Source organism: Solirubrobacter ginsenosidimutans (assembly GCF_027587205.1).
This window is the reverse complement of sequence record NZ_JAPDOD010000065.1, coordinates 1-44,780: the sequence shown is the minus strand read 5'-3', so window position 1 is coordinate 44,780 and position 44,780 is coordinate 1. Positions and strand designations below refer to the sequence as shown.

The window sequence follows — 44,780 nt, the reverse complement described above, 5'->3', positions numbered from 1 at the left end:
CGCAGCCCGGCGCAGGGACGGCGCGGCGCAGCGCAGGCCCGGCTCTGCGCGGCGCGGCCCGGCGCAGGCCGGGCCTGCCCGTCGCCGCGCGGGCCGGCCGGCGGCAAGCGCGCTAGGCGCTCTCGATCACTTCGCGCGCGAGCGACCGCAGGGCCGCGAGGCGTTCGTGGGGGTGCAGAGAGCGGGCGTACTCGTGGGCGTCGGCCTCGCCCGCGATCCGGAGCAGCTTGCGCGAGCGATCGGTCGCGGAGTGGAAGAGGAAGGCGCCGAGGACGTAGCCGTCGAGGTCGGCGTCGCCGATCCGCGGCGCTGAGGTCTGCGAGGGCGGCGCGGAGTACGAGGGCTCGCGCGCGGGCTCGGACGGGTCGTAGTCGTCGCGGTCTTCGCGCGGGGCGTGGGCGGCTTCGCGGCGCGCGGCGTCCAGCCGGTCGGAGACCTCCTCGTAGTTCTCCGGCGGCGGTGGGACGTAGCCGACGCCGTACTTGAGCTCGATGCCGCTCAGTGCGCCGTTGGCGTGCTCTTCGACGAGTTCCTCGGCCTTCTCGGCGGTGACGTCGCCGCGGGCGACGGCGCGGCGGACGAAGTCGGCGGCGGTGAACGAGAGGTCGCCGCTCTCCACCCGCTCGACGATCGCGTCCGGCAGCTCGAGCAGGCGGAGTGCCTTGCGCGTCCAGGCCGGCGGCGCACCCACGATGCGCGAGACCTCGGCGGCGGTCAGCGACGGGTCCTCGGCCATGATCAGCCGCGCGGCGCGCGCGAACTGGACCGGCTCGGGCTTGCTCTGGTGGAAGTTCTCGGCGAACTGCATCGACAGCGCCTCGCGGCGGGAGATGCCGTCCACGACCGTGAAGCGCCAGTCGGAGTCCTCGCCGTCGGCCTGGTCGATCAGCCGCAGCGCGGCGTAGCGCCGCTGTCCCGCGAGCAGCTCGTACGGCACCGCCTCGTCGCCGGTCTCGCGCACCAGCGGCGGTGAGAGCAGCCCCGTCTCGCGGATCGAGACGGCCAGCTCGTGCAGGTCCTCGAGCGCGCCCGTGCGCATGTTGCTCATCACCCGCACCTGGTCCAGGCGCGCGGTGATCAGGCGGTGTGCCTTGCTCGCGGTGTCGGCCACGGGCGGCCGGCGCAGGTCCTCGCCCAGCGCCTCACGCGCCTTGCGGGCCTCCTCCTCGCGCATCTGCGCGACTGCTTCTTCGGCTTCTTGGAGCTTGTCTACGGACATCGGCCGAGGCACTCAAGCAGACGCCTCGGATGTCCTTTCGACGGCGATCCAGAGGGCGCGGCGGTCGGCCGAGGACTCGCGCGTGAGGCGCGTGTAGTGCTCCGGCCGCGCCACCCGGTCGTGCCAGAAGCGGCCGGTGCTCTCCCCCGGTTCGCGCGCCGCGACGAGCCACACCGTGGTGTCGGCGCCCTGCGCGGGCGTGCGCAGGATCCGGCCCGTGAGCTTCTTGAAGCCCGGCAGCCCGTCGGCGATGCCGGGCGTGTCGACCCAGCCGGGGTGGACCGCGTGGACCACGCCGGAGGGCAGCCGCTTGGCCCACTCCTGCGCCAGCACGACCTGCATCCGCTTGGTCCGCGCGTACGCCGTCACCGGCTTGTAGTCGCCGACCAGATACTCGAGGTCGTCGACCTTGAGCTTCTGCGCGTACATGCCGCCCGAGGAGACCCAGATGCTGCGGTCCGTGGCCGGCAGACGCGAAGTCAGCTCGTGGGGCCCGAGCACGTGGGTGGCGAGCGTCAGCTCGTGGCCCTCGGCGGTCTCCACCCGCTCGGGCGGCATCACCCCCGCGTTGTGGACGACGGCGTAGAGCGGTCCCTTCCACGCCGCCGCGTACGCGCGCACGTTCGCCAGCAGGCTCACGTCGAGCTCGTCGACGATGATGTCGGCGCCCGGCTGCGCAAGGACGATCTCATCACGCACCGTCTCCCCCGCCTCGCGGCCGCGGACGACCATGTGGACCGTCGCACCGAGCGCGGCGAGCCCCTCGACCGTCGCCCGCCCGAGACCCACCCGCGCGCCAGTGACGATCACGACTTTGCCGTCCAGCCGGGGCAACGGCGCGAACCCGCGGCTCCGAGCGGCATAGCCGACCTTGCTGTAGCCGATCAGCGTCCGATCCAGGAGGGTGTCCACGAGCTTCGTCACCATGGGGCGATGGACGCCGATGTGATCGTCGTGGGCGGCGGGCTGGCGGGGCTCGTCGCGACCGCCGAGCTGACCGAGGCGGGCAAGCGGGTCATCCTCGTCGAGCAGGAGCCCGAGGCGTCACTCGGCGGCCAGGCGTTCTGGTCCCTGGGCGGGCTCTTCATGGTGGATAGTCCGGAGCAGCGCCGTCTGCGGATCAAAGACTCGCATGAGCTGGCCTGGCAGGACTGGCTCGGCACGGCGGGCTTCGACCGGCCGGACGACCTCTGGCCGCGCCGCTGGGCCGAGGCCTACGTGGACTTCGCGGCGGGCGAGAAGCGGGCGTGGCTGAGCGCGATGGGCGTGAAGTGGGTGCCGAACGTGGGCTGGGCGGAGCGCGGCGGGTACGGCGCGATCGGGCACGGCAACTCGGTGCCGCGCTTTCACCTGACGTGGGGCACCGGGCCGGGCGTGGTCGAGCCGTTCGAGCGGCGGGTGCGGGCGGCGGGCGGGGCGGCGCTCCGGTTCCGCCACCGGGTCGACGCCCTGACCGTGACGGCGGGTGCGGTCGACGGCGTCGCGGGGACCATCCTCGCCCCGGACGCCTGCGCGCGGGGCGCCGCCTCCAACCGCGACGAAGTGGGTTCCTTCGACCTGCGGGCGGGCGCGGTGATCGTGACCAGCGGCGGGATCGGCGGCAACCACGAGCTCGTCCGCCGCAACTGGCCGTCGCGGCTCGGGAAGCCGCCGCAGAACATGATCTCCGGCGTTCCCGCCCACGTCGACGGACGCATGCTCCAGATCACCGCCGACGCGGGCGGCGCGATCATCCACCCCGACCGGATGTGGCACTACACCGAGGGCATCCGCAACTGGGACCCGATCTGGCCGCTGCACGGCATCCGCATCCTCCCCGGCCCGTCGTCGCTCTGGCTCGACGCCGCCGGCACCCGCCTGCCCGTCCCGCTCTTCCCCGGCTTCGACACCCTCGGCACGCTCGCCCACATCACGCGCACCGGCCACGACCACACCTGGTTCGTGCTCACGCAGAAGATCATCGAGAAGGAGTTCGCGCTCTCGGGCTCCGAGCAGAACCCGGACGTGACCGGCAAGAGCATCCGACAGTTGCTGCGCACGCGCGTCGGCTCGGGCGCGCCGCCCCCGGTGGAGGCGTTCAAGCGCCACGGGGCGGACTTCGTCGTCTCCAACGACCTGCGCACGCTGGTCGAGGGGATGAACCGCCTGACCGACACGCCGCTGCTGGACCCTGAAACCGTCACCGCCGAGGTCGTCGCCCGCGACCGCGAGATGGACAACCCGTACACGAAGGACCTGCAGGTCACCGCGATCCACGGCGCGCGGCGCTACCTCAGCGATCGGCTGACGCGGGTGGCGACGCCGCACAAGCTGCTCGACCCCGCCGCCGGCCCGCTGATCGCGGTCAAGCTGCACATCCTCACCCGCAAGACCCTCGGCGGCCTGCACACCGACCTCTCCGGCCGCGTCCTGAACGCGGGCGGCGAGCCCGTTGAAGGCCTGTACGCCGCGGGTGAGGTCGCCGGTTTCGGCGGCGGCGGGATGCACGGCTACCGCGCGCTCGAGGGAACCTTCCTCGGCGGCTGTCTGTTCAGCGGGCGCGTTGCGGGGCGGTCGCTGCGCTGAACCAGGCGTTGCGGAAGGCGCCGCGCGGGTCGTAGCGATCGCGCAGGGCGAGGAAGTCGGCGCCACGCGGGTACGGCGGGGCGCTGCGGAAGACCTTGCCCCAGTGCGGGCGCGGATCGAACGGCGCCAGTGCATCCTCCAGCAGCCCCACCGCGCGCTCGACCGCCTCCTGATCGCGCACCCACGTGAAGTGCAGTGCGACGGTGTCTCTTTCGTACATCGGGCTCATCCAGAGGCCGTCGGCGGCGATCGTGCGGATCTCGCAGATCTGCAGGATCGGCGCGATCTGGTCCGCGAGCCCGCGCATGACCGCAAACGCCGCACGCGCGTGCTCGCGCGGCAGCAGGTACTCGCTCTGGATCTCCTCGCCGTTGGACGGCGTGAAGCCCAGGCGGAAGTGCGGGAGCCGATCCCACCACGGGCCGGGAACGCCGAGCTGGGGGGTCGCGTTGACCGGGTCCAGGCCGATGATCGGGTGGCGCTCGAGCGTCGCGGGCCGCGCGTCGAACAGCTCCGTGACGGCGTCGCGGCTCTTCACCCACACCGCATCGACCGCCGCCCCCCAGCGGGTGAAGGCGCTGACGCTGTACCCGGCGGCGGTGATCGCGTCGAAATGCTCGTCGAGCGCCTCCCACGAGAGCCCTTCGAAGACCTGCTGGCGGATCTCGAACGCGGGCCGCACGTCGAGCGTGACCCGCGTGACGGCGCACACCGCGCCCAGCCCCACGACCACGCCGTCGAAGTCGTCGTCGCCCCGCGCGAGCCGCACGACGTCGCCGGTCGAAGTCAGCAGCTCGACCGCGCGCACCGCGGTCGCGAGGTTGCCGTTGCCGTCACCGGAGCCGTGCGTCCCCGTGGCGATCGCCCCCGCGACCGAGATGTGCGGCAGCGACGCGAGGTTGTGCAGCGCGAGCCCGCGCCGGTCCAGCTCGACGGCGAGCTCGCCGTACGTCAGCCCCGCGTTGCACGACACCGCGCCGTCCTCGACCACGACGTCCGCGGGCAGGCCGGCGAGCGAGACCAGCTGCTCGCCGTCGGCGATCGCGTTGAACGAGTGCCGCGAGCCGAGCACCTGGATCTGCTCCGCGGCGGCGACGATCTCGCGCAGCTCGTCCAGCGACGCCGGCCGCTGGATGGCCTCGGCGCGGTAGCGGAGGTTCCCGCCCCAGTTGACCTCGGTCATCGCGTCATTGCATCACGGTCCGCCTGACGCCGTATGCTTAAACGAGTCAGCAAGGCGGGAGGTGTGGGTGAGCGACGTCCTCGGGAGCAACTTCAGGGAGTCCAATCGACTGCGGATTCTCGAGGTACTGCTGCGGCATCCGTCGCGCTCACGGGCGGAGCTCGGGCGCAGCCTCGGGCTGTCGCGGGCCACCGTCACCGCAGTGCTCTCCGAGCTCGAGCGGGCCGGGATGGTCGAGCAGCAGTCCGACGGGCTGACCGATGAGCGCCGCAAGGCGATCGGGCGGCCGCCGCTGCAGGTGTCGCTCGCGCCGCGCGCCGCGTGCGCGGTCGGGCTGGACTTCGGCCACCGCCACGTGCGGGCCGCGGTGTGCGACCTCGGTGGAGCGATCATCGCGCAGCGGTGGGCCGAGAGCCGGGTCGACGAGGACCCGCTGGGGAGTTTCGATCTCGCGCGCGACCTCGCCATGGCCTCGCTCGCCGAGGCGAACGTGGCGTTCGACGACGTGATCGGCGCGGGCGTCGGGATGGCGGCGCCCGTCGACGGGCGCCGCGGCGCCGTGCACACCGACGGCCTGCTTCCCGATTGGGCGGGGCTGGACCCGGCGCGCGAGCTCGAGTCGCGGCTCGAAATGCCGGTGCAGGTCGAGAACGACGCCAACGCCGGAGCGATGGGCGAGCACCTCTTCGGGGCCGGGCGCGGCGTCTCCGACATGTTGTACGTGCGCCTGTCGGCGGGCGTGGGACTGGGGTTGATCCTGCGCGACCAGCCCTACCGGGGCGTGGCGGGGGTCGCGGGCGAGATCGGCCACACCGAGGCGGTCTCGAACGGCGAGATCTGCCGCTGCGGCAACCGCGGGTGCCTGGAGACGATCGTCAGCCCGGTCGCGCTCGCGGACCTGCTCGAGCGCAGCCGGGGCGAGCCGACCTCGGTTGCGCGCATGCTCGACCTGGTCCGCGCGGGCGATCGCGGCGCCCAGCGCGTCGTGTCCGATGCGGGCCAGGCGATCGGCGCCGCGCTCGCCGCCGCCGTCAATCTTCTGAACCCCTCTTTGGTGATCATCGGCGGTGAGCTGGCCGAGGCGGGCGAGGTGCTGCTCACGCCGATCCGCGCGGCGATCACCCGCTCGGCGATCGCCCCCGCCGCCGCCTCGATGCGCGTGGTGGCCGGCGACCTCGGCTCACGCGCGGAGGTGCTGGGCGCCGCGACGATCCAGCTCGCACGCGCACCCGAGGCGCTCGCGAACCGCCTGGTCGCCGCCTGACCGCGATTCGGTCACAAAGGCGGCCGCGTTCGCGAATAATGAGGACATGGACCCGCAGGCGCTCGGGGAGTTCTACGCGCGGTACGAGACGACCGTGCTGCGGTTCTTCATGGAGCGCGTGCGCTCACCCGATCTCGCCGCCGACCTGACCGCGGAGACGTTCGCGACGGCGCTCACGCGGTTCCGCCGCTTCGATCCCGCCGACGACCGCGAACTCGACTGGGTGCTCGCGCTGGCCAACACGCAACTGCACCGCGCCTACCGGGAGGGAGCGGTCGACGACGCCGCGCGCGAGCGGCTGAAGCTCGCGCCGGTCGCGCTCGACGACCGCGCGCTCGACCGCGTCTGGCAGCTCCGCGGCCTGGATCGCAACGAGGAGCGCAAGCCGCGCCGCTCCGCACACACCGTGCTCGCCGAGTCCGCGCGCGGCGCCGCGGGATCGGGTCTGTGGCCGCTCAGCCACAGCGCGGCGCAGCACGGGCCGGCGAACGTCGCGCGGCACGGCGCGGTGAGCCCCCCGGGCGACGGCGCTGCAACTGGGCCGGCCGGTGGCGCGCAGGACACGGACCGGCGGCGCGCCGTCGCGAACCGGCCGGCCGACGGCGCGGCGGGCGGCGTGCTGCTGCCCAGTGTCGCGGACGGGCTCGTCGGCGCCGCGGCGTGCCATCACGGGCGGCGGCGCCGGCGGCGGCGGGTGGTGATCGCCGCGCGGGTGATGCTGGCGATCGTCACGGTGACCTGGGCCCTCGGCGAGGCCGTCAAACCCGACCGGTCGTCGACCGCGGCGTCGACCACCTGGCTGCCGTTCGAGGCGCAGCACGAGGTCTCGGGGTTCTTCCCGCGCCCGTGGTATCTCGCGTCGGCGAAGCAGGCACCGGCGGTGACCGGCGGGCGCGAGCTCGTGACGCTGACGACGTACGCGACCGGGGGCGCCGCCGGCTCGCGCTGCGGCGCGCTCCCCGAGCTGGGCGACGCCGACGCGCTGGTCTCGGTCGTCGATCGGCTCGACGGAGCGGGCGCGTTCCCGAAGCGGTTCTCGCCGAAGCGGGCGCCGGACCTGGAGCGTGCGCTGCGCGTCTGCCGCCCCAAGATCCGCGTCTACACCAGCGGGCTGCGGGTCGGGCCACGTCGCCTTCGCGGACTGGTGGTGCTCGGGCCGAAGGCGGACGATCAGACCCTGGCGCTGGCGCGCGAGACGCTTGACCGGCTGCGGTTCTAGGGACTCAAAGTCAACTGCGCCGGGTGGGGAGGGGGAGTGGCGAGCCACCCGTCCCGGGCTGCCGTGGGTCCGGCTCGCGGCGCGGCTCTGTTGGCCCGAAGTGCGGTGCTGGGATACCGACAGTTACGGGCGTGGGCTGGTCAGTGTGTCCCGCGCTCGCGGTTGTCCCGGTCGCCATGGTCGACCGTGCGCGTTTGAGGGACAGATCGCGGGTTTCGATCAGGTTCGCACTGGTCGAGTTGGCGCGTCGGTGGGGGTGATGAACATTTGCGTTGTCACAGGACGCATTTGTTCATCACCCCCTCGCGCACGACTTCTTTGCTCGCCGACACCGATCACCGGAAGGCCCGGCGCGGACGGGAGTGTCAGCACCACGCCCGTAACTGTCGGTATCCCAGCACGCCAATTCGACCCCGACAGAGCCGCGCACCAAGCGGGTCCACGGCAGCCAGCAACGGAGGGCGAACCACTCCCCCTCCCCCACCCGGCGCAGTTGACTTTGCGTCCCTAGGTCTCCTGCTTGAGCGCATGCAGACCAGACAAAGGCCCCCCGCCCGCCTGCATGAACTTGCCGCCCTCGTGGAGCGAGCCCGCGTCGACCGCCGCGAACCCGAAGTCGTCGACCAGCGCGGCGAAGCGCGCCTTGGCGTCGGCGTCGTCGCCCGCGTAGAACAACAGCTGGCGGCCTGCGTCGTGGCGCGGATCGGCGGCGATGAAGCGCGCGAAGAGGGTGTTGAACGCCTTGATCACGTGCGCGCCGGAGGCGAGTGACGCGACGTGCTCGCTGCTGGTGCCGTCGCCGAAGTCGGCGACCTGCGTCGGCGAGAAGCTGATGAACGCGTTGGTCGCGTCGATCAGGATGCGCCCGTCCCAGGCCGGCAGGGCGCCGAGGATGTCGTCGACCGCACTCCACGGCGGGGCGAGCAGAACGATGTCGGCCGCGGCGGCCTCTTCGACACTGCCGGCCGTCGCACCGAGCTCGGCGGCGAGCTCGGCGAGCGTCTCGGGCTCGCGGCTGTTCGAGATCACGACGTCATGTCCTGCGGCCACCGCATGACGCGCGACGGCCTGCGCGATGTTGCCCGCGCCGATGGTTCCGAATCGCATGTCGCCGACGATAGCGAACTGGGATAACCGACCCAGAATGGCGTCAGGCCGCGAGCGACCGGACGTGCGCGAGCGCGACGTTCAGTGCCGCCTCGAGCGGTGCCGCGTCGCGGCGCGCCTGGGTGAGCAGCGCCCCGCCCTGCACCGCGGCGAGCAGCGCCAGCGCGAGCTGATCGGGGTCGGCCTCGGGCCGCAGGTCGCCACGCTCGCGCATCGCGGTCAGGCCGTCGCGCAGCACCGCCTCCCAGCGCTCGAAGCCCCGCTCGGCGTTCGCGCGGGCCTGCGCATCGCACTCGACGACCTCGGCCGCCACCGACCCCAGCAGGCACCCGCCTTCGCACTGCCGAAGCCGCTGCTGCTGAATGTTCAAATTCGCCCACGCGTCAAGAGCGACGAAGCTGTCGAGCTTTCCCAACTCCTGGTGCACCGCGAGGATCGTGTCCGCCTGGTGGGTGACGACGGCGCGGATCAGCGCTCGCTTGTCCTCGAAGTAGTGCGTCATCTGCGAGCCACTGACGCCCGCCGCCTTGCGGACCTCCTCGATGCTCGTGCCGGCGACGCCCTGCTTGAAGACCAGGTCGGCCGCGGCCGCGACGATCCGCGCCTTCGTCGCGAGGCCCTTCGCGGTCAACTGGGACATGCCGCCCAGTTTACGAGAGCAGCTCGGCGGCGCGGGCGCGGAAGCGCTCCACGTTGGCGAGCTTGATGTCCTCGTAGCCGCGCACCATGTCGGGCAGCTCGGCGACGGCCAGCGCGGTGGCCGGGTCCCGCTGGACCGCGGTCTCGACCAGCGCCAGGTACTCGTCCGGAAGCGCGCGCTCGACGCGCCGCACCTCCGCGCGCCCGAAGGGATCGAGTGCCGTACCCCGGAGCCGCCGGCCCGCCTTGAGCGCCCGGAACGCGGGAACGAACCAGCGACCGAGCCGCAGCTTGCGGTCCATGCCCAGCGCCCGCAGGACCGGCGGGTGCAAGAGGAACTTGACCTTGGCGCCCTCGGGCAGATCGCGCAGGCCCTCGAGATGCAGGCGCGCGACCTCGTACTCGTCCTTGTAGGCGAGCAGCTTGTAGAGGCCGTGGGCGACCGCCTCGGTCAGCGCGTCGTCGCCGTGGGCCTGCACGCGCTCGAGCGCGTCGGCGTAGCGCGCGACCGCGGATGCGCCGCCCCAGCCCGCGAGATCGGGGACGCGGATCTCCAGCAACCGCCGCAGCTCGCCCGGTTCGGGCGCGAGCCGATCGATCACGGTGCGCTCAGCCTTGCTCAGCGCCCGCGAGACCTCAGCCGGCGCGAGCACCTCCGCCACGGCGTCCGCCGCACCCACGACGGCGCGGCCCCAGTCGAACGCGGCGAGGTTCTGCTCCACGGCGGTCCCGTTGAGCTCGAACGCCTGCCGGATCGCCCCCAGAGACACGGGGATGACGCCCTGCTGCCACGCCGCGCCGAGCACCATCACGTTGGCCGGCATGTGATCGCCGAAGAGCGCCAGCGCGAGCGCCTGCGCGTCGAAGAAGACGCCGCCGCGGGTGGCGGCGGAGATCCCCGCCTGCGCCGCGGCCAGATCGGGCGCGCCCGCACGCGGGTTCACGACCATCTCGGCCGTGGGCACGACGCTGGTCGACACCGCGGCGACGGTGCGCGCCGCGTCGCTCATCGCCAGGTGCTGGGAGGTCGCGGTGGCGACGATGTCCAGGCCGAGCAGCACGTCGATTCCGCCCGTGGACGGGCTCGCCACACCCGCCTCGCCCCCGATCCGCACGTCGGACGCGACCGGGCCGGCCTTCTGGCTCAGGCCCGTCATGTCGAGGCCGCCGACCGGGCGCCCGTCGAGCATCGCGGCCATCCCGAGCACCTGGCTGACCGTGACGACACCGGTGCCGCCGATCCCCACCAGCCGCACGCGCACCTCACTCGCCTCCGTCAGCGCGGGCTCGGCCAGCGCGGGAGCGGGCGGCGCGGCGCGCCGCTTGGCCGCCTTCGGCGCGATGACCTCCATGAACGACGGGCAGTCGCCCTCGAGGCACGAGAAGTCCTTGTTGCAGGAGCTCTGGTGGATGCGTGTCTTACGGCCGAACTCGGTCTCGACCGGCTCGACCGACAGGCAGCCGGACTTCTCGCCGCAGTCGCCGCAGCCCTCGCACACGCGCTCGTTGATGACGATCGACTGCGGCGGCGTGACCGCCTTCCCGCGCTTGCGGGCGCGGCGCAGCTCGGTCGCGCAGGCCTGATCGTGGATCAGCACGGTCACACCAGAGAGCGCCGCGAGCTCCTTCTGCGAGCGCCGCAGCGCCTTGCGCGGGCGGACCTCGGCCAGCGGCGCGAGCGTGACGCCCTCGTAGCGGGACGGATCGTCGGCGGTGATGATCACCCGCTTGACGCCCTCGGCCTCGAGGCTGCGGACCAGCTCGGGCACGGCCATCCCACCCGGGACGTCCTGCCCGCCGGTCATCGCGACGGTCGAGTTGTAGAGGATCTTGTAGGTGACGTGGAGGTCCGCCGCGATCGCGGCGCGGATCGCCAATGAGCCGGAGTGATGCAACGTGCCGTCGCCGAGGTTCTGGACGAAGTGGCGCGGCTCGAGGAAGGGCGCGGCGCCGATCCACTGCGCGCCCTCGCCACCCATCTGGGTCAGGCCGCGCACGTCGCCGTGGGTGTTGGCGGCGCCGAGCATGACCATCGTGTGGCAGCCGATCCCGGCGCCGACGAGCTGGTCGTCCTCGGCCTGCGTGCTCGAATTGTGGGGGCAGCCGGAGCAGAAGTGCGGGGCGCGCACCGCGCCCACCGCGGGCTCGTCGACGACCCGGTCCAGGCGCTCCAGCCGCTCGCGCACCGCGGCGGAATCGACGCGGCGCCCGATGGCGCGCGCGATCTTGTCGGGCGTCAACGCGCCGGTCGAGGGGACCAGCCGCACGCCGCGGTCGTCGCGCTCGCCGGTGATCAGCGGCGCGGCCGGCGTGCCGTAGAGCGCGTCCTTGACCAGGCGCTCGAGGAACGGGCCCTTGTCCTCCAGCACCAGCACCTCGTCCAACCCGGTCGCGAAAGAGCGCACCGCGGCCGCGTCGAGCGGGTACGGCATGCCGATCTGGAGCACGCGCACGTCATTGAGATCGAGGTCGCGCAGCGCCTGCAGCGCCTGGTGGGCGGCCGTGCCGGCGGCAACGATCCCCAGCCGGGCGCCGGGCGCCTCGACGACGACCCGGTTGAGCTCGTTCAGCTGCGCGTAGCGCACGGCGAGCGGGAGCCGGACCTCGCGCAGCGTCCGCTCGAGCTCCAGCGACGCGGCCGCGAGCAGGTTCGACGAGGGACGGTGCACGTACGGCGCGCCCTCCCACTCGAGCAGCGGCATCCGCGGCGTCACGCGGTGCGCGCCGACCTCGACGCCGGCGGTCGCGTCGGCGACGTCGGTCGTGATCTTCAGCGCCGACCAGAGGCCTGAGGCGCGCGAGCAGGCGATCGCGTGGCGGCCGAGATCCAGCGCCTCCTGCACGCTGCCGGGCGCGAACACGGGGACCTCAAGCGCCGCGAGCAGCGACTCCGAGGCGCTCGGCAGCGTCGAGGACTTCGAGGCGGGATCGTCGCCGCACAGCGCGAGCACGCCGCCGCGCGGATCGGTGCCGCCGAAGTTGGCGTGGCGGATCGCGTCAGAGGCGCGATCGACGCCCGGCGCCTTGCCGTACCACACCCCGAGCACGCCCTCATAGCGCGCGCCCGGCAGCGACGAGGCCATCTGCGAGCCCCAGACGGCGGTCGCGCCGAGCTCCTCGTTCACGCCCGGCCGGTGGACGATGTCGTGCTCGGCGCCGAGCGAGCCCAGACGGGCGAGCTCGCGATCGAATCCGCCCAGGGGCGACCCCTGGTAGCCCGAGACCATGATCCCGGAGCGCAGCCCGGCGGCCGCGTCGGCGCGGCGATGGTCGAGCAGGAGCCGGACGAGCGCCTGGACGCCCGACAGGAAGACCTGGCCGTCCTGCGCTGTGTAGCGATCCTCGATCCGAAGGGTCGAGGGTCGCCGATGAGTGATCGGGAGCACCGCCATTGGTAAAAAAGTAGACCAAGCGGCGGCGAAGTCAACCTAAGAGGCGCAACTTCCGCCCGGTTTCCTGCTCCCAGGCGCGTTCCATACCGCCCAGGTGCTCGTCCATCACGGCCGCGATCGCGGCATCGTCGCACGAGCGCAGCGCGGCGAGCGTGCGTTCGTGGATGTCGACTACCCATTCGGGGATCGGCGGCTGGCGCAGCGCGAGGTCGCGCCCGATCTCGAGCCGGCGCAGCAGCGAGCGCATTAGCCCGACCACGGTCGCGTTCCCGGTCGCTTCGGCCATGCGGACGTGGAACTGCATGTCGAGCTGGAGGAAGCGATCCTCGCGCTCGAGCACCTCGCCGCTGCGCAGCATCTGCTTGTGCGCCTCGATCGTCATCTGCATGCGCTCGAAGTCGGCCTCGGACGCGTTCTCGGCCGCGAAGCGGGCGACCTGCGGCTCGAGCAGACGGCGCGCCTCCAGCACGCCCGCGACCTCGGCCAGGCGCACGTCGGACTGCTGCCGCAACAGCTCGATCGGCACGTAGCCGGAGGCGACGAAGATCCCGCCGGTCGCGCCCGGATGGACCTCGAGCACGCCCGCCTTGGAGAGCACCTTGACCGCCTCGCGCAGCGTCGGGCGACTGATCCGCATCGCCTCCGCGAGCTGGCGTTCGCTGGGCAGCCGGTCGCCCTCGCCGAGGTCGCCGTGACGGATGCGCTGCGCGATCTGCTCGACGGCGCCCTCGAAGGCCCGGCGCGGGCCGATCGGCTCAAAGCCGGCTTCCATCGCTCAGACGGTATTACCGACCCGTTACCGGCCGGGCCGAAGCTGGTCTCATGAAAGCGCTCTCCGACCACGTCGCCGCCTGCGTTGAGCGGGTCCTGCGCACCGTGCCGGCGAGCGCTCGCGAGGACGTCTACATCGTCTCGGCGTGGCTGGGCGAGGATCTGACGGTGAGCATCGGCTGGAACACCTCGCGGCACGTGCGGGCGCGCCGCCCGTTCGACTCGCGGTTCGCGTGGGGCGTGCTCGAGTGGAGCCGCTGGGAGTTCGAATGCCCGACTGCGTGCGTGGTCTGCGACCGGCTCGCGGACCCGCTCGGGTTCGCGCTGTGCGGCCGGTGGCTGGCGTCGGTCGAGCCGGGGGACGAGCGCACGGCGTTCCGTTCGCTGATCGACGGCGTCGTGCAGGAGATGCATCGTGACGGCCGGATCGCGGCGGCCCTTGGCCACTCCGTCGCACTCATCGTCGAGGGGGAGCTGCAAACCTGTAGCGCCTGATGGCCACGACGTTCGGCGTCATCGGTACAGGCTGGCGTTCCGCGTTCTTCTGCCGCTTGGCGCGGATGGCGCCGGAGCACTTCCGCGTGACGGGCGTGGTCAGTCGCTCGGCGAGCGCGTTTGAGGGCGTACCGGTGTTCGGGACGGTCGACGCGCTGCTCGGTGCGGAACGGCCGGAGTTCGTGATCGTCTCGGTGCCGTGGGCGGTCACGCCCGACGCCACGCGCGAGCTGGTCGCGCACGGCGTGCGGGTGCTGGCCGAGACGCCGCCCGCGCCCGATCTCGACGGCCTGCGGGCGCTGTGGCGCGACGTCGGCTCGACCGGGCTCGTGCAGGTCGCCGAGCAGTACCTGCTGATGCCGGCGCACGCGGCTCGCCTGGCGGCGGTGCGCGCCGGCGCGATCGGCTCGCCCACCTCGGTCCAGGTCTCCTCGACGCACCTCTACCACGCAGTCTCGATGATCCGCGGGCTGCTCGGTGTGGGCTTCGAGCCGGTGACCGTCTCCGCCCGCTCCTTCACCGCGCCGCTCGCGGACCCGATCGGCTTCGGCGACTGGCACGGGAACGTCGAGCCCGCGCCGAAGGCCACGACGCTGGCGACGCTCGACTTCGGCGGCCGCATGGGCCTCTACGACTTCACCGAGAACCAGTGGTGGAACCCGCTGCGAGCGCGGCGCATCGTCGTTCGCGGCACGACCGGAGAGCTCGTCGACGATCGCGTGGTGCGCCTGGCGGACGCGCACACGGTGGTCGAGTCCCACCTGATCCGCCGCCAGACGGGCATCGACCTCAACCTCGAGGGCTTCGACCTCGATCACATCAGCCTCGACGGCGCGGTGCTGTACCGCAATCCGTTCATGGGCGCGCGGTTCTCCGAGGACGATCTGGGCGTCGCGCTGCTGCTGGCGGGCGTCGGCGCGTGGGCCCGCGACGAAGGCCCCGAGCCGTACCCGCTGGCCGACGGGCTGCAGGATCACCTGATCAGCCTCGCGATCCTCGAGTCCGTTTCCAGCGGTGCGGAGGTGCGCACCGGCGTCGAGGACTGGGCGTCCTAGGATCGGACGCCATGGACAGCCGCACACTGGGCCTGACCGGCCGCAACGTCTCGGAGATCGGATTCGGCGCCTGGCAGGTGGGTGCGGACTGGGGCGAGGTGTCCGAGGACACCGCGATCGAGACGCTGCACGCCGCGGTCGACGCGGGCGTGACGTTCTTCGACACCGCGGACGTCTACGGCGACGGGCGCTCCGAGCGGCTCGTCGGCCGGCTGCTGCGCGAGCGGGCGGATGCGGGGCTCACGTACGCGACGAAGATGGGCCGGCGGCTCGAGCAGACGGTCGCCAACTACTCGCCCGAGCACTTCCGCGCGTGGAACGACCGGTCGCGCTCGAACCTCGGCGTCGACACGCTGGACCTCGTCCAGCTGCACTGCCCGCCGACCGACCTCTACTACCACCCGGAGGTCTTCGAGGACCTCGAGGCGATGGTCGCCGAGGGCCGGATGACGGCCTACGGCGTCAGCGTCGAGCGGGTGGAGGAGGCGCTGAAGGCGATCGAGTACCCGAACGTCGCGACCGTCCAGATCATCTTCAACGCGTTCCGGCAGCGGCCGGCGGGGCTGTTCTTCGAGGCGGCCGCGGCGCGCGGCGTCGGTGTGATCGTGCGCGTCCCGCTCGCCTCGGGTCTGCTCTCGGGCAAGTACACGGCGGAGACCACCTTCGGCGCCGACGACCACCGGCAGTACAACCGCCAGGGCGAGGCGTTCGACGTCGGCGAGACGTTCGCGGGCGTGCCGTTCGAGGTCGGGTTGGAGGCGGTCGAGGCGCTCCGGCCGCTCGTGCCCGAGGGCGTCACGATGGCGCAGTTCGCGCTGCGCTGGATCCTCATGCACGACGCGGTCTCCACCGTCATCCCGGGTGCCCGCTCGCCCGAACAGGCGCGCGGGAACGCGGCGGCCGCCGCGCTCCCCGCGCTCGACGCGGAGACGATGGAGGCGGTGCGCAGCGTCTACGACGAGCGCATCGCCCCCTACGTGCACCAGCGCTGGTAGTTCCTACGCCTCGACGCCGTCGGCCTGGTCGACCGCGTCCTTGAGCGCACTGTCGATACCGAGGCCGCCGTGGAGCACGTCGGCCTCGCCGTCGAGGGCGCGTAGCTGGTCGTTGCCGGCGCCGCCGTCGAGCACGTCGCGGCCCGCGCCGCCGATCAGGACGTCGGCGCGGTTGGCGCCGGTGATGGTGTCGTTGCCGGCGCCGCCGTCGAGCGTGGCGCTCCCGTAGAGGACGAAGCCGTTGGTGCCGGAGAGCGTCGGCATGCTGATCTGATCGTCGCCGCCGAGGCCTTTGACGACGAGCACCGCGTCATGGGTCGCGTCGACCTGGGTCTTGACGCCGTTGACGCCGATCGTCGAACGCGAGTTGTTGCCGAACGCGGCGATGTTCGACAGCACGATCTTGTCGTTGCCGGCCGTGCCGGTGACCGTGATGATCTTCGTCGAGCCCTTGAACGTCTTGGTGAAGCAGACGCCGTCCTTGGCGCACGTCGGCTTGACCGCCGCGTTCGCGCCGGGGGCGATGGTGAGCGCGGCGATCGCGGCGGTGGCGATGGCGGACAGCGTGGTGGCCAGCGGGTGGGTGAGGCGCATCGGTTCTCCTTGAGGTGGCGGTTCACCTCTTACAGACGCCTCCCCGCCCACCGGCCGCCGGGGGCTTACCGGCGGTTCCGTGGCGGTCAACCGCCAGGCTGAGCGAGCCAGTCGGCGTAGGTCGGGCCGGCCAGGCGGGCTTGCGGGCCGGGGAGCAGTGCGTCGGTCGTGTAGAGCGGGGCGTCGGGGTCGGAGGGGTCGGAGGGGTCGGAGGGGTCGGCGCCCTCCTCGATGCGGATCGGGTCGCCGTCGCGGGCGGCGAGCAGCCGGCCCATCTCGACCAGGCGCTCTTCGCGCGGGCCCGCGACCTCCCAGATCGGGCCGCCGGCGGGCGCGTCGTCGAGCGCGAGGTCCACGAGCGCCTCGGCCACGCTGCGCGCCGCGACGAGCTGCGTGCGCATCGCGGGGAGATACGCGACGTCGCCGCGGCGGCCCCACTGCAGCAGCTGGCCGACGAACTCGTGGAACTGCGCCGCGCGCAGGACGCGGACGTCGACCGGGTGCGCCAGCCACGCCCGCTCGTGGGCGAGCTTGGCCGCGTTGTAGCCCGCGCTGAACTTGTCGATGCCGATGATCGACACGACGACCACGCGCGACACGCCGGCGCGGGCGGCGGCCGAGGCGAGGTTCGCCGCCGCGGTGGTGAAGAACGCCGTGGCCTCTGCCTCGACCGGCGACGGCCCGGTCGCCGCGTCGACCACGCACGTCACGCCCTCCAGGGCGGCGTCCAAGCCCTCGCCGGCGATCACGTCGACGCCGAGCGAGCGGGCGATCGGCACCGCGTCAAAGCCGCGCTCGCGCACCACGTCCACGACGTGGCGGCCGACGCGGCCGGTCGCACCCACGACGGCGATCTTCTGAGTCATCTGGTCTCCTTGGTCACAACTGCTTCGTTTGCCGGGTCAACGCGTTGACCCGCGCCGACGAACGGATGTGACCGATGACCGAAGAAGATCTTCTCGCCGAGCAGTTCGAGCGCCACCGGCTCCACCTGCGCAAGGTCGCCTACCGGATGCTCGGCTCGGTCGCGGAGGCCGACGACGCGGTCCAGGAGGCGTGGCTGCGGCTCAACCGCTCCGACGCGGCCCAGATCGAGAACCTGCAGGGCTGGCTGACGACGGTCGTCGCCCGCGTGAGCCTCAACGCGCTGCGCTCGCGCGCCACCCGCAGCGAGGAGCCGCTGGACGAGATCCGCGTGCCCGACCCGCTGCTCTCCCCCGCCGCCCACGTCGACCCCGAGCAGGAGGCGCTGCTGGCCGACAGCGTCGGCCTCGCGCTGCTCGTCGTGCTCGAGACGCTCGCGCCGGCGGAGCGGCTGGCGTTCGTCCTGCACGACATGTTCGCGGTGCCGTTCGACGAGATCGCGCCGATGGTCGACCGCACCCCCACCGCGGCGCGCCAGCTCGCCAGCCGCGCGCGCCGGCGGGTGCAGGGCGAGGCGCCCGCGCCCACCGACGATCTACCACGCCAGCGAGCCGTCGTGGACGCGTTCTTCGCCGCCGCCCGCGACGGGGACTTCGACGCGCTCGTCGCGGTCCTGGACCCCGACATCGTGCTGCGCTCCGACGGCGGCGCGCTGCGGCCCGGCCACTCGCAGATCCTGCGCGGCGCGGAAGCGGTCGCCCGCCAGGCACTGACCTTCGCCCGGCTCTCGCCCTACGTGCAGCCGATCCTGGTCAACGGCGCCGCCGGTGTGCTCGTCGCGCCCAACCGGCGGCCGTACACGGTCATGGGCTTCACCGTCGCCGGCGGGCGGATCGCCGCGATCGACGCGATGTCGGACCCCGAGCGCCTACGGCAGCTCGACCTCACCCACCTCGACGTCTGACGTCGTGGGCCGAGCGCAGGTGGGCGGTCAGCAGCTCGGCCGCCGCGTCGCCTTCGCCACGGGCGAGCGCCGCCGCGATCTCGCGGTGCTCGGCGATGAAGCGCTCGATCCGTGACGGATCGCGCGCGACGGTGGTCGCGGCCATGCGCTGGTGCCGGTCGGCGAGCGCGTCGTAGGCGCGGGTCAGCAGCGCGTTGTCCCCGGCGGCGACGATCGCGCGGTGAAACCAGCGGTCGGCCGCCGCGAAGTCCCCACCCGCGCCGGTCAGCGCGCGCTCCTGCTCGGCGATCGAGGCGTCCAGTTCGGCGGTCGGGACCGAGCCGCCCTCGGCGGCGCGCCGCGCGCAGAAGGGCTCGATCAGCATGCGCGCCTCGCGGACGTCGTCGGCCTCCGAGGGCGAGATCGGAACCACCAGCGCGCCGCGGCGCGGATAGAGCTCGACGAGGCCCTCGGCCTCCAGCTGCCCGAAGGCCTCGCGCACCGGCGTCCGGCTGATCTCGAGCTCGTGCGCCAGCGCGTTCTCGCTCAGGAGCGTCCCACCGGGGAACCGCCCGTCGAGCAGGCGTTGTTTGACGTGGGCGTATGCACGCCGGGCGGCGGTCTCGACGGGAGGTCGAGCTTCTCTGGACGATGTGGCAGGAGTCACGATGTCGGCAGTCGATATGCTAGTGCGCAGCTTGGATGCAAGATGTCTCCAAGGCTTCGACTCCTCCCCAACCCCGGCGCCGAGTTCCCCACTCGGCGCTTGCACGAACTCCCCACATAGGAAAGGACGCCCATGACGAGCGCCATCTTTCTGCTCTCCCTCAACCTCCTCCTGATCGGATCGCTAGCGGTCCGGCCGCCGTCGGAGTAAGCGACTCGGGCCCTCGGCGCACACGCGCCGGGGGCCCGCGCTGATTTCAGGGTCGGCTCCCGATTGTCACCCCATGCGCCCGAACCTAGGGTCGGTGGCATGTCGAGAACTCACCCCAGGCGCGCCCTCCCGCTGCTCGTTGCCGCCTTCATGCTCGCTGTCGCGGCGGTCGGCATCGCCACGGCCAAGCCGCAGCCGAGGCCGACCGGGCTCGCCGCCGTTCGCGACGCCGCCACCGGCCTCCCGACGGGCCAACGGACACACAAACCCTTCTAGGGACGAACGTCACTGCGCCGGGTTCCCGACAGCTGAACGTGTGCTCGATCAGGTTCGCGCTCGCGACGCGAGCGTCGAGTTTCTCGCGCTCTGCTCACGAAAGTCGACGCTCGCTCACCATCCCACGTGTCACGTTGCCGTGGGCGGGGTGATCGGCGCGCGTGAGAACGCCCTTTCTGTCTCCGTAGCCCGTAGCTGTCGGTATCCCGGCTCGGCAATTCGGGTCCAACAGAGCCGAGCCGCGAGCGGACTCATGGCAGCCCGGGACGGGTGGCTCGCCACTCCCCCTCCCCCACCCGGCGCTGTTGACGTTCGTCCTCTAGAGGCCGGTGCAACCCTGGGGGTGCCCGCGATAACTCTCGCCAGGCGATATTTCGCCGGGGCACCCCCCACGGCGCGCGCTGATTTCAGACCCGCAAGGCGGAGATGATCACGTCGACGACGAGGTTCGCGCGCGCTTCGACCTCAGTCGGGTCGAGCGGTGACGTGGGATCGAAATGCTGCGCTGGCGCCGGCAGTTGCTCGAGCGGGTCGGTCACCGTCGCGGCGAAGACGTCGGCCATGTGGCGGGTGACCTGCCCGAACCCGTGGTCGACCGGTGCCCGCGCTGATTTCAGGGTCGGCGTCCGGGGGGTGCCCCGGGTAACTCTCGCCAGGCGATACTTCGCCCGGGCACCCCTCAGCTCAGGCGCGCGACCGCGATCTCGACGGAGTCGCTCACGCGCAGGAACTCGCGCAGGCCCGAGAGCTCGAGCAGGCGGTCGAGTGCGCCCTCGGGCTCGACGGCGAGCACGACGCGGCCGCCGAGCACGTGCACCTCCTTGACGGCGCCGATCAGCCCGCGCAGCCCGGAGGAGTCGCAGAAGTCCAATGCCGTCAGGTCCACGACCAGCCGCGGCGGCCTGCGCACGGCGCCCGTCGCGGCCGTGTTGAGCGCGCGGGCGAGCTGCGCCACGGTGGAGATGTCGAGCTCACCGCGCACCCGGACGATCGGGACGGGAGCCTCGACGATCTCGGTGCTCAGGATGTGCACATCGCTTGGGGCCATCAGCGACGGTCGCGACTCTACCTTCCCCGTCTCGGGCGAGCTCCGGTTGCGGGTTCGAGGAGCGGGCCGGCGCCGGCGACGATGCTCAGCTTCGCCAGCGCGTCGCGCTGGATGCGCGAGACGTGCATCTGCGTGCAGCCGATGATCTCCCCCACCTCGGCCTGGGTGAGGTCCGCGCCGAAGCGCAGGAGCAGCACGCGCTTCTCGCGGGCGGTCAGCACCCGCATCAGGTGCAGGACCGTCGCCGAGTCCTCCGCGTGGGCGTAGCCGACGTCCTCGCTGCCGACGACATCACGCAGCGAGAAGCCCTCGTCGGTCTCGAGCTCGTTGGCGCGGTCAAACGACGCGCCGTCGCGCGCCCGGCAGGCCGCGAGCCCGTCCATGACCTGCTCGACGCTGAGGCCGAGGTAGCGCGAGAGCTCGGCGGGTGACGGCGCGCGGCCGAGCTCGGCGATGATCGCCGAGCTCACCCGCTCGATCTGCAGCGCGCGCTCCTGCAGCTCGCGCGGCGGCCGGACCGTCCACGTGAACTCGCGGAAGTGCCGGAAGATCTCGCCGCGGATCGTCGGCTCGGCGAAGGCGACGAAGGCCGCGCCGGAGGCCGGGTCGAACCGGTCGACGGACTTGATCAGCCCGATCGAGGCGACCTGCTCCAGGTCCTCGAAGGAGACCCGCGCCTGGCGCCGCGCATAGACCTTCGCGATCCGCCGCGCCATCGGCAGGTAGCGGGTGACCAGCTGGTCACGCAGAGCCGGGTCGCGTCCGCTCTGAAAGCGCCGGAACAGCGCCTGTTCCCGGTCACGGTTCTGACTCTGCCTGCGCGCGACCGGGAGCGGCTCGACGTGGGTCACCGCGCCACGCCGATTCCGTGCACGCGCACGCCGACACCGGCGGACGCTGTCGAGCCGTCAAAAGCGGGAAAGCGGTGTGAGTGTGCCTGCATTGTGCGCGTCGACCGGGGAAATGGGCACAGAACATTCTCTTCCCGATCACGCGAACGCGTCCGAGATTTCGGCGATGACTTCGGCGGGCGCGTCCTCGACGACGAAGTGCGATGCACCCTCGACGGCGCGGCCGGTGACATCGGGCGCAAGGGCGCGCCACAGCTCGAGCGGGTCCGCGTAGAACCGCGGGAGCGCACCCGCGCCACCCCACAGCGAGCGGACCGGGCAGGCGATCGTGCGGCGGCCGCGATCGGCCTCGTCGTGCGCACGATCCACAGTGGCCGCGGCGCGGTAGTCCTCGCACATCGCGGTGATGAAGGCCGGGTCCCCGAGCTGGGCGCGATACGCCGCGACGACCTCGTCCGGATAGCGCGGGTCGCCCGGCTTGAGGCCGATCCGCTCGGCCGAGAGCCAGAACGCGTCGGGGTCGGCGCCGATCAGCCGCTCGGGGAGCGGAGCCGGCTGCGCGAGGAAGGCCCAGTGCCAGTAGCCGAGCGCCATCGTCGCGTCCGCGCGCGCCCACACCTCGGCGGTGGGGACGATGTCGATCACCATCAGGCGCGTCACGACGGCCGGATGGTCGAGCGCCATCCGGTAGGCGACGCGCCCGCCGCGATCGTGGCCGGCGAGGGCGAACGCGTCATGGCCAAGGGCCGCCATCGCCGCAACCAGATCCGCCGCCAGCGCCCGCTTGGAGTGCCCCGCGTGATCTTCGGTGACCGGTGGGCGGAAGGAGTCGCCGTAGCCGGGCAGATCCGCGGCGATCACCGTGAATCGCTCGGCCAGATCCGGCGCCACCGCGTGCCACATCAGGTGCGTCTCCGGAAATCCGTGCAACAGCAGCACAGGCGGCCCGGAGCCCCCGATGCGTGCCCGCACGACACCGCGCGGGGTCTCGATGTCCTCGACCGCGAACCCTTCGAAGAGCGACATGCACTTGATCCTCGCACCTGAGATGCGGGAAGATCGGCCCCGTGCCCGACGTCAGGACTCCTTAGATGCCGCCAGCCGCTCGCGTCAGTGACATGCACACCTGCCCGATGTTCAACGGGCCCGTCCCCCACGTCGGCGGGCCGATCCTGCCGCCAGGGGTGCCGACGGTCCTGATCGGCGGCCTGCCCGCGGCCACGGTCGGCAGCATGTGCACGTGCGTCGGCCCGCCCGACTCGATCGTCAAGGGCTCGATGAAGGTCATGATCGGTGGCCGGCCGGCCGCGCGCATGGGCGACCAGACCGCCCACGGCGGCGTGATCGTGCTCGGCAATCCGATGGTGATGATCAACTAGGCAAGACCGCTGCGTAGCTCGCGCGGTGGAGGCCGGCCGCGCTCGGCGCGTGCGCCAGGACCCGCTCGAGCGCCCGGGTGAAGGTCTCGCCCTGCCCGCGGCCGCGGCGCATGCTCGACACCGCAACCGAGCCGGGGACGGCCTCGAGGACAAGCGCGCTCAGCTGCGGATGCGGCCCGATCTCCGCGAAGACGGTGAAGCCGTCCTGCGCCATGCGCCGCAGCGCCGCGTCGAAGCGGGTCGTCTCGCGCAGGTTGCGCCACCAGTAGCCGGCGCGCGTGACATCGGCGCCCGCGACGGTCGAGTAGAGCGGGATCCGCGGCGTCACGGCGCCGACGTGGCCGACGGCGGCGTGGAAGTCCAGCCACAGGTGATCGATCTCCGCGCTGTGGTAGGCGACGGAGACGTCCAAACGCTTCGCCGGGACCTCCAACTGCGCCGCCAGGGCGTCCAGCGCGGCGGGCGTGCCCGCGAGCGTGACGGCGTTCGCCCCGTTGACCGCCGCGAGCGTCACCCCGCCCGGCAACACTTCGCGCGCCGCCGCCTCGCTCATCGCGACCGCGAGCATCGCGCCGCGACCGGCGACCCGCTCCTCCAGCCGCGAGCGGTGATAGGCGATCGAGAGCGCCTGCTCGAGTGAGATCGCACCCGCGGCCCAGGCCGCGGCGATCTCCCCGAAGGAGTGGCCGACGATCGCGGCCGGCTCCACGCCGCGCGAGCGCCAGAGCTCGGTCAGCGCGACCTGGAGCGCGAGCCCCGCCGGCTGGGCGTCGGCGGGATGCGGCATCGGCGTAGCGTCCAGCCCACCGGTGAAGAACCGGGTCAGCGAGGCGCCGGGCCAAAGCGCGTCGCAGTGGTCGATCGCGGCGCGGAAGGTGGGCTCGGAGGCATACAGCTCCGCGCCCATCCCCCACCATTGCGCGCCCATGCCGGAGTAGATGAAGGCGGGCGGTCGAGACGGTCCGAGGCCGGCGACGAACGCGGGCGCTCCAGGGCTCGGGTCGATGAGCACGCGCTCGTATCGGCCGCCCCCGGCCGGAACTTGAACACTTTCAGCGGAGTGTCAGAACACGCGCTCCCAAGCGCTTGCTGTCGAAGCGAGCGGTGCCCGGAGCGCCGAGGAGAACCAGCGGCTTGGTGTCGAAGTAGAGCGCGTCGGCGCGGCCGTCGCCGTTGACGTCGCCGACCGGCTCCAGCTCCGGGGTGTCGACGCCGTCCGCGTGGCGGGAGACGATCCGCACGCCGCGCCAGCCCGGCTTGCCGAGCCGCATCGGTCCCTTCGCCCGCGCGCCGAACGCGACGTAGGCGACACCCGCGTTGCCCGCCGAGCCCGCGGTGACGAGATCGACGTGGTGGTCGCCGTCGAAGTCCCCGGCGCCCGCAACGCCGAAGATGTCGTTGCCGAACAGTTGCAGTGCGCGTGCCCCGGGGCGGGAGTAGTTGAGCGCGGCCGCCGTGCGCGCGCCGAAGATGACCTCCGCCAGCGTCGAGACGTACGGGTTGTCGCCGTCGCTGAGGGTGAAGTCGGCCAGGCCGTCGCCATTGACGTCGCCGGCGGCCCGGACCTCGTGCGACGTGTAGCTGACGTTGCGGATGCGGTAGCCGCGCGTCCCGAGCGCGCCGAGCGAGAGCGTCCCGCCCGCGCCCCCGAAGACGACCGACGGCCGGCCGGCGTCGAGCACCAGATCGGGACGCCCGTCGCCATTGACGTCACCGGGGCCCGCGACGCTCCAGCCGGCGAAGTCGTCGCAGTGCGGCGGCCCGTCCTCGTCCTCGTCCTCCGACGTGGCCTCGACGATGTCACACGCGCGCTGGTCGCCGGTCGCGGCGCCGTAGACGGTGAGGTAGGCGGCGTCCGGGGCCGCGAGGTCGACGACTCCTCCCGCCCGCCGGCCCGCGACGACGAACGCCGCGCCCGCGCCCTTGGTGCCGGGGCCGTCGAGCCCCGAAGCACCGACGGCCACGTCATCGGACCCATCTCCGTCGAAGTCACCCACTCCCGCGACGGAGTTCAACGCCCCGCCCGCGCTCGGCCCCTGGATCTCGAGCCCCGCGTCACCGAGAGCGGCGAGGTCGACGTCCCGCGTGTCGCGCTTGCCGAAGACGACATACGCCGCGCCGGCGCGCTTGCGGCCCTGGGGGGAGGCGGAGCCGCCGACGATGACGTCGTCGAGCCCGTCGCCGTTGACGTCGCCGGCGATCCCGCGCATGTAGTCGCCGTCGCGGGCGAGCCCGTCGTGGGCCGCGGCGCCGACGATCCGGAAGCCACGCGCCAGCCGGAGCGAGCGCTTGGCGCCCTTGGCGCCGAACACGACGCGCACGGCACCCGCGCCGGGCCGGCCGGGCGTCGCGCCGTCGTCGCCCATCAGGATGTCGGCGACGCCGTCGCCGTTGATGTCACCCGTTCCGGGTGGGTTCGCCGCCTGCGCCGCCGAGGTGTGCAGAGCGAGAACGACAAGCACCAGTGGCGCCAGGGGGAGGATCGTTCGCATCCGCCCAGCGTCTCGCGGGCCGCGGGCACCTTCAATCAGGAGCCGCCCCTGAGGTTTAGAGGCCGTAGAGCGAGACGGCGTTCTCGCGCAGGATCGCCCGCGCCGCCTCCTCCGCCTCACCCGCGTCGTCGAGCAGCTCCGGCAGCACGGTCGCCAGCGCGTCACGCCACCAGGTGGCAGCGAGGAAGTAGAGCTCCGGTGTGCGCGCCGCGTCGGACGCGTAGAGCAGCTTCGACACCGGTGCCAGCTCGAGCGCTTCCGCCAGCGCGACGGCCGGCCGCGACACGTGCGGGATCGTCAGCGAGAGGTCGAAGAAGACGTTCGGATAGACGTGTGCCAACCACCCCGCCTCGCGGACGTACGGGTAGCAGTGCAGGAGCACGAACGGCGTCGTCGCGAAGCGCTCGATCAGGGGCTTGAGCAGGCCGGGGCGCGCGAGCGGGAGCGAGAGGTCGGCGTCGCCGAACCCGGTGTGGACCTGCACCGGCAGCGGGTCGCCGGTGGCGGCGTTGACCTCCAGCGCCGCGATCAGCGGGTCGCGCACCCCGGCAGCGAGCAGGTCGAGGTCGAGCCCGCCGCGGTAGGCGGCGATCGTCTTCAGCGCCGCGAACCCGCGCGCCCGGGCGCGAGCGACCGCGTCCCGCACGCCGTCGATCCCCGCCTCGGCGGCGACGCGCTCGATCCGCAGCACCGGCCGCGACACACAGCCCGCCAGCAACCCCAGCTCGCGCCAGTTGACGCTCTCCGCCGCGGGCGGGAACCCGTCGTCGACGAGCAGCACCTCAGTGTTCGTCGCCCGCAGCAGCGCGCTCGCGTACGCCCCCGGATCCGTCGCGAGCCGGTGGGCGTACACGGCGTCCTCGGCCGGCTCGCAACCGAGCTGCGCCGCGAGCGCCCGGATCGCCCGCCGGTAGGTGACCGCGGTCGCGACGTGCGGCCACTGGCGCGGGTCCTCGCTCTCCGAGAACAGCCCGCGGAACGCGTCCAGGGTCGCCGGCGGCTCGCGCAGGATCCCGTGCGCGTGGTGGTCGACGACCGCGACCCCGCTCAGTACTTCTCGAAGTGACCTTGAAACTCGAATGCCGCATCCCCCGCGGAATAGGCCATCCACTCCGAGCGGCGGACGGCGAGATAGGACTCGGTGAGCACCGGGCCGAGCGCCTCGGTCAGCACGGCGTCGCGGGCCAGCGCGTCGAGCGCCTCCGCCTGGTTGGCGGGCAGCGGGGCGATCCCGCGCCGCGCGCGCTCGCCGTCGGTCAGGCCGGCGGGATCCTGCTCGACCGGCTCGGGCAGCTCGAGCCCGCGCTGGATCCCGTCGAGGCCCGCGGCGATCAGCCCGCCCAGCGCGAGGTACGGGTTGCAGGTGGCATCGCAGGACTTCAGCTCGGCGTTGGTCGTCGCCTCCTCCGCGCCTGTGAACGTCGAGGCCACGCGGATCGGCGCCTCCCGGTTGTCCAGGCCCCAGCAGGTGTAGGCGCCCGACCAGGTGCCCGGCGCGATGCGCCGGTAGGAGTTGAAGCTCGGAGCGGTGAGGCCGCACAGGCCGGGAAGATGCTCGAGCACCCCGGCGATGAACGCGAGCGCGAGGTCGGACAAGCCCTCGTCGTAGAACCGGTTGCGGTCACCCTCCCAGAGCGAGAAGTGCACGTGGGTGCCGTTGCCCGCCTGATCGATCCACGGCTTCGGCGCCAGCGACGCGGTCAGCTCGACCTTGAGCTTCTCGATCAGCTCCCGGCTCTTCGCGACGCCGCGGATCGTCTCGCGCACGAGCACCTGCTCATCCGCCGCCTGCAAGGCGGGCGCGTGCGCGGTCGAGATCTCCTGCTGCCCGTGGCCCAGCTCGGCGTAGTACTGGTCGACGGGGATCCGTTGCGCCTCAAGCGCGGCGACCAGCGCGTCCGCATAGTGCTGCGAAGCGGTCGTCGAGATCGTCGAGAAGCACAGGCCGGAGTCCAGCGGGTGCACCGTCCGGTCCTTCTCGTTGCGCTTGGCGAGCGTGAACTCGTTCTCGAAGCCGGCCCGCAGGTTGAGTCCGCGTTCGGCGAGCCGCGCTTCCATGCGCTTCAGGAAGGACCGCTGGCAGACCTCCGCGGGCTCGCCGTCGAGGCCGTGATGGTCGGTCAGGACGGCGCCCGTGAACGGCGCATACGGCAGCACGCGGAACGTGTCCAGCGCCGGGATGAGCCGGTACTCGCCCACGGGACCCATCCCGGCCACGTGCTGCAACTGGTCGAGGCTGTTCATCACCTGCATGCCGGTGGTGACGCCGATCCCACGCTCCAAGCGGCCTTCGAGGCCGGCGCGGCCGGAGGCCTTCGCCCGGATGGTGCCGTCGTTTCCGCACCAGAGGAAGCGCACGAGCCGGAGCCCCTGGTCGTGCGCCAGCCGGGCGATCTTGTCCGCGTTCATGGGGCGCATGATGGCCGACGTCGCGGCTGCCAGGACGCGACGGTGCCGGATCCGCCATCGCCCCACGAACGTGCCAGCAAATGCGGCCACAGGTGTGACTTGATCCGACGTCGGGTACAGCGAAGCACCGTGGCCATGCGAGCGACAACCGTCCGCTTCGGGGACGACCTGTGGGAGCTGCTGGAGGCCGAGGCGGGGACCCAGGGCATCAGCGCGGCGCAGTTCGTGCGCGACTCGGCGATCATGCGCCTCGGGATCCTGAGCGGGCGGCGCGGCGACGACGAGGCCACGCTCACGCTCGAACAGGTCGCCGCCGGCGCGCTCTCCAGCCGCCCCCGCTTCAAGCGGGACGCGGTGATCGGCGACGTCGCCCGCCTGCACGCCCTCCGCTCCACCGACCTGCTGGACTCTCCCGCCGAGGAGGCGTTCGACCGCCTCACCAAGCTCGCGGCGAAGCTCCTCAACGCGCCCGTGGCGCTCATCTCGCTGGTCGACGAGGACCGGCAGTTCTTCAAGAGCAGCGTCGGGCTCGCCGAGCCGTGGCGCAGCGCGCGTCAAACCCCCTTGACGCATTCCTTCTGCCGCCACACACTGCTTTCCCGCGAGCCGCTGATCGTGGAGGACGCCCGCTCCCACCCGCTCGTGCGCGACAACCTCGCGATCCGCGACCTCGACGTCGTCGCCTACGCCGGCTTCCCGCTCATCACGAGCGCCGGCCACGCCCTTGGAACGCTGTGTGTCATCGACCATCGCCCCAGGTCCTGGACCGCGGATCAGATCGAGATCCTCGAGACCCTCACCGCGTCGGTGCTCAGCGAAATCAACCTCACCCTCACCCGGAGTGCCGCATGACTGCCCTGCTCAGCGACACCGCGGTCTTCGACCGCTTCCACCAAGACCATGATCAAGCCACGCGCGAGGAGCTGGTCGAGCGCTATCTGCCGCTCGCGCGCCACCTTGCCCGCCGCTACAAGGGCCGCGGCGAGATCGACGACCTCTACCAGGTCGCGGCCTTCGCGCTGGTGAAGGCGGTCGATCGCTTCGATCCGGACCGCGGGCTCGCCTTCACGAGCTTCGCCGTGCCGACGATCCTGGGCGAGCTCAAGCGCTATTTCCGCGACCATGGCTGGGCGGTGCGCGTCCCGCGCGACGTGCAGGAGCTCAAGCTGCGCCTGGACCGCACCGTCGAGGCGATGACCACCGAGCTCGGGCGCTCACCCACCCCGGACGAGCTCGCCACCCGCATGGACGTCTCGACCGAGCAGGTCATCGAGGCCCTCGGGGCGGCGACCGCGCACTACCCGGACTCGCTCGACCGCCCCGTGACCGAGGATGGCGAGGAGGCGATCAACCTGCTCGTCGCCGGCAACGACCCGGGCTACGCGCAGGTCGAGAACGCCGAGATGGTCGACGGGCTGCTCGCGACGCTCCCGGACCGCGAGCGGCTGATCCTCAAGCTGCGCTTCGAGGACGAGCTCACCCAGGCCGAGATCGGCCGCCGGCTCGGCGTCTCGCAGATGCACATCTCGCGCCTGATCCGCCAGTCGATCGCCGCGCTGCAGGGCGTCGCCGCGCGTTAGGCACCGCGCGCCGCGGCGACCAGCACGTCGAGGGTGAGCGCGACCGACCGGCGGTCGAGCGCGTCCTCGCGGTGCAGGACCATGAGCTCGCGGCGCGCGACCGGCTCCAGCGGGCGCACCTCGACGCCGTCCGCGCGGTCGAGCGCGAACGTCGGCAGGATCGTGACCCCGAGGCCGGAGTGCACGGCGTAGAGCAGCGCCTCGTGGCTCACCAGCCGGGCGACGACGTGCGGCTCGAAGCCCGCGCGGCGGCAGCGGCGCAGCACGTGGCGCTCGAGCTCGGTGCCGTCGAGGACCCACGGGTCCTCCGCCAGGTCGCCGAGCCGGCCGGTGAACGCGGCATGGCCGGGCGGCAGGACGGCCTTGAGCTCGTCCGTCGCCAGCCGCACCGAGCGCAGGTTGCGGGTGTGCGGGAGCGAGCCGTCGCCGAAGTCGGCCACCACCGCGAGGTCGACCTCGCCGCGGGTGAGCGCGGGGACGCAGTCGTCGGGCTCGAGCTCTGAGAGGTGGACGGCGATGCCCGGATACTCGCGGCCCGCGGTGGCCGCGGCCGTGATGACGAAGGCGCGCATCGCGCTCGTGAAGGAGGCGATGCGCACCGTGCCGGCGGGCGCATCCCGCAGCGCCCGCAGGTCCTCCTCGGCGGCGCCGATGCGCTCGAGGATCGCGCGGGCGTGGGCGGCGAGCGCGACACCCGCGTCGGTGAGCGCGACGGCGCGACCGTGGCGCTCGAGCAGCGCGGTGCCGCTCTCGCGTTCGAGCGCGGCGAGCTGCTGCGACACGGCCGACGGGCTCATCGACGCCGCGACCGCGACGGCGCGCACCGTCCCGAGGCTCTCGAGCGCGATCAGCAGGCGAAGACGGCGGGGATCGAGCATGCTGTTCGGAAGAACCGTACAGCGTGAGCGGAAAATGTCGATGGACGTGCACAGCGAGCGCGGGTAAGTTGGGCAGATGAGCCTTCTCGCCGAAACCGGGCTGGACGCTGGGGCGTTCTGGGCCGACGTCGACCGGCACGTCGTCCGGTACTGCCCCTCGTGGGTCCCCACGATCGTCGAGCGGGCCGCGGGGTCGATGCTCTACACCTCCGACGGCCGCCAGATCCTGGACTTCACGTCGGGTCAGATGAGCTCGATCCTCGGGCATTCGCACCCGGCGATCACGGCGACGCTGCGCGAGACGGCCGGCACGCTCGATCACCTCTTCAGCGGGATGCTGTCGCGCCCGGTCGTCGACCTGTCGCGGCGGCTGGCGGAGAGCCTGCCGGCGCCGCTGGAGAAGGCGCTGCTGCTGACGACCGGCGCGGAGTCCAACGAGGCCGCTCTGCGGATGGCCAAGCTCGTCACCGGCGGGCACGAGGTCGTCGCCTTCACCCGCTCCTGGCATGGCATGACGCTCGGCGCCGCGAGCGCGACCTACAGCGCCGCCCGCAAGGGCTACGGCCCCGCTTCGCCCGGCAACTTCGTACTGCCCACGCCCGACCCGTACCGGCCGGACATCGTCGACGGCGACGGCGAGCTCGACTGGCGCCGCCAGCTGGATCTCGGCTTCTCGATGATCGACGCCCAGTCCACGGGCGCGCTGGCCGCGTGCATCGTCGAGCCGATCCTCTCCAGCGCTGGCGTCGTCGTCCCGCCCCCGGGCTATCTCGCGGCCCTGCGCGACCATTGCCACGCGCGCGGGATGCTGCTGATCTTCGACGAGGCGCAGACCGGCCTCTGCCGCACCGGCGACTGGTACGCCTTCGAGCGCGACGGCGTCGTCCCGGACATGATCACGCTGTCCAAGACGCTCGGCGCCGGCCTGCCGCTGGCCGCGGTCGTGACCAGCGCGGAGATCGAGGAGCGCGCGCACGAGCGCGGCTATCTCTTCTACACCACCCACGTCTCGGACCCGCTGGTCGCCGCCGTCGGCATCACCGTCATGGACGTGCTGGCGGGCGGCGTCGGCGCGGAAGTCGCGGCGAAGGGCGAGTTCCTCGCCGCGGGGCTGCGCGAGCTGGCCACGCGCCACGCGGTCGTGGGCGACGTCCGCGGACGCGGCCTGATGCAGGGGCTCGAGCTCGTCCTGGACCGCTCGACCAAGGAGTCCTCCCCCGACCTCGGCGTCGCGGTCACCGAGCGCTGCCTCGAGCTCGGCCTGCACATGAACGTCGTGCAGCTGCGCGAGATGGGCGGGACGTTCCGCATCGCCCCCGCGCTGACCACGTCGCGCGAAGAGCTGCAGCTCGGCCTGGAGATCCTCGACCAGGCACTCGGCGAGGTCGCACCGCGGTTCGTCTGACCCCGGGTCCCGACCAGTCATTCCACAGGCGCGACGCGCTTGTCCCGGCGCGAGGCTGATACTTCACGCATCAGCTAACGGAGGTCGCAATGGGATACGACTACGACGTCATCGTGCTAGGGGCCGGCTCGCCCGGTGAGCATTGCGCCGGCGCGCTCGCCGAGGGCGGGCTGCGGGTCGCGATCGTCGAGCGCGAGCTGGTCGGCGGGGAGTGCTCCTACTACGCGTGCATCCCGTCCAAGACGCTGCTGCGGCCCGGCGAGGCGGTGCAGGGCGCGCGTGAGGTGGGCGCGAAGGCGGAGGTCGACGTCGCGGCCGCGCTCGCCTACCGGGACTTCATGGTCTCAAACCACGACGACACGGGCGCGGCGCGCTGGTTGACCGACAACAACATCGACCTGCTGCGCGGCACCGGCCGGCTCGCCGGGACGGGCGTCGTCGAGGTCGACGGCGTCGCCCACACGGCGGAGCACGTCGTCCTCGCCAACGGCGCCGATCCGTTCATCCCGCCGATCCCCGGCCTGCGTGAGCTCGAAGGCCTCTGGGGCACGCGCGAGGCGACGAGCATGACCGCCGTACCGCGCAGCCTGCTCGTGCTGGGCGGCGGGGCGGCGGGGGTCGAGCTCGCCCAGGCGGTACGCCGCTTCGGCGGTGAGGTGACGATCGTCGTCGACAGCGAGCGGGTGCTCGGCCGCGAGCCCGCGCCGCTCGGCGACGCGCTGGGCGAGGTGCTGCGCCGCGATGGCATCGAGCTCGTGCTCGGTGCTCGCACCGCCGCTGCCCGGCGCGAGGGCGAGGACTGCGTCCTGGTGCTCGAGGACGGGCGCGAGCTGCGCGGCGAGAAGCTGCTCGTCGCCACCGGCCGGCGCCCGCGGGTGGCTGACATCGGCCTGGAGTCGGTCGGGATCGAGGCGGACCCGCATGGCATCCCCGTCGACGCGCAGCTGCGCGCCGGCGAGCGGCTGTGGGCGATGGGCGATGTCACGGGCATCTGGCCGCTGACGCACGTCGGCAAGTACGAGGGCGAGATCGTCGCCGCGAACATCCTCGGGGAGCCGCGTGAGGCCAACTACGACGCCGTTCCGCGCGTCGTCTACACCGATCCGCAGGCCGCCGCGGTCGGCGCCACGGAGGCGACCTTCAGCGCGACCGCCCGCCTCGCGGAGGTGGCCAAGACCGCGACCTACACCCACGCCTACGCGGAGTCCAACGGCTTCCTGACGTTGCTCAGCGACGGTGAGCGGCTGACCGGCGCCTACGCGCTCGGCCCCGAGGCGGGTGAGTGGCTGCAGCAGGCGACGCTGGCGATCCGCGCGGGCGTGCCGCTCGACGTGCTGCGGGACACGATCCAGCCGTTCCCGACGTTCTCGGAGATCTTCGTCGCGGGGCTGAAGGCGCTGCGCGAGGAGATCGTCGCGGCGGTCGGAGCTGGTGGTGGTGTTCAGCGGCATTGACAGCCTTGCGGTCCGACTCATGACGGGAATTTCCTGACGCACTCGCGCTCAGGCTAAGACTCCGGTTGCGGCGGGCGCAGCGGTCCGCCGCGCCGGTTGTCGGACGTAGGGAGAGGGTGCGATGAGCAATGGCGACGGGATCGATCGCCGGAAGTTCCTCGGCGGGGCCGCGGCGGCGGTCGGGATCGCGGCGGCGGGGCCGTTCTCGCCGGCAGCGGCGTGGGCCGGTGGCGACCCTGGCGGACACGGCGACGATCACGACCACGGCCACGGTGGCGGCCTGGTCCCGCGCGACCGGCTCGGCGTGCAGCAGTGGTCGCTGCGCGATGCCATCACCCGCCTCGACGGCTCGGTGTCGGGCTATCTCGGTGGCGCGCACTTCCCGGATGATCCGACGGATCTCGGCCCGCTGGTGCCGCTGCCGGGCGGCTTCGCGTCCGTGTTCAAGTACCTCGGCTCGGTCGGCTATCACGGCTTCGAGTTCTTCAGCTTCGACGAGGGGCCCAACGGCGCGATCACGGACGCGCAGCTGCGCACCGCGCTCGGCCGCGCCGGGATGGTCGCGGCCGGCTCGCACACCGGCGGGCTGCAGCAGATGGTCGACCCGGCGTACCGCCAGGCGCAGATCGACAGGGCGCGCATCCTCGGCTACCAGATGATCGGCACGGCCGGCAACCCCGGTCCCGGCTCGCCGCCGTCGGGCCTCCTGGCCGACTGGCAGACGTGGGCCAACCAGGCCAACACCGTCGGCGCCGCGCTGCGCGCGGCCGGGATCAAGTACTTCTTCCACCCCGAGCAGGACTGGTTCCGCTTCTTCAGCGACCCGGCCCACCCGGAGCTCAACCGCGTCCACCGGATCGACTGGTTCACCGACAACACCGACCCGCAGCTCGTCTCCTTCGAGCCGGACCTGATGCACACGCTCGCGGGACGGGCGCGCTTCCCCGACCCCGTCGACGGGAGCCTGTTCGACGTTCTCGGGTGGTACGGCCGCCTGGCCGCGCGCCGGCGCATCATCGCCTGGCACGTCAAGGACGCCGACCGGATTCCGCTGCCGGCCGCGGGCACCAACCCGTTCGTGCAGGAGCACGTGCGCCCAACCTTCCCGCTCAACGCCGGCGTCGACGTCGTCTACGGCGGCGAGGGATCGGTGGGCAAGGGCTACCCGTGTGACATCGACCCGGCGGTCATCGGCTTCCCGGAGACGTTCAAGCGCTTCGGGCTCGGCTCGCCGGGCTGGTTTCACACCGAGTCCGACAACGGCCCCGGCCCCGCGACCGACCCCGGCCGCTCCTTGCGCTGGGCGAAGGTCAGCGCGCGCTACATGCTGTCGTTGAGCCGCGGCCGCGGGAAAGTCGCCCGCCGCTGAGGTTTTGACGCCGCCTGGTTACGCCCAGACGTTCTGCGCCTGGGCGAGCCATGCTTGCGGATCGCCGGTCTCGATCGGGTAGACGAACATCAGCGTCGCGTGGCCGGAGTCGAGGCTGTCATCGGCCCAATAGCGGCCGCACTCCCGGCAGCGCATCACGCTCATCCACTTCGACGAGTCGTCCGCGACCGTCTCGAGCAGGTCGCCGAGCCGATTGCGCAGCCCCATCGCCGCGACGATCTCGTCGCGCGTCGTCGGGACGCGGTGCTCGTCATGTCCGCACGGACAGGTCATCGGCGCGACGATACCTACGCGCAGATGCGCCGTGCCGCCTCGACGAGCGTCGCGCGGTGCTGTGCGATGCGCTGTGCGGAGCGCGGGTCGGCGCCGTCGGCGGTGAGCAGCGAGTCGTCGACCAGGAACCAGCTGCGGGTCAGGCCCATGATCAGCACGACGAGGTCGGTGGCGCTGAGCCCCGCGGGAAGGACCTCCTGGCGCTGGTTGAGCGTGTCGATCTTCTCGCGGTAGGCGGCGCTGCCTTCGGGGGTCTCCTCGGGGCGCTCGAGCTGGATCCACAACAGCAAGCGCATGACGGCCGGGTGCTCGAGCCAGTAGTCGAAGAGGCGGCCGGCGTACTCCGGGAGGTCGTCGACGTCGAGTGGCACCGCCTCGCCGACCTCGGCGACCACGCGGCGCATGACTGCGCGGAAAAGGCCCTCTTTGTGCTCGTAGTAGACGTAGATCGAGCGCTTGTTGGCCGCGGCCGCCTCGGCGATGCGGTCGATGCGCGCGCCCGCCAGGCCGTACGTCGCGAACTCCTCGAACGCGGCGTCGAGGATGCGTGAGCGGGTGGCGGCGGCGTCTCTGACCACGCCTACAGCGTAGCGAAGTAAACGGTTAGTTGCATTCTTGCCCGGCCTGTTCTACGGTGAAGGAACTAACCGTTTACTTCCTTTGGGAGAGCAGTCGTGCAACCACGCAACCTCGGCCGGCAAGGCCTCACGGTGTCCGCCCTCGGGCTCGGCACGATGGGCATGACGATGGCCTACGGTCCCGCCGGGGACGAGGCCGCGAGCATCGCCACCATCCGCCGCGCCCACGAGCTCGGCATCACGTTCTTCGACACCGCCGAGCTGTACGGGCTCGGCACCGGCTCCAACGAACAGCTCCTCGGCCGCGCGGTGAAGGGCGTCCGCGACGAGGTCATCCTGGCCACGAAGTTCGGCTTCGACCTCACCGACCTATCGCAGCTCGGCACCGCCTTCGACTCACGACCCGAGCGCATCCGCGAGGTCACCGAGAACAGCCTCCGCTACCTCGGCACGGACCACATCGATGTCCTCTACCAGCATCGGGTCGACCCCGACGTGCCGATCGAGGAAGTGGCCGGCGCGGTCAAGGAGCTCATCGAGGCGGGCAAGGTCCGCTTCTTCGGCCTCAGCGAGGCCGGGCCGGAGACGATCCGCCGTGCCCACGCCGTGCAGCCCGTCTCCGTACTGCAGACCGAGTGGTCGCTGTTCGAGCGGGCGGTGGAGGCCGACGTCCTCCCCGTCGTCCGCGAGCTCGGGATCGGCTTCGTCCCCTACTCGCCGCTGGGCCGCGGGTTCATGACCAGCGACCCCAAGCCGGCGAGCGAGTATCCGGCCGACGACATGCGCAGCTGGTCCGAGCGCTGGCAGCCGGGGAACTTCGAGCGCAACGTCGATGCGGTCGAGCAACTGCGGGCGCTGGCCGCCGAGAAGGACGCCACCGCCGCGCAGCTCGCGCTCGCATGGCTGCTCGCCCAGGGCGAGGACGTCGTGCCGATCCCCGGCACCCGCAGCGCCACCCGGATCGAGGAGAACGCGGGCGCGGCCGGCCTCACCCTCACGGCGGATGACCTCGACCGGATCGAGGCCATCCTGCCCGGCGGCGCATACGGGTCGCGCTACCCGGAGGCGATGATGCCGACCTGGTGACCTGCGGTCGCGAGAGGGCGTGCTGGACGAACGTCAAGGTACCGGGCACGGGGACGGACAGCGCGTTCTCACGCACGCCGATCAACCGACGGAGAGGGGGTGTGTAACCAGAGGTGCCCGTCGGGCAGCTCTCGTTCCGCACCCCCGCCTACGCGCCACATCGAACAGTGCGAACCTGATCGAAACCCGCGATCCGTCCCTCAAGCGCGCACGGTCGACCACGGCAGTCCGAGGCAACAGAGCGGAGCCGCGCGCCGGGCGGCGGCAAGACAGACCCGGAGGGCGAGCCACTCCCCCTCCCCCACCCGGCGCAGTTGACTTTGAGTCCCTAGCCCACGTTGCGGGCTACTTCTTTCCGTCCGAACGTCCGGAACGTGGAGCTTCGTCGCGACGAGAACCACGCCCGGCGACCCCGCCGGAGCCGCGGACACGTTCAGTGCGCTTCCCTCATGAGAGCGGATCGTAGATCACAGATCGACCGCGTAGCGAATGCACCGTGGACCCGTTCGCCGACGTGTCGAGGAAGACATGGCGGCGGGTGTGAGTGACCGTGACATAGGCGTTCACCGTCCCCGGCACCTGCCGGCTCTTCACGCGCCGTCCCACGTGCGCGAGCGCGTGATCACCCGCGTCCTCGGCGAGCCGCAGCGGCGCATGACCAGCGCGCCCTTGGCGACGTCGAGCGCGCGCGTGCCGATCAGCGTCGTGCCTAGGTGCGGGTAGTCCAGACCCGCGACGACGGTCGACCGGCCAGCGCGTCTTCGACGTCGTCGTGGATCCCCAGCGGACGACGCTCGCCGTCTCATCAATCTCCACCAATGGGGATGAGAGGCTGGCGACCTCCACAAAGGAGACGCTCGTGCCCAACACCGCTGCCGGGATCCACTCCCACCCGACCCACAAACTGGGTCTTCGCCCGCCGTCCCGCAAGCCCGCACTGCGGCTGGCCGACATCCTCACCGGTGTCGCCCCGGCTCACCCAGCTACCGCGGACCACTTCGGCAAGCTCGCCTTCGGGCTCTACGAGAACGACAAGTACGGTGACTGCGGTCCGACCTCCGTCGCCAACCTCGTCCGCCTCGTGACGGGCGGGCTCCTGGGCACGGAGGTGCAGCCGTCGCAGGACGACGTGTTCGACCTGTACCGGCGTAGCGGCAACCCGAAGTTCGATCCAAAGACCGGTGCCGACGACAACGGCGTCGACATGCAGACCATGCTCGAGGCGCTGCTCGCGGGTGGCATCGGGAACGGCAACGGCGCCAAGGTCAAGCCGATCGCGTTCGCCAAGGTCGATGTCACGAATGACGACCAGCTGACCGCCGCCGTGTCGATCTTCGGCGGGTGCCTCTGGGGTGTCGATCTCCAGACGGCGCAGCAGGCGCAGACGGACGCCCATCCGCCGAAGTGGGACTTCCACAGCACCGGCGAGTGGGGCGGGCACGCGATCCTCAACGGCGCCTACGAGTCCGGCGCGCTGGAGGACGTGATCTCCTGGGCGATCCGCGTCCAGACGACGGCGACGTTCCGCCGGCGCCAGCTCCAGGAGGCGTGGGTGGTGGTCTGGCCGTGGAACCTCGACCATCCGCAGTTCCAGATCGGCGTCGACTTGTCCGCGCTCGCCGCCGCCTACAAGAGCCTCACCGGGCGCGACCTACCGCAGCCGACGCCGGCTCCGCCGGTGGTCGCCGACGCCGACAGCGCGCTCTGGTCCGCGGCCAAGGCCTGGTCGGCGCAGTCACACAGCGGCGACTCGAAGAAGGTCGCGACCGCCCTCAAGACCTGGGCGGCCGCGAAGCACCTCAGCTGACGCGTCAGCCGCCGAGTTCGCGCGAGCGCTCGGCGGCCGCCGTCACCGCGTCCAGGAAGGCAGCGCGGACGCTGTGGCGCTCGAGCTCGCGCAGGCCGGCGGCGGTGGTGCCGCCGGGTGAGGTGACGGCGGCTTTCAGCGCGGCCGGACCGGCGTCACCCTCGGTGAGGAGGCGGGCGGAGCCGAGCAGCGTCTGGAACGCCAGCGTCTCCGCGATGTCACGCGGCAGGCCGGCGAGCACGCCGGCGTCCGCCATCGCCTCGGCCACGAGGAAGACGTACGCCGGACCGGATCCCGAGAGGCCGGTGACGGCGTCCAGCGACGCCTCCGGCACGCGCACGACGACGCCGACCGCCTCCAGGAGCGCGGTGGCCCAGGCGAGGTCCTCCTCCCCGGCGTGAGCGCCGGGGCTGATGGCGGCGGCGCCCGCCCCGATCAACGCGGGCGTGTTCGGCATCGCGCGCACGACCGGGAGCGGGCGGCCGATGGCGGCCTCGATCGCGCTCGTCGTGATCCCGGCGGCGACGGAGAGGATGCGCTCGCAGCCAACGTCTGCGGCCGCGCGTGCGGTCTCGGCGACGTAGCCGGGCTTGACCGCCAGCAGCGCGCCGTCCGCGGGCACCGGCGTCTCGACGACGGTCACGCCCGGGTGCGCGGTCTGGAGGTCGGCGCGCCTTGCCGCCGATACCTCGGCGACGGCGAGCTGCGCCGGGTCCTCGCCCGCGGCGATGATCCCGCCGAGCAGGGCCTCGCCCATCCGCCCGCCACCCACGATCAACAGCTTCATCGGGCGTGAAGCCTATTCGCCGCGGGCGCCGGCGAGGATGTCGCGCGCTCCCGCCGCCATGCACGCCAGGTCGGTGCCGGTCACGAGCAGCGCGCAGCCGGCGGCCCGGTAGCGAGCGGCGAGCTCGGCGGTGGGCGCGAGGATGCCGGTCAGCCGGCCCGCGGCGCTCGCCCGCGCCAGCACGTCGTCGATCACCGCGCGCAGCTCCTCTTCAGGCGGGCGGCCGAGCGAGTGCGAGAGGTCGTTGGGGCCGACGAAGATCAGGTCGACGCCCTCCACCTCGAGGATCGCGTCGAGGTTCTGCACCGCGGTGCCCGTCTCGATCTGGATCGCGACGACGGTCTCCGCGCGGGCGTTGGCGATCGCCTCCTCGCGCTCCAGCCCGTAGAGCGTGGCGCGGCCCGGGCCGGCGCCGCGCAGGCCCTCCGGCGGGTAGCGCGCCGCGAGCGCGGCGGCCTGCGCCGCCTCGGCGGTGTTCACGAGCGGGACGAGTACGCCCGCGGCGCCGCTGTCGAGCGCGTGGGCGAGCGTGCTGGGCGCCGTCGACGGCACGCGCACCAGCGCCGGAATGCCCGCGAGGTCGGCGCCGACGATCAGCTCCTCGATGTCACGCGGGGAGAACGCGGCGTGCTCGCCGTCCGGGATCAGCACGTCGAAGCCCACCGCGCCGAGCACGTGGGCGACCGCGCGATGCGGCGTCTCCACGAACGTGGCGACGAGCGGCGTGCCGGAGCGCAGTTGCGTGCGGAGCTGATGTCTCATCGGGTCTTTCCTCGGGGAGGGACGAAGGGTTGCGCGAACGGCGCCGTCACGGGACGATGAGCGCCTTCACCACGCGCTGGGCGGCGACGTCCTCGAGCGCCTCCTGCGCCTCATCGAGACCGTACTCGCGGGTGATCAGGTCCGTCCACTCAAACTGCGCGGCGTAGCGCGCCATCACCCGCACCGACCGGTAGACGTGGCCGACGTCACTCCCCCAGCAGCCGCGCACGTCGAGGTGCTTCTGGTTGAGGTCCAGGTGGGGGTTGAAGGTCGCTGTGCCGACGTCCGTGTACTGGCCGACGACCACGTAGCGGCCGGCGTCGCGGGTGAGCCGCATGCCCTCGGGCACCGCGGACGGGACGCCGGTGGCCTCGATCGTGACGTCGGCGCCGCGCCCGCCGGTGCGCTCGCGGACGCGTTCGAGGCGCTCCTCCGGCGTGGTCTCGGCGATGTCGATCACGGCGTCGGCGCCGAACCGCCGTGCCGCCTCCAGCCGGATCGCCGGTCCGCCGATCACGATCACCTGGCCCGCTCCACGCAGCTGGGCGAGCACCGCCGCGCACAGCCCCACGGGACCGGCGCCCTGGACCACGACGGTGTCACCGAACGCGATCTCGGCGAGGGTCACCGCGTGCAGGGCGGTCGGCATCCCGCACCCACCGGCCATGAACGCGCGCCAGTCCAGCTCCTCCGGGAGCGGGATGATGTGGACGCCGGGCTTGAGGTGGATGTGCTCCGCCCAGCCGCCGAGCAGCCCGTCCTCGCTCGACAGCGTCACGCCGTAGACCTTGCGCTCCGGGCAGCGGGTGGTGGCATGGGCGACCGTGCAGTACCAGCAGCGCCCGCACGTGCCATAGACGTCGAGGAACGTGACGATCTGGCCGTCGCGGAGCGCGTTGCCGTCGACGTCACGCGCGCCGTTGGTCTCGGCGATCCGCCCCACGCTCACGTGCCCGGGGATGATCGGGTACGGCACGCCCGCGAGCTGGCCCTTCCACAGATGGGCGTCCGTCCCGCAGACCTCGCTGGCGAGCGTCTCGAGCAGGACCGCGCCGGGCTCCAGAGCGGGCCGCTCGAACTCGCGCAGCTCGAGCGGCGCCTGGGGCGCGGGCATGACGACGCCGCGGATCACGTCTCGGCCGGCACGTCCGGGAACTGGCTGACCGGGAAGATGTCGACCGGCGCGGAGCGCTGCTGGACGAGCACGCCGCCGTCGACCACCACGCCCGTGCCGGTCATGTAGCGCGCGTCGTCGCTGGCCAGGAAGACGATCGGGCCCGCCATGTCATCGGCCGTACCGAGCCGCTGGAGCGGAACGACCTGCCCGCGCTCGGCGGCGAGCTCGTCGCTGATGTCATACGTCCGGATCAGGCCGGGGACGACGAAGTTCACCCGCACGCCGTAGGGCGCGAGGTCGAGCGCCATGGCACGGGTGACGGCCTCGATCCCGCCCTTGGCGGCGTCGTAGGCGGCCATCGCGCGGTGGGCCTTGCTGGCGCCACCGCTCGACAGGTTGATGATCGCGCCGGTGCGGCGCTTGGCCATGCTCATCGCGACCGCGTTGGAGCAGAGGAAGACGCTCGTGAGGTTGGTCTGGATGATCCGGTTCCACCACGCGGAGTCGCCCTCGAGGAAGTGCCGTGTGGTGGCCTCGTAGGTGGCGAGCGCGGCGTTGTTGACGAGCACGTCGATCGGGCCGTGGGCCGCGACGGCGGTCTCGGTCATCCGCGTCACGTCCTCCTGGGACCCGACGTCACCGGGCACGGCGATCGCGTTGGCGCCGATCGCCGCGACGGTCTCCTCCGCACGCGCGGGATCGATGTCATTGACGGCGACCTTGGCGCCCTCGCTCGCGAAGCGCTCGGCGACGGCGCGCCCGATGCCGTGCCCGGCGCCGGTGACGAGGACGGACGTGTTCTCAAATCGCATAGGTGCTCCTTAGTCGAGGTCTCGGAACCACGGGACGGGGTGATCGCCGACGATCACGAAGCGGATCGTCTCGCCGGGGCGCAGCTGGCCCGCGAGCGAGAGATCGTCGGGATGGATCACGGCGGGTTTGTCGTAGCCGGCGCTGCGCTGGCGGTCGGCGAGCAGGAGGATCGGCGCGCCGCCGCCGGGCACCTGCACGGCGCCGGGCGGCGGGGACTCGCTCAGCAGCTCGCCGCCGGGGACCTCCGGGCCTTCGAGCCGGACGCCCATGCGGTCGCCGGTCGTGACCGTGAAGGGCTCCTTCGTGAGCGCCGCTTCGGCCTCTCGCGACCACTGTGGACCGCGGTGGAGGCGGATCACGAGGTGATACGGCGCGTCTTGAGGGCGGGCCTGCATCTCGTGCGGCGCAGCGACCTCGCGGGCTCGCCCGAGGACGTCACCGGCGCGTAGCGCGCGGCCGATCAGGCCGTAGCGGTCGACGCTCGCCGAGCCGAGGAAGCTGCCGGTCTCGATGCCACCGGCGATCGCGAGGTAGCCGCGGACGCCCTCGCCGGTGGCCTTCAGCTGCAGTCGCCGGCCCTTTCGGACGCGGGTCGTGATCTGGCCGACCGGCTCGCCGTCGAGCTCGAGGGTGAAGCCGCGGCCGGCGGCGCCGACGACGATGTCATCGAGTGCGGTGAGTTTCGGCCCGTTCAGCGTCGACTCGATCAGCGTGGTGCCGGGCGGGTTGCCGGCGAGGGCGTTCGCCAGGCGCGCGGCGCGCGGGTCGAGCGGGCCGGACTGGGCCATCCCGTGGTGGGCCTGGTTGAGGCGGCCGCCGTCGAGGACGAGGTCGAGCGCGCCCGGCTCGTCGACTTTGAGGGCTGGGTGCTGCGGCGCCTCGGGCAGCAGTCCGAGCCGATCGGGCGTGGCGGGCGCGCTGCCTTCGGCGGCCTCGAAGCGCACCCGGTCGCCGAGCTCGAACAGGAACGGCTCGGGGCGATGCGGGTCGTAGACGTTCTCGAGCGCGGTGCCGATCACGTTCCACCCGCCGGGCATCAGCACCGGGTAGATCGTCGCCTGCTCGTTGGCGATCGCGACGGCGAGCGCGGGAACGTCGGTGCGCGGGTTCTTGCGCCGCGGCACGCGCAGGCGCTCGTCGGTGCTCGCCATCATCGGCTGGCCGACGGTGGCGCGGGCGCAGACGCGGTAGTGGGCGGCGGCATGGAGCTTGGCGATCTCCTCGCGACTCAGCCCGGTCGTCTCCGCCACTTCGTCGGTGTCGAGGCCGCCGTACTGCACCGGGACCGTGATCTCGGCGGGCGGCTTGAGGTCGTCGTGCTCGGCCTGGAGCGCTGTATCGATCCACTGCGTCGCCCGCTCGTTGGAGAGCGTGCGGTCCTCCCACTCGACGTAGACCGACCCGTAGCCGGGGTAGATCTCGCGCACGCCGGCGGGGCGGGTGGCATCGAGCGTCGCCGCCAGCGCGAGCACGCGAAGGTTGGCCTGCTCGTCGAAGACCGTGGAGTAGCGCAGGTATTGACCGACGGGCGCCATGGCTGCTCAGAAGGCGGTGATGGTGATGCCTTCGCGCTCGAGCGCGGCGCGAATCGCCTTCGCCGTCGCGACGCTGCCCGGGTTGTCACCGTGGATGCACAGCGTGCCGGGCGTGAGCTCGATCACGGTGCCGTCGAGCGCCTCCACGGTCCCTTCCTTCGCCATGCGGACCGCCCGTTGCGCCGCCTGCTCGGCGTCGTGGATGATCGCGCCCTCGGTGCCGCGCTTGGCGAGCGAGCCGTCGGGCGCGTAGCCGCGGTCGGGGAAGCCCTCGGCGATCACCGGCTGGCCGAGGCGCTCCGCGGCGCGGTGGAGCCTCGAGCCGGCGACGGCGATGATCGGCAGCGTGTCATCGAACGCTTGGGTGGCGGCGACGATCGCCTCCGCGTGCTCGTCGGAGGCCTCCGCGACCGCCGTGTTGAGCGCGCCGTGCGGTTTCATGTGGTGCAGCTCCACGCCGGCGGCGCGAGTGAAGGCGTACATCGCACCGATTTGGTAGAGCGTGTCGTCGTGGACCTGCTGCGGGGTCATGGTCAGCGGGCGCCGGCCGAACCCGACGAGGTCGGGGAGCCCGGGATGCGCGCCGACGGCGATCTTCGCCTCGATCGCGAGCGCGAGCGCGACACGGATCGTGCCCGGGTCGCCCGCGTGGAACCCGCAGGCCAGGTTGGCGCTCGACACCTCCGCGAAGAGCGCCGCGTCGTCGCTCATCCGCCAGGCGCCGAACGACTCGCCGGCGTCGACATTGAGATCGATGCGGTCGGCAGACATGGCCGCAACCTAGCATGTGGTCAGACCATTTGCTGCTACGCTCCGCGTTTATGGCGGCCTCGTTCGACAAAGTCCGGCGCGTCCGCTCCTTCGACGACGTGTTGGAGCAGCTTCGCGAGGCGATCCTCTCGGGTCGCGTCCGGCCCGGAGAGCGGTTGCCGAACGAGCGCGAGCTGTGCGAGACGTTCGGCGTCGGGCGCCCGACCTTGCGCGAGGCGCTGCGGTCGTTGGAGGCGGTCGGGATGATCGAGGTGCGCCCCGGTAAGGGCGGCGGCTCCTACGCCGTGACACCGTCGGAGTCGACCCTCGGCGACGCGCTGGCATCGCTGGTCAGCCTGCGCGGTGCCTCGTTGGAGGATCTCGCGGAGTTCCGTGTCGACTTCGAGGGCGAGAATGCCTCCTGGGCCGCCCGGCGCGCGGACGCCGGAGACATCTCGACACTCGAAGCGATGGTCGCCGAGGTGCGTGCGGCCGGCACCGTCGAGCTGATCCTCGAGATCGACATCCGCTGGCACGAAGCGCTCGCGCGAGCGACCAAGAACCGCCTGCGGATCGGCATCGCCCTCGGCATCCACGGCGCGGTGACCCGCCGTCACAAGACCGTCGTGCGCCCCACCGAGCTCGACGGCGCGATGACGATCGGCGAGGACCTCGCCGCGATCACCGCGGCGGTGGCGGCCGGCGAGGCCGACCTCGCACGCCGCCTGATGCGCGAGCACATCGAAGCCTGGAACCGCCGCACCCACGAGTAGTTACGGTATGACCATTCTCCTCACCGGCGCCACCGGCCAGGTCGGAGGCGCCGCCCTCCAGGAGCTCCGCGGCGTGCCGGTCCGAGTCCTCGCCCGCGACCCGGCCGCGCTCGCCGGCGCGACGGTGCGCGGCGGCGGTGGCGCCGCCGCCGGCG

The 44,780-nt window shown here is 72.3% G+C and carries 45 protein-coding genes; 17 read left to right on the top strand and 28 right to left on the bottom strand.

The window, feature by feature from the left end:
- Positions 1 to 112: 112 nt before the first annotated feature.
- Positions 113 to 1,219 carry a ParB/RepB/Spo0J family partition protein gene (locus OM076_RS39460; RefSeq protein ID WP_270045691.1) on the bottom strand — a complete coding sequence of 369 codons (1,107 nt, stop codon included), beginning with the start codon at positions 1,217 to 1,219 and terminating at the stop codon, positions 113 to 115.
- A gap of 12 nt (positions 1,220 to 1,231) precedes the next feature.
- On the bottom strand, positions 1,232 to 2,146 hold the full coding sequence (locus OM076_RS39455; protein WP_272598972.1) for an SDR family NAD(P)-dependent oxidoreductase: 915 nt from the start codon (positions 2,144 to 2,146) through the stop codon (positions 1,232 to 1,234).
- 6 nt (positions 2,147 to 2,152) lie between these two features.
- Here OM076_RS39455 and OM076_RS39450 point away from each other — a divergent pair, with 6 nt between their 5' ends.
- A complete protein-coding gene (locus tag OM076_RS39450) occupies positions 2,153 to 3,784 on the top strand; it encodes an FAD-binding dehydrogenase (RefSeq protein WP_270045689.1) in 1,632 nt (543 codons plus the stop codon).
- Here OM076_RS39450 and OM076_RS39445 read toward each other — a convergent pair.
- A complete protein-coding gene (locus OM076_RS39445; protein WP_270045688.1) occupies positions 3,750 to 4,967 on the bottom strand; it encodes an FAD-binding protein in 1,218 nt (405 codons plus the stop codon). The genes OM076_RS39450 and OM076_RS39445 overlap by 35 nt on opposite strands.
- Before the next feature lie 67 nt (positions 4,968 to 5,034).
- On the opposite strand from OM076_RS39445, the gene OM076_RS39440 reads away from it, so the two are divergent.
- Both OM076_RS39440 and OM076_RS39435 read left to right on the top strand, forming a co-directional pair.
- A complete protein-coding gene (locus tag OM076_RS39440; RefSeq protein ID WP_270045687.1) occupies positions 5,035 to 6,231 on the top strand; it encodes an ROK family transcriptional regulator in 1,197 nt (398 codons plus the stop codon).
- A gap of 46 nt (positions 6,232 to 6,277) precedes the next feature.
- A complete protein-coding gene (locus OM076_RS39435; protein ID WP_270045686.1) occupies positions 6,278 to 7,450 on the top strand; it encodes an RNA polymerase sigma factor in 1,173 nt (390 codons plus the stop codon).
- A gap of 507 nt (positions 7,451 to 7,957) precedes the next feature.
- Here the strand turns inward: OM076_RS39435 and OM076_RS39430 are convergent.
- From OM076_RS39430 to OM076_RS39415, 4 genes are read right to left on the bottom strand one after another with little or no spacing between them, the layout of a single operon-like run.
- Positions 7,958 to 8,557, bottom strand: a complete 600-nt coding sequence (locus OM076_RS39430) for an NADPH-dependent F420 reductase (RefSeq protein ID WP_270045685.1) — start codon at positions 8,555 to 8,557, stop codon at positions 7,958 to 7,960.
- Between the two features lie 43 nt (positions 8,558 to 8,600).
- The gene (locus tag OM076_RS39425) at positions 8,601 to 9,197 is read right to left on the bottom strand and encodes a TetR/AcrR family transcriptional regulator (protein ID WP_270045684.1); all 597 of its coding nucleotides are present in this window, start codon (positions 9,195 to 9,197) and stop codon (positions 8,601 to 8,603) included.
- Positions 9,198 to 9,207: 10 nt separating this feature from the next.
- Positions 9,208 to 12,588, bottom strand: a complete 3,381-nt coding sequence (locus OM076_RS39420; protein ID WP_270045683.1) for an indolepyruvate ferredoxin oxidoreductase family protein — start codon at positions 12,586 to 12,588, stop codon at positions 9,208 to 9,210.
- 31 nt (positions 12,589 to 12,619) lie between these two features.
- Entirely contained in the window at positions 12,620 to 13,360 is a 741-nt protein-coding gene (locus OM076_RS39415) for a FadR/GntR family transcriptional regulator (RefSeq protein ID WP_270045682.1), read from the bottom strand.
- 50 nt (positions 13,361 to 13,410) lie between these two features.
- Between OM076_RS39415 and OM076_RS39410 the strand changes: the two genes are divergently transcribed.
- The 3 genes from OM076_RS39410 to OM076_RS39400 are packed head-to-tail and all read left to right on the top strand — an operon-like array spanning position 13,411 to position 15,904.
- Entirely contained in the window at positions 13,411 to 13,854 is a 444-nt protein-coding gene (locus tag OM076_RS39410) for a hypothetical protein (protein WP_270045681.1), read from the top strand.
- Entirely contained in the window at positions 13,854 to 14,909 is a 1,056-nt protein-coding gene (locus OM076_RS39405; RefSeq protein WP_270045680.1) for a Gfo/Idh/MocA family protein, read from the top strand. The genes OM076_RS39410 and OM076_RS39405 overlap by 1 nt, the downstream gene beginning before the upstream one ends.
- A gap of 11 nt (positions 14,910 to 14,920) precedes the next feature.
- Entirely contained in the window at positions 14,921 to 15,904 is a 984-nt protein-coding gene (locus OM076_RS39400) for an aldo/keto reductase (protein WP_270045679.1), read from the top strand.
- 3 nt (positions 15,905 to 15,907) lie between these two features.
- On the opposite strand, the gene OM076_RS39395 is transcribed toward OM076_RS39400, so the two are convergent.
- Together OM076_RS39395 and OM076_RS39390 are read right to left on the bottom strand one after the other, a co-directional pair.
- Positions 15,908 to 16,498, bottom strand: a complete 591-nt coding sequence (locus OM076_RS39395; RefSeq protein WP_270045678.1) for a calcium-binding protein — start codon at positions 16,496 to 16,498, stop codon at positions 15,908 to 15,910.
- A gap of 86 nt (positions 16,499 to 16,584) precedes the next feature.
- Complete coding sequence (locus OM076_RS39390; RefSeq protein ID WP_270045677.1) at positions 16,585 to 17,364, bottom strand: SDR family oxidoreductase; 780 nt, start codon at positions 17,362 to 17,364, stop codon at positions 16,585 to 16,587.
- A 74-nt stretch (positions 17,365 to 17,438) separates the two neighbouring features.
- Here OM076_RS39390 and sigJ point away from each other — a divergent pair, with 74 nt between their 5' ends.
- A complete protein-coding gene (sigJ, locus tag OM076_RS39385; protein WP_270045676.1) occupies positions 17,439 to 18,326 on the top strand; it encodes an RNA polymerase sigma factor SigJ in 888 nt (295 codons plus the stop codon).
- Here sigJ and OM076_RS39380 read toward each other — a convergent pair.
- A complete protein-coding gene (locus OM076_RS39380; protein ID WP_270045675.1) occupies positions 18,307 to 18,972 on the bottom strand; it encodes a GntR family transcriptional regulator in 666 nt (221 codons plus the stop codon). The two genes, sigJ and OM076_RS39380, sit on opposite strands and share 20 nt — an antisense overlap.
- A gap of 309 nt (positions 18,973 to 19,281) precedes the next feature.
- On the opposite strand from OM076_RS39380, the gene OM076_RS39375 reads away from it, so the two are divergent.
- Complete coding sequence (locus tag OM076_RS39375; RefSeq protein WP_270045674.1) at positions 19,282 to 19,458, top strand: hypothetical protein; 177 nt, start codon at positions 19,282 to 19,284, stop codon at positions 19,456 to 19,458.
- A 407-nt stretch (positions 19,459 to 19,865) separates the two neighbouring features.
- Here the strand turns inward: OM076_RS39375 and OM076_RS39370 are convergent, their stop codons facing one another.
- The 4 genes from OM076_RS39370 to OM076_RS39355 form a co-directional block, all read right to left on the bottom strand.
- On the bottom strand, positions 19,866 to 20,021 hold the full coding sequence (locus OM076_RS39370) for a hypothetical protein (RefSeq protein ID WP_270045673.1): 156 nt from the start codon (positions 20,019 to 20,021) through the stop codon (positions 19,866 to 19,868).
- Between the two features lie 116 nt (positions 20,022 to 20,137).
- On the bottom strand, positions 20,138 to 20,506 hold the full coding sequence (locus tag OM076_RS39365) for an STAS domain-containing protein (RefSeq protein ID WP_270045672.1): 369 nt from the start codon (positions 20,504 to 20,506) through the stop codon (positions 20,138 to 20,140).
- A gap of 17 nt (positions 20,507 to 20,523) precedes the next feature.
- Positions 20,524 to 21,357, bottom strand: a complete 834-nt coding sequence (locus OM076_RS39360; RefSeq protein ID WP_270045671.1) for a sigma-70 family RNA polymerase sigma factor — start codon at positions 21,355 to 21,357, stop codon at positions 20,524 to 20,526.
- A gap of 138 nt (positions 21,358 to 21,495) precedes the next feature.
- Positions 21,496 to 22,383 carry an alpha/beta fold hydrolase gene (locus OM076_RS39355; protein WP_270045670.1) on the bottom strand — a complete coding sequence of 296 codons (888 nt, stop codon included), beginning with the start codon at positions 22,381 to 22,383 and terminating at the stop codon, positions 21,496 to 21,498.
- 65 nt (positions 22,384 to 22,448) lie between these two features.
- Here OM076_RS39355 and OM076_RS39350 point away from each other — a divergent pair, with 65 nt between their 5' ends.
- A complete protein-coding gene (locus OM076_RS39350) occupies positions 22,449 to 22,736 on the top strand; it encodes a PAAR domain-containing protein (protein WP_270045669.1) in 288 nt (95 codons plus the stop codon).
- Here OM076_RS39350 and OM076_RS39345 read toward each other — a convergent pair.
- The 4 genes from OM076_RS39345 to OM076_RS39330 are packed head-to-tail and all read right to left on the bottom strand — an operon-like array spanning position 22,729 to position 27,637.
- On the bottom strand, positions 22,729 to 23,748 hold the full coding sequence (locus tag OM076_RS39345) for an acyltransferase domain-containing protein (RefSeq protein WP_270045668.1): 1,020 nt from the start codon (positions 23,746 to 23,748) through the stop codon (positions 22,729 to 22,731). The genes OM076_RS39350 and OM076_RS39345 overlap by 8 nt on opposite strands.
- Before the next feature lie 40 nt (positions 23,749 to 23,788).
- Positions 23,789 to 25,228, bottom strand: a complete 1,440-nt coding sequence (locus OM076_RS39340; RefSeq protein ID WP_270045667.1) for a hypothetical protein — start codon at positions 25,226 to 25,228, stop codon at positions 23,789 to 23,791.
- A gap of 55 nt (positions 25,229 to 25,283) precedes the next feature.
- Positions 25,284 to 26,339, bottom strand: coding sequence for an amidohydrolase family protein (locus tag OM076_RS46570; RefSeq protein WP_270045666.1), 1,056 nt, complete (start codon positions 26,337 to 26,339; stop codon positions 25,284 to 25,286).
- The gene (locus OM076_RS39330) at positions 26,276 to 27,637 is read right to left on the bottom strand and encodes a glutamine synthetase family protein (protein ID WP_270045665.1); all 1,362 of its coding nucleotides are present in this window, start codon (positions 27,635 to 27,637) and stop codon (positions 26,276 to 26,278) included. The genes OM076_RS46570 and OM076_RS39330 overlap by 64 nt, the downstream gene beginning before the upstream one ends.
- Positions 27,638 to 27,772: 135 nt before the next feature.
- On the opposite strand from OM076_RS39330, the gene OM076_RS39325 reads away from it, so the two are divergent.
- Both OM076_RS39325 and OM076_RS39320 read left to right on the top strand, forming a co-directional pair.
- Positions 27,773 to 28,489 (top strand): GAF domain-containing protein, encoded by a 717-nt coding sequence (locus OM076_RS39325; RefSeq protein WP_270045664.1) that lies wholly within the window; start codon positions 27,773 to 27,775, stop codon positions 28,487 to 28,489.
- Entirely contained in the window at positions 28,486 to 29,217 is a 732-nt protein-coding gene (locus OM076_RS39320; RefSeq protein WP_270045663.1) for a SigB/SigF/SigG family RNA polymerase sigma factor, read from the top strand. The genes OM076_RS39325 and OM076_RS39320 overlap by 4 nt, the downstream gene beginning before the upstream one ends.
- Here the strand turns inward: OM076_RS39320 and OM076_RS39315 are convergent.
- On the bottom strand, positions 29,214 to 30,095 hold the full coding sequence (locus tag OM076_RS39315; protein WP_270045662.1) for a LysR family transcriptional regulator: 882 nt from the start codon (positions 30,093 to 30,095) through the stop codon (positions 29,214 to 29,216). The genes OM076_RS39320 and OM076_RS39315 overlap by 4 nt on opposite strands.
- Before the next feature lie 76 nt (positions 30,096 to 30,171).
- On the opposite strand from OM076_RS39315, the gene OM076_RS39310 reads away from it, so the two are divergent.
- The 3 genes from OM076_RS39310 to OM076_RS39300 all read left to right on the top strand — a co-directional run bounded on the left by OM076_RS39310 (position 30,172) and on the right by OM076_RS39300 (position 34,323).
- Positions 30,172 to 31,500: an aspartate aminotransferase family protein gene (locus OM076_RS39310; protein WP_270045661.1), complete on the top strand. Its 1,329-nt coding sequence runs from the start codon at positions 30,172 to 30,174 to the stop codon at positions 31,498 to 31,500.
- A gap of 89 nt (positions 31,501 to 31,589) precedes the next feature.
- Positions 31,590 to 32,954, top strand: a complete 1,365-nt coding sequence (locus OM076_RS39305) for a dihydrolipoyl dehydrogenase family protein (RefSeq protein WP_270045660.1) — start codon at positions 31,590 to 31,592, stop codon at positions 32,952 to 32,954.
- Positions 32,955 to 33,075: 121 nt separating this feature from the next.
- Positions 33,076 to 34,323 carry a sugar phosphate isomerase/epimerase family protein gene (locus OM076_RS39300; RefSeq protein ID WP_270045659.1) on the top strand — a complete coding sequence of 416 codons (1,248 nt, stop codon included), beginning with the start codon at positions 33,076 to 33,078 and terminating at the stop codon, positions 34,321 to 34,323.
- Between the two features lie 18 nt (positions 34,324 to 34,341).
- Here the strand turns inward: OM076_RS39300 and OM076_RS39295 are convergent, their stop codons facing one another.
- Positions 34,342 to 34,617 carry a hypothetical protein gene (locus OM076_RS39295; protein ID WP_270045658.1) on the bottom strand — a complete coding sequence of 92 codons (276 nt, stop codon included), beginning with the start codon at positions 34,615 to 34,617 and terminating at the stop codon, positions 34,342 to 34,344.
- A 14-nt stretch (positions 34,618 to 34,631) separates the two neighbouring features.
- Entirely contained in the window at positions 34,632 to 35,195 is a 564-nt protein-coding gene (locus OM076_RS39290; RefSeq protein ID WP_270045657.1) for a TetR/AcrR family transcriptional regulator, read from the bottom strand.
- Between the two features lie 96 nt (positions 35,196 to 35,291).
- Here OM076_RS39290 and OM076_RS39285 point away from each other — a divergent pair, with 96 nt between their 5' ends.
- Positions 35,292 to 36,281 (top strand): aldo/keto reductase, encoded by a 990-nt coding sequence (locus OM076_RS39285; RefSeq protein WP_270045656.1) that lies wholly within the window; start codon positions 35,292 to 35,294, stop codon positions 36,279 to 36,281.
- A gap of 447 nt (positions 36,282 to 36,728) precedes the next feature.
- Here OM076_RS39285 and OM076_RS39280 read toward each other — a convergent pair whose 3' ends face one another.
- Complete coding sequence (locus tag OM076_RS39280) at positions 36,729 to 37,127, bottom strand: hypothetical protein (protein WP_270045655.1); 399 nt, start codon at positions 37,125 to 37,127, stop codon at positions 36,729 to 36,731.
- Between the two features lie 13 nt (positions 37,128 to 37,140).
- Here OM076_RS39280 and OM076_RS39275 point away from each other — a divergent pair, with 13 nt between their 5' ends.
- Positions 37,141 to 38,088, top strand: a complete 948-nt coding sequence (locus OM076_RS39275; protein ID WP_270045654.1) for a hypothetical protein — start codon at positions 37,141 to 37,143, stop codon at positions 38,086 to 38,088.
- A 4-nt stretch (positions 38,089 to 38,092) separates the two neighbouring features.
- Here OM076_RS39275 and proC read toward each other — a convergent pair whose 3' ends face one another.
- From proC to OM076_RS39245, 6 genes are read right to left on the bottom strand one after another with little or no spacing between them, the layout of a single operon-like run.
- The gene (proC, locus tag OM076_RS39270; RefSeq protein ID WP_270045653.1) at positions 38,093 to 38,875 is read right to left on the bottom strand and encodes a pyrroline-5-carboxylate reductase; all 783 of its coding nucleotides are present in this window, start codon (positions 38,873 to 38,875) and stop codon (positions 38,093 to 38,095) included.
- A gap of 12 nt (positions 38,876 to 38,887) precedes the next feature.
- The gene (locus OM076_RS39265) at positions 38,888 to 39,637 is read right to left on the bottom strand and encodes an HpcH/HpaI aldolase family protein (protein WP_270045652.1); all 750 of its coding nucleotides are present in this window, start codon (positions 39,635 to 39,637) and stop codon (positions 38,888 to 38,890) included.
- Positions 39,638 to 39,683: 46 nt separating this feature from the next.
- Positions 39,684 to 40,769, bottom strand: a complete 1,086-nt coding sequence (locus OM076_RS39260; RefSeq protein ID WP_270045651.1) for a zinc-binding dehydrogenase — start codon at positions 40,767 to 40,769, stop codon at positions 39,684 to 39,686.
- On the bottom strand, positions 40,766 to 41,566 hold the full coding sequence (locus OM076_RS39255; RefSeq protein ID WP_270045650.1) for an SDR family NAD(P)-dependent oxidoreductase: 801 nt from the start codon (positions 41,564 to 41,566) through the stop codon (positions 40,766 to 40,768). The genes OM076_RS39260 and OM076_RS39255 overlap by 4 nt, the downstream gene beginning before the upstream one ends.
- Before the next feature lie 9 nt (positions 41,567 to 41,575).
- On the bottom strand, positions 41,576 to 43,102 hold the full coding sequence (locus tag OM076_RS39250) for a 5-oxoprolinase subunit B/C family protein (RefSeq protein WP_270045649.1): 1,527 nt from the start codon (positions 43,100 to 43,102) through the stop codon (positions 41,576 to 41,578).
- A 6-nt stretch (positions 43,103 to 43,108) separates the two neighbouring features.
- Complete coding sequence (locus OM076_RS39245; protein ID WP_270045648.1) at positions 43,109 to 43,873, bottom strand: LamB/YcsF family protein; 765 nt, start codon at positions 43,871 to 43,873, stop codon at positions 43,109 to 43,111.
- A gap of 50 nt (positions 43,874 to 43,923) precedes the next feature.
- On the opposite strand from OM076_RS39245, the gene OM076_RS39240 reads away from it, so the two are divergent.
- Positions 43,924 to 44,625 carry a FadR/GntR family transcriptional regulator gene (locus OM076_RS39240; protein WP_270045647.1) on the top strand — a complete coding sequence of 234 codons (702 nt, stop codon included), beginning with the start codon at positions 43,924 to 43,926 and terminating at the stop codon, positions 44,623 to 44,625.
- The last annotated feature ends 155 nt before the right edge of the window (positions 44,626 to 44,780 follow it).

Coding starts and splice junctions, on each gene's coding strand:
- OM076_RS39415 (WP_270045682.1), bottom strand. CDS start 13,360: ATGGAAGCCGGCTTTGAGCCGATCGGCCCGCGCCGGGCCTTCGAGGGC.
- OM076_RS39295 (WP_270045658.1), bottom strand. CDS start 34,617: ATGACCTGTCCGTGCGGACATGACGAGCACCGCGTCCCGACGACGCGC.
- OM076_RS39370 (WP_270045673.1), bottom strand. CDS start 20,021: ATGGCCGACGTCTTCGCCGCGACGGTGACCGACCCGCTCGAGCAACTG.
- OM076_RS39395 (WP_270045678.1), bottom strand. CDS start 16,498: ATGCGCCTCACCCACCCGCTGGCCACCACGCTGTCCGCCATCGCCACC.
- OM076_RS39420 (WP_270045683.1), bottom strand. CDS start 12,588: ATGGCGGTGCTCCCGATCACTCATCGGCGACCCTCGACCCTTCGGATC.
- OM076_RS39445 (WP_270045688.1), bottom strand. CDS start 4,967: ATGACCGAGGTCAACTGGGGCGGGAACCTCCGCTACCGCGCCGAGGCC.
- OM076_RS39450 (WP_270045689.1), top strand. CDS start 2,153: ATGGACGCCGATGTGATCGTCGTGGGCGGCGGGCTGGCGGGGCTCGTC.
- OM076_RS39430 (WP_270045685.1), bottom strand. CDS start 8,557: ATGCGATTCGGAACCATCGGCGCGGGCAACATCGCGCAGGCCGTCGCG.
- OM076_RS39455 (WP_272598972.1), bottom strand. CDS start 2,146: ATGGTGACGAAGCTCGTGGACACCCTCCTGGATCGGACGCTGATCGGC.
- OM076_RS39410 (WP_270045681.1), top strand. CDS start 13,411: ATGAAAGCGCTCTCCGACCACGTCGCCGCCTGCGTTGAGCGGGTCCTG.
- OM076_RS39330 (WP_270045665.1), bottom strand. CDS start 27,637: ATGAACGCGGACAAGATCGCCCGGCTGGCGCACGACCAGGGGCTCCGG.
- OM076_RS39310 (WP_270045661.1), top strand. CDS start 30,172: ATGAGCCTTCTCGCCGAAACCGGGCTGGACGCTGGGGCGTTCTGGGCC.
- proC (WP_270045653.1), bottom strand. CDS start 38,875: ATGAAGCTGTTGATCGTGGGTGGCGGGCGGATGGGCGAGGCCCTGCTC.
- OM076_RS39255 (WP_270045650.1), bottom strand. CDS start 41,566: ATGCGATTTGAGAACACGTCCGTCCTCGTCACCGGCGCCGGGCACGGC.
- OM076_RS39240 (WP_270045647.1), top strand. CDS start 43,924: ATGGCGGCCTCGTTCGACAAAGTCCGGCGCGTCCGCTCCTTCGACGAC.
- OM076_RS39315 (WP_270045662.1), bottom strand. CDS start 30,095: ATGCTCGATCCCCGCCGTCTTCGCCTGCTGATCGCGCTCGAGAGCCTC.
- OM076_RS39265 (WP_270045652.1), bottom strand. CDS start 39,637: ATGAGACATCAGCTCCGCACGCAACTGCGCTCCGGCACGCCGCTCGTC.
- OM076_RS39245 (WP_270045648.1), bottom strand. CDS start 43,873: ATGTCTGCCGACCGCATCGATCTCAATGTCGACGCCGGCGAGTCGTTC.
- OM076_RS39460 (WP_270045691.1), bottom strand. CDS start 1,219: ATGTCCGTAGACAAGCTCCAAGAAGCCGAAGAAGCAGTCGCGCAGATG.
- OM076_RS39350 (WP_270045669.1), top strand. CDS start 22,449: ATGCCGCCAGCCGCTCGCGTCAGTGACATGCACACCTGCCCGATGTTC.
- OM076_RS39375 (WP_270045674.1), top strand. CDS start 19,282: ATGTCGAGAACTCACCCCAGGCGCGCCCTCCCGCTGCTCGTTGCCGCC.
- OM076_RS39400 (WP_270045679.1), top strand. CDS start 14,921: ATGGACAGCCGCACACTGGGCCTGACCGGCCGCAACGTCTCGGAGATC.
- OM076_RS39320 (WP_270045663.1), top strand. CDS start 28,486: ATGACTGCCCTGCTCAGCGACACCGCGGTCTTCGACCGCTTCCACCAA.
- OM076_RS39425 (WP_270045684.1), bottom strand. CDS start 9,197: ATGTCCCAGTTGACCGCGAAGGGCCTCGCGACGAAGGCGCGGATCGTC.
- OM076_RS39435 (WP_270045686.1), top strand. CDS start 6,278: ATGGACCCGCAGGCGCTCGGGGAGTTCTACGCGCGGTACGAGACGACC.
- OM076_RS39365 (WP_270045672.1), bottom strand. CDS start 20,506: ATGGCCCCAAGCGATGTGCACATCCTGAGCACCGAGATCGTCGAGGCT.
- OM076_RS39405 (WP_270045680.1), top strand. CDS start 13,854: ATGGCCACGACGTTCGGCGTCATCGGTACAGGCTGGCGTTCCGCGTTC.
- OM076_RS39250 (WP_270045649.1), bottom strand. CDS start 43,102: ATGGCGCCCGTCGGTCAATACCTGCGCTACTCCACGGTCTTCGACGAG.
- OM076_RS39355 (WP_270045670.1), bottom strand. CDS start 22,383: ATGTCGCTCTTCGAAGGGTTCGCGGTCGAGGACATCGAGACCCCGCGC.
- sigJ (WP_270045676.1), top strand. CDS start 17,439: ATGACCGAAGAAGATCTTCTCGCCGAGCAGTTCGAGCGCCACCGGCTC.
- OM076_RS39300 (WP_270045659.1), top strand. CDS start 33,076: ATGAGCAATGGCGACGGGATCGATCGCCGGAAGTTCCTCGGCGGGGCC.
- OM076_RS39305 (WP_270045660.1), top strand. CDS start 31,590: ATGGGATACGACTACGACGTCATCGTGCTAGGGGCCGGCTCGCCCGGT.
- OM076_RS39390 (WP_270045677.1), bottom strand. CDS start 17,364: ATGACTCAGAAGATCGCCGTCGTGGGTGCGACCGGCCGCGTCGGCCGC.
- OM076_RS39325 (WP_270045664.1), top strand. CDS start 27,773: ATGCGAGCGACAACCGTCCGCTTCGGGGACGACCTGTGGGAGCTGCTG.
- OM076_RS39340 (WP_270045667.1), bottom strand. CDS start 25,228: ATGCGAACGATCCTCCCCCTGGCGCCACTGGTGCTTGTCGTTCTCGCT.